Annotated in this window: 55 protein-coding genes and 1 pseudogene (1 of these 56 only partly in view); 21 read left to right on the top strand and 35 right to left on the bottom strand. The window is 55.6% G+C overall.

Annotated elements, in window-relative coordinates; all coding sequences use genetic code 11:
• The 7 genes from hisD to ACR0NZ_RS17795 all read right to left on the bottom strand — a co-directional run.
• A protein-coding gene (gene hisD / locus ACR0NZ_RS17825) for a histidinol dehydrogenase (RefSeq protein WP_480520778.1) crosses the window boundary here: on the bottom strand, positions 1-1103 show its 5' portion. It extends 238 nt beyond the left edge of the window; the window shows 1103 of its 1341 coding nt (coding positions 1-1103); it begins with the start codon at positions 1101-1103; its stop codon lies off the left edge, out of view.
• Between the two features lie 11 nt (positions 1104-1114).
• A complete protein-coding gene (locus ACR0NZ_RS17820; protein ID WP_480495265.1) occupies positions 1115-1645 on the bottom strand; it encodes an ester cyclase in 531 nt (176 codons plus the stop codon).
• Between the two features lie 132 nt (positions 1646-1777).
• Positions 1778-2806: an ester cyclase gene (locus ACR0NZ_RS17815; RefSeq protein WP_480477930.1), complete on the bottom strand. Its 1029-nt coding sequence runs from the start codon at positions 2804-2806 to the stop codon at positions 1778-1780.
• Between the two features lie 179 nt (positions 2807-2985).
• Entirely contained in the window at positions 2986-3867 is an 882-nt protein-coding gene (locus ACR0NZ_RS17810) for a carbohydrate ABC transporter permease (protein ID WP_480477928.1), read from the bottom strand.
• Position 3868: 1 nt separating this feature from the next.
• Entirely contained in the window at positions 3869-4897 is a 1029-nt protein-coding gene (locus ACR0NZ_RS17805; RefSeq protein WP_480520775.1) for a carbohydrate ABC transporter permease, read from the bottom strand.
• Between the two features lie 65 nt (positions 4898-4962).
• Positions 4963-6189: an ABC transporter substrate-binding protein gene (locus tag ACR0NZ_RS17800; protein WP_480520773.1), complete on the bottom strand. Its 1227-nt coding sequence runs from the start codon at positions 6187-6189 to the stop codon at positions 4963-4965.
• A gap of 83 nt (positions 6190-6272) precedes the next feature.
• Positions 6273-7322, bottom strand: coding sequence for an ABC transporter ATP-binding protein (locus ACR0NZ_RS17795; RefSeq protein ID WP_480484721.1), 1050 nt, complete (start codon positions 7320-7322; stop codon positions 6273-6275).
• A gap of 160 nt (positions 7323-7482) precedes the next feature.
• Between ACR0NZ_RS17795 and ACR0NZ_RS17790 the strand changes: the two genes are divergently transcribed.
• From ACR0NZ_RS17790 to ACR0NZ_RS17765, 6 genes are all read left to right on the top strand, one after another.
• On the top strand, positions 7483-8484 hold the full coding sequence (locus tag ACR0NZ_RS17790) for a nuclear transport factor 2 family protein (protein ID WP_480520771.1): 1002 nt from the start codon (positions 7483-7485) through the stop codon (positions 8482-8484).
• A complete protein-coding gene (locus ACR0NZ_RS17785; protein WP_480520769.1) occupies positions 8481-9365 on the top strand; it encodes an amidohydrolase family protein in 885 nt (294 codons plus the stop codon). Before ACR0NZ_RS17790 ends, ACR0NZ_RS17785 begins: the two co-directional genes overlap by 4 nt.
• Before the next feature lie 399 nt (positions 9366-9764).
• The gene (locus ACR0NZ_RS17780; RefSeq protein ID WP_480520767.1) at positions 9765-10406 is read left to right on the top strand and encodes a Crp/Fnr family transcriptional regulator; all 642 of its coding nucleotides are present in this window, start codon (positions 9765-9767) and stop codon (positions 10404-10406) included.
• 65 nt (positions 10407-10471) lie between these two features.
• Positions 10472-10672 (top strand): YgaP family membrane protein, encoded by a 201-nt coding sequence (locus ACR0NZ_RS17775; protein WP_480520765.1) that lies wholly within the window; start codon positions 10472-10474, stop codon positions 10670-10672.
• Positions 10673-11340: 668 nt separating this feature from the next.
• Positions 11341-11535: a hypothetical protein gene (locus ACR0NZ_RS17770; RefSeq protein ID WP_480477910.1), complete on the top strand. Its 195-nt coding sequence runs from the start codon at positions 11341-11343 to the stop codon at positions 11533-11535.
• A gap of 235 nt (positions 11536-11770) precedes the next feature.
• Positions 11771-11950 carry a MerR family transcriptional regulator gene (locus tag ACR0NZ_RS17765; protein ID WP_480477906.1) on the top strand — a complete coding sequence of 60 codons (180 nt, stop codon included), beginning with the start codon at positions 11771-11773 and terminating at the stop codon, positions 11948-11950.
• A 441-nt stretch (positions 11951-12391) separates the two neighbouring features.
• On the opposite strand, the gene ACR0NZ_RS17760 is transcribed toward ACR0NZ_RS17765, so the two are convergent.
• The 5 genes and pseudogenes from ACR0NZ_RS17760 to ACR0NZ_RS17740 form a co-directional block, all read right to left on the bottom strand.
• The gene (locus tag ACR0NZ_RS17760; RefSeq protein ID WP_480520763.1) at positions 12392-12952 is read right to left on the bottom strand and encodes a DUF3833 domain-containing protein; all 561 of its coding nucleotides are present in this window, start codon (positions 12950-12952) and stop codon (positions 12392-12394) included.
• Entirely contained in the window at positions 12949-14175 is a 1227-nt protein-coding gene (locus ACR0NZ_RS17755; RefSeq protein WP_480520761.1) for an MFS transporter, read from the bottom strand. Before ACR0NZ_RS17755 ends, ACR0NZ_RS17760 begins: the two co-directional genes overlap by 4 nt.
• A complete protein-coding gene (locus ACR0NZ_RS17750; RefSeq protein WP_480520759.1) occupies positions 14175-14669 on the bottom strand; it encodes a hypothetical protein in 495 nt (164 codons plus the stop codon). Before ACR0NZ_RS17750 ends, ACR0NZ_RS17755 begins: the two co-directional genes overlap by 1 nt.
• A pseudogene (locus ACR0NZ_RS17745) lies at positions 14662-15078 on the bottom strand (class I SAM-dependent methyltransferase); the annotation flags it as partial. The gene ACR0NZ_RS17750 and the pseudogene ACR0NZ_RS17745, both read right to left, overlap by 8 nt.
• 28 nt (positions 15079-15106) lie before the next feature.
• Positions 15107-16450, bottom strand: coding sequence for an NAD(P)/FAD-dependent oxidoreductase (locus tag ACR0NZ_RS17740; protein WP_480520757.1), 1344 nt, complete (start codon positions 16448-16450; stop codon positions 15107-15109).
• Positions 16451-16577: 127 nt separating this feature from the next.
• On the opposite strand from ACR0NZ_RS17740, the gene ACR0NZ_RS17735 reads away from it, so the two are divergent.
• Positions 16578-17348, top strand: coding sequence for a DUF1365 domain-containing protein (locus tag ACR0NZ_RS17735; RefSeq protein ID WP_480520755.1), 771 nt, complete (start codon positions 16578-16580; stop codon positions 17346-17348).
• Positions 17345-18070 carry an SDR family NAD(P)-dependent oxidoreductase gene (locus ACR0NZ_RS17730; protein WP_480520753.1) on the top strand — a complete coding sequence of 242 codons (726 nt, stop codon included), beginning with the start codon at positions 17345-17347 and terminating at the stop codon, positions 18068-18070. The genes ACR0NZ_RS17735 and ACR0NZ_RS17730 overlap by 4 nt, the downstream gene beginning before the upstream one ends.
• A gap of 243 nt (positions 18071-18313) precedes the next feature.
• On the opposite strand, the gene ACR0NZ_RS17725 is transcribed toward ACR0NZ_RS17730, so the two are convergent.
• The 13 genes from ACR0NZ_RS17725 to ACR0NZ_RS17665 all read right to left on the bottom strand — a co-directional run bounded on the left by ACR0NZ_RS17725 (position 18314) and on the right by ACR0NZ_RS17665 (position 30496).
• On the bottom strand, positions 18314-18628 hold the full coding sequence (locus ACR0NZ_RS17725; protein ID WP_480520751.1) for an FCD domain-containing protein: 315 nt from the start codon (positions 18626-18628) through the stop codon (positions 18314-18316).
• Positions 18629-18798: 170 nt separating this feature from the next.
• Positions 18799-20856, bottom strand: a complete 2058-nt coding sequence (locus ACR0NZ_RS17720; protein ID WP_480520749.1) for a DEAD/DEAH box helicase — start codon at positions 20854-20856, stop codon at positions 18799-18801.
• A 770-nt stretch (positions 20857-21626) separates the two neighbouring features.
• Entirely contained in the window at positions 21627-21848 is a 222-nt protein-coding gene (locus tag ACR0NZ_RS17715; protein WP_480520747.1) for a hypothetical protein, read from the bottom strand.
• A gap of 160 nt (positions 21849-22008) precedes the next feature.
• On the bottom strand, positions 22009-22410 hold the full coding sequence (locus ACR0NZ_RS17710) for a hypothetical protein (protein ID WP_480520745.1): 402 nt from the start codon (positions 22408-22410) through the stop codon (positions 22009-22011).
• Positions 22407-23120 (bottom strand): ABC transporter ATP-binding protein, encoded by a 714-nt coding sequence (locus ACR0NZ_RS17705; RefSeq protein ID WP_480520743.1) that lies wholly within the window; start codon positions 23118-23120, stop codon positions 22407-22409. The genes ACR0NZ_RS17710 and ACR0NZ_RS17705 overlap by 4 nt, the downstream gene beginning before the upstream one ends.
• Before the next feature lie 4 nt (positions 23121-23124).
• Positions 23125-24261: an ABC transporter permease gene (locus tag ACR0NZ_RS17700; RefSeq protein WP_480520741.1), complete on the bottom strand. Its 1137-nt coding sequence runs from the start codon at positions 24259-24261 to the stop codon at positions 23125-23127.
• Positions 24258-25412, bottom strand: a complete 1155-nt coding sequence (locus ACR0NZ_RS17695) for an efflux RND transporter periplasmic adaptor subunit (protein WP_480520739.1) — start codon at positions 25410-25412, stop codon at positions 24258-24260. The genes ACR0NZ_RS17700 and ACR0NZ_RS17695 overlap by 4 nt, the downstream gene beginning before the upstream one ends.
• A complete protein-coding gene (locus ACR0NZ_RS17690; RefSeq protein ID WP_480520737.1) occupies positions 25409-26023 on the bottom strand; it encodes a TetR/AcrR family transcriptional regulator in 615 nt (204 codons plus the stop codon). Before ACR0NZ_RS17690 ends, ACR0NZ_RS17695 begins: the two co-directional genes overlap by 4 nt.
• A gap of 395 nt (positions 26024-26418) precedes the next feature.
• Positions 26419-27579, bottom strand: coding sequence for a Gfo/Idh/MocA family protein (locus tag ACR0NZ_RS17685; protein ID WP_480520735.1), 1161 nt, complete (start codon positions 27577-27579; stop codon positions 26419-26421).
• Between the two features lie 196 nt (positions 27580-27775).
• On the bottom strand, positions 27776-28522 hold the full coding sequence (locus ACR0NZ_RS17680) for an anti-sigma factor family protein (RefSeq protein ID WP_480520733.1): 747 nt from the start codon (positions 28520-28522) through the stop codon (positions 27776-27778).
• On the bottom strand, positions 28519-29064 hold the full coding sequence (locus ACR0NZ_RS17675; protein ID WP_480520731.1) for an RNA polymerase sigma factor: 546 nt from the start codon (positions 29062-29064) through the stop codon (positions 28519-28521). Before ACR0NZ_RS17675 ends, ACR0NZ_RS17680 begins: the two co-directional genes overlap by 4 nt.
• 6 nt (positions 29065-29070) lie before the next feature.
• Positions 29071-29463, bottom strand: coding sequence for a COG4315 family predicted lipoprotein (locus ACR0NZ_RS17670; protein WP_480520729.1), 393 nt, complete (start codon positions 29461-29463; stop codon positions 29071-29073).
• Positions 29464-29866: 403 nt separating this feature from the next.
• A complete protein-coding gene (locus ACR0NZ_RS17665) occupies positions 29867-30496 on the bottom strand; it encodes a TetR family transcriptional regulator C-terminal domain-containing protein (RefSeq protein ID WP_480520802.1) in 630 nt (209 codons plus the stop codon).
• 139 nt (positions 30497-30635) lie between these two features.
• Between ACR0NZ_RS17665 and ACR0NZ_RS17660 the strand changes: the two genes are divergently transcribed.
• From ACR0NZ_RS17660 to ACR0NZ_RS17630, 7 genes are read left to right on the top strand one after another with little or no spacing between them, the layout of a single operon-like run.
• The gene (locus ACR0NZ_RS17660; RefSeq protein WP_480520727.1) at positions 30636-31493 is read left to right on the top strand and encodes an ABC transporter permease; all 858 of its coding nucleotides are present in this window, start codon (positions 30636-30638) and stop codon (positions 31491-31493) included.
• Entirely contained in the window at positions 31490-32278 is a 789-nt protein-coding gene (locus tag ACR0NZ_RS17655; RefSeq protein WP_209599079.1) for an ABC transporter permease, read from the top strand. Before ACR0NZ_RS17660 ends, ACR0NZ_RS17655 begins: the two co-directional genes overlap by 4 nt.
• Positions 32275-33372 (top strand): ABC transporter ATP-binding protein, encoded by a 1098-nt coding sequence (locus tag ACR0NZ_RS17650; protein WP_480520724.1) that lies wholly within the window; start codon positions 32275-32277, stop codon positions 33370-33372. Before ACR0NZ_RS17655 ends, ACR0NZ_RS17650 begins: the two co-directional genes overlap by 4 nt.
• 17 nt (positions 33373-33389) lie before the next feature.
• On the top strand, positions 33390-34451 hold the full coding sequence (locus tag ACR0NZ_RS17645; RefSeq protein WP_480477765.1) for an ABC transporter substrate-binding protein: 1062 nt from the start codon (positions 33390-33392) through the stop codon (positions 34449-34451).
• Positions 34452-34511: 60 nt separating this feature from the next.
• Complete coding sequence (locus ACR0NZ_RS17640) at positions 34512-36578, top strand: FAD-dependent oxidoreductase (protein ID WP_480520722.1); 2067 nt, start codon at positions 34512-34514, stop codon at positions 36576-36578.
• Positions 36575-38149, top strand: coding sequence for a trimethylamine methyltransferase family protein (locus ACR0NZ_RS17635; RefSeq protein WP_480520720.1), 1575 nt, complete (start codon positions 36575-36577; stop codon positions 38147-38149). The genes ACR0NZ_RS17640 and ACR0NZ_RS17635 overlap by 4 nt, the downstream gene beginning before the upstream one ends.
• Positions 38142-39506, top strand: coding sequence for an aminotransferase (locus ACR0NZ_RS17630; protein ID WP_480520718.1), 1365 nt, complete (start codon positions 38142-38144; stop codon positions 39504-39506). Before ACR0NZ_RS17635 ends, ACR0NZ_RS17630 begins: the two co-directional genes overlap by 8 nt.
• Positions 39507-39785: 279 nt before the next feature.
• On the opposite strand, the gene ACR0NZ_RS17625 is transcribed toward ACR0NZ_RS17630, so the two are convergent.
• From ACR0NZ_RS17625 to ACR0NZ_RS17610, 4 genes are all read right to left on the bottom strand, one after another.
• Positions 39786-40655: an EamA family transporter gene (locus ACR0NZ_RS17625; protein ID WP_480520716.1), complete on the bottom strand. Its 870-nt coding sequence runs from the start codon at positions 40653-40655 to the stop codon at positions 39786-39788.
• A 3-nt stretch (positions 40656-40658) separates the two neighbouring features.
• Positions 40659-41444: a phosphodiesterase gene (locus ACR0NZ_RS17620; protein ID WP_480520714.1), complete on the bottom strand. Its 786-nt coding sequence runs from the start codon at positions 41442-41444 to the stop codon at positions 40659-40661.
• A gap of 343 nt (positions 41445-41787) precedes the next feature.
• On the bottom strand, positions 41788-42312 hold the full coding sequence (locus ACR0NZ_RS17615; protein WP_480520712.1) for a redoxin domain-containing protein: 525 nt from the start codon (positions 42310-42312) through the stop codon (positions 41788-41790).
• Positions 42313-42368: 56 nt separating this feature from the next.
• On the bottom strand, positions 42369-43118 hold the full coding sequence (locus ACR0NZ_RS17610) for a hypothetical protein (RefSeq protein ID WP_480520710.1): 750 nt from the start codon (positions 43116-43118) through the stop codon (positions 42369-42371).
• 87 nt (positions 43119-43205) lie between these two features.
• Between ACR0NZ_RS17610 and ACR0NZ_RS17605 the strand changes: the two genes are divergently transcribed.
• From ACR0NZ_RS17605 to ACR0NZ_RS17590, 4 genes are all read left to right on the top strand, one after another.
• Positions 43206-43748 (top strand): MarR family winged helix-turn-helix transcriptional regulator, encoded by a 543-nt coding sequence (locus tag ACR0NZ_RS17605; protein WP_480520708.1) that lies wholly within the window; start codon positions 43206-43208, stop codon positions 43746-43748.
• Positions 43749-44312: an MOSC domain-containing protein gene (locus tag ACR0NZ_RS17600; protein ID WP_480520706.1), complete on the top strand. Its 564-nt coding sequence runs from the start codon at positions 43749-43751 to the stop codon at positions 44310-44312.
• Between the two features lie 279 nt (positions 44313-44591).
• Complete coding sequence (locus ACR0NZ_RS17595) at positions 44592-44804, top strand: hypothetical protein (protein ID WP_480520704.1); 213 nt, start codon at positions 44592-44594, stop codon at positions 44802-44804.
• A gap of 17 nt (positions 44805-44821) precedes the next feature.
• Positions 44822-45715: a VOC family protein gene (locus ACR0NZ_RS17590; protein WP_480495198.1), complete on the top strand. Its 894-nt coding sequence runs from the start codon at positions 44822-44824 to the stop codon at positions 45713-45715.
• Between the two features lie 135 nt (positions 45716-45850).
• Here ACR0NZ_RS17590 and ACR0NZ_RS17585 read toward each other — a convergent pair whose 3' ends face one another.
• Positions 45851-47038, bottom strand: coding sequence for a diaminopropionate ammonia-lyase (locus ACR0NZ_RS17585; protein WP_480477741.1), 1188 nt, complete (start codon positions 47036-47038; stop codon positions 45851-45853).
• Between the two features lie 100 nt (positions 47039-47138).
• On the opposite strand from ACR0NZ_RS17585, the gene ACR0NZ_RS17580 reads away from it, so the two are divergent.
• A complete protein-coding gene (locus tag ACR0NZ_RS17580) occupies positions 47139-47618 on the top strand; it encodes an Lrp/AsnC family transcriptional regulator (protein WP_480477739.1) in 480 nt (159 codons plus the stop codon).
• Between the two features lie 224 nt (positions 47619-47842).
• Here ACR0NZ_RS17580 and ACR0NZ_RS17575 read toward each other — a convergent pair whose 3' ends face one another.
• The 5 genes from ACR0NZ_RS17575 to ACR0NZ_RS17555 form a co-directional block, all read right to left on the bottom strand.
• Positions 47843-50287, bottom strand: coding sequence for a GcvT family protein (locus ACR0NZ_RS17575; RefSeq protein ID WP_480520702.1), 2445 nt, complete (start codon positions 50285-50287; stop codon positions 47843-47845).
• An 8-nt stretch (positions 50288-50295) separates the two neighbouring features.
• Positions 50296-51177, bottom strand: a complete 882-nt coding sequence (locus ACR0NZ_RS17570) for a phosphotransferase (RefSeq protein WP_480520700.1) — start codon at positions 51175-51177, stop codon at positions 50296-50298.
• Position 51178: 1 nt separating this feature from the next.
• Entirely contained in the window at positions 51179-53170 is a 1992-nt protein-coding gene (locus ACR0NZ_RS17565; RefSeq protein WP_480520698.1) for an ABC transporter permease, read from the bottom strand.
• Complete coding sequence (locus tag ACR0NZ_RS17560; protein ID WP_480520696.1) at positions 53167-54189, bottom strand: quaternary amine ABC transporter ATP-binding protein; 1023 nt, start codon at positions 54187-54189, stop codon at positions 53167-53169. The genes ACR0NZ_RS17565 and ACR0NZ_RS17560 overlap by 4 nt, the downstream gene beginning before the upstream one ends.
• A gap of 76 nt (positions 54190-54265) precedes the next feature.
• Positions 54266-55213, bottom strand: a complete 948-nt coding sequence (locus ACR0NZ_RS17555; RefSeq protein ID WP_480477729.1) for an ABC transporter substrate-binding protein — start codon at positions 55211-55213, stop codon at positions 54266-54268.
• 158 nt (positions 55214-55371) lie between these two features.
• On the opposite strand from ACR0NZ_RS17555, the gene ACR0NZ_RS17550 reads away from it, so the two are divergent.
• Positions 55372-56202: a DeoR/GlpR family DNA-binding transcription regulator gene (locus ACR0NZ_RS17550; protein ID WP_480520694.1), complete on the top strand. Its 831-nt coding sequence runs from the start codon at positions 55372-55374 to the stop codon at positions 56200-56202.
• The last annotated feature ends 213 nt before the right edge of the window (positions 56203-56415 follow it).

Raw genomic sequence — 56415 nt, 5'->3', positions numbered from 1 at the left:
GCCTTTTTGGTCGGCAGTGTATGATTGGTTCCGATCACCTTGTCGCCGTTGGCCACGTTGGTGCGCGGCCCTAGGAACAGCGCGCCATAACAGGTCATGTTTTCCAAAAACCAGTCGTCGCGGTCGGTCATGACCTGAACGTGCTCGGAGGCAATGTCTTCGGCCATTTGCAGCATCTCGTCATAGGTGTCGCAGACGATGACCTCGCCATATTCTTCCCAGCTGACTTTGGCGGTACCTGCGGTGGGCAGGATTCCGAGGATACGGTCGATCTCGCTCAGTGTTTCTTGGGCCAGCTTGTGCGAGTTGGTGACGAGAACGCAGGGGCTGTTATAGCCATGCTCGGCCTGTCCCAGCAAATCGGTCGCACAAAGCTCGGCGTCCGCAGCAGTTTTGTCTGCGATCACCATGGTTTCGGTCGGCCCGGCAAAAAGATCGATACCCACCCGGCCAAACAATTGGCGCTTGGCTTCGGCCACAAAGGCGTTGCCGGGGCCAACCAGCATGTGAACCGGATCAATGGTCTCAGTCCCGATCGCCATGGCGCCGATGGCCTGGATCCCACCCATCACGTAGATCTCGTGGGCACCGCCCAGATGCATCGCTGCGATTACGGCCGCATTGGGTTTGCCCTGAAACGGCGGGGTACATGCGATGATGCGCGGAACACCCGCAACCTTTGCTGTTGCGACCGACATATGCGCCGATGCCACCATCGGGAACTTGCCGCCCGGCACGTAGCAGCCAACCGACTGCACAGGGATGTTCTTGTGACCCAAAATCACTCCTGGCAGAGTTTCAACCTCGATATCCAGCATCGAGTCGCGTTGTGCCTGCGCAAAGTTCGTCACCTGCTTCTGCGCGAATTTGATATCGGCCAGTTCGCGTTCAGTCAGCGAGTTGATCAATTCGTCGATCTGATCCTGGCTTAGACGGAAGCATTCCGGCGAGTAATTGTCGAACTTCTCTGACAGCTCACGCACTGCGATATCGCCGCGGGTTTCGATATCCGCCAGCGTTGCCTCGACAACAGCTCGGGTTTTGGCATCGTCTTCTGCTCGGTCAGCTTCTGGTTTGCCGCGTTTCAGGTATTCAATAGCCATTGTCTCTATCCTCAGTTTTCAGGCCGGGGTGGAGTTTTTTCTCCCCGGTCAAATGCTTCCCAGCCTTCGCCATTGAACAGATCAACGCCAAGCTGCGTGGCGACATGGGCGAAGTCGACATTCACCCAATTGTCGATGATCTTGCCATCGACGACTTTCCAGAAATCCATGTAACGGATCTCGACCCGCTTTCCCGTCGGAGCGATGCCCAAGAACTCGCCCGAATGAGTCGCCTCCTGTCGGCCAAAAGCGGCAGCCCACTCGCCCATGTAAAGTCGGGCCTCGTCGATGCAGGTCTTATCAGAAAATGCTGCCTGGAACGGGCGCTGCCAGTTGTTCTGAAACTCCTTGAGCCCAGTTTTGGTGCCGCAGCCCTGGTTGCCGATCCAGCGGAACCCTTCGGCGAAGAATTCGCCGATATCGTCGATGCGGTGATCATTCAAACCATCGACCATGCCCTCGATCACGGCGCGGGTTTCGTCTGTCTTGCTCATGTCCGTGTCTTTGGTCAGCACGGCCTGTTCGGGGCGGGAGCCCTTCATGTGTTTTTTCCTTTTATGGTTACCAAGGGGTTTTCTGTGTCGACTGGGAAGGTCAGCCTGCTGTCAGAAAATCCCTTGGCATCCGGTTGAGCGCCGGGTGGCGCGCAATGGCGTTATGTCTGGCAGAACAGCTCATTGGGTCTGTTCAGAAATTTCGGCAAAAAGGTCGTAACCCAGTTGCAACAGCAGATGTGGAATATCGAGCATGCACCAGTTCTCGATGATCTTGCCGTCTGCGCAGCGCCACCAGTCGCAGTCACGCATAAAAACGCGCTTTCCCGTTGGCTCCAGGTCCAGGAAGGGTTTGACGTGGACGCCGGTGATCTGCGGCCAGCCGCACAGGAACGCATAGTCGCCATCCCCGGCCTTGCAATTCGAACCAACGCCGGTGACGCCTGCATCCGTGCCGTCGCCCCAGCCCTCGAACGTGTTTTCGAAAGGGGACTGGAAGCCGGCAAACGCATCCACTGTCGCATAAGAGCCTAGCCCGCCGGGACCGTACCACACCATACGGTCATCCCAATAAGGTCGCCAGCTTTGGTCTTCGGTCGTCAGCTGTATTAGCATGTCCTCGACCAGATCTGCTGTGGCGCGTGACTGCGCTGGGTCTGATGGCCCAATGACGATGCCGTCATGAGTTGCCGGACCTGGCACGACACCTTCATAGCCCTGTAGGTTCAAAGGCCAGAGGCCGAGTGCGATGATCAGTTCTGCAAAGCCGAGGAAGACATAGGATTCGACGATCTTGCCATCTTCCATTCGGTGGAACTCACCAAACCGCAGAAATGCCAGTTTGCCACTGGGTGGAATACCACAAAGCGGTCGCGTGAAATGACCATGGAAATACCCGGTTGAGGTGACCCACTCGCTTCCCAGGTATTCGCCACCCGTGACCACATAGTTCTGACGGGTGAGCCCCTCGAACGCCTCTGATATCGCAAAGATGACAGAGCTGACGTAGCCGTTGCCATCGGGGGCTGCATTGATCGGATGGCTCGCTTCGGTAGTGGCCGTTGCGGCGAAAATCTCGCTGGCGGCCGTCTCAATGGTCTCGCCGAGGCCCTTATCAAAGCTTTCGAGAAACTGACGATAAAGCTGTTTGTTTTCAAACGTGGTTCCGGTAGCAATACCCATCGCTGGGCGATTTGCGCGCTTGTTCATGGCGCTTTCCTTTTTAGAACGTGTTCCTATTCGCTGTGACGGTGTGCTGGCACGAGGACCTGCGCGCATCAAAGCAAATGGAATTCGTCCCGGCCGACGGGCCCGGCGCGCAGCCAAGTTCAGGCTGGCTGCGTGCGCGTGGGCAGATACGGACTGAGGATGAGTGCGCCCCATTTGTGTCAGCCTTTCACAGCCCCGGCGGTTAGGCCGCCCACGATCTGACGCTGGAAGAACATCACCAGGAGGAACAGTGGAACTGTGGCTGAAACCACCGCCGCAACAGCAAACATCACGTTGCCCTCAGTCTGTGTTGTACCGAGGAAGGCGGCGATGGCAGGCACCATGGTGCGGTTGCTTTCGGACAGCAGCATCGCGCCCACAGCAAAATCGTTATAGGCCAACAGGAAGGAGAACAGCCCGGTGGTAATGACACCCGGCCACATCACCGGAATGATCACGCGTCGGAAAGCCTGAAACTGGTTGCATCCGTCGACCTTAGCACTTTCATCCAACTCGCTTGGGATGTTCTTGAAGAAGGAATGCAGCATCCACAGGGTGAACGGCTGGTTGATTGCCACCAGCACGATAATGGTGGTCGGAAGAATCCCCCAAACATTCCATTCAAAGAAGGGCAGAAGATATCCTGAGACCAGAGTGATTGGCGGCATTGCACGGAAAATCAACGCCGTGATCAAAAGCCAAAATGTGTAGTTATAGGTTGACCGCGAAAGGGCGTAACCCCCTAACGTTCCGATGGTCAGCGAGATGGTAACTACAAAGAAACACACGATCCCGGTGTTCAGAACATTGCGCCAGAACTCTTCCTGAATCCATGCGCCCTCATATCCGGTGGTGGTGAACGGCGAGCCGTAAACCGCTTCGGTTCGGGCGCCGGTCAGGGCGTTGGTCCAGTCAGCGATCGAGAAGAAATCCAGCTCGACCTTGAACGATCCCCAAACCGTCCAAAGGAACGGAAAGGCGGCCAGGATAAACCAAAGGAGCACAAACAGGGACGAGGCGATCCGAAGGCTTGTAGGCATTCTTTGTGCGCGGCTGGCCATATTATCTCGCTCCTTTGAAATCGCGCCAGGTGCGGACAAGCACGGGCGACAGAAGAATGGCGACCCCGATTATCGTCATCACAGAGGTAGCGGCAGCGGAAGACAGTTGCCGAGTCTCGCCACCGAGATCGTAAAAGATGAAGGTGCTGAGTGATTGCGCATGCGCTTGTGCGCTGAAGCCGATGATAGGTTCAAACACCTTGAAGTTATCCATCAACTGGATCAGCGCAACAAATGTGACCAGAGGCATGAGGTGGGGAACAACCACAAATTTGACCTGTTGCCAGCGCGTAGCCCCGTCGATCTGGGCAGCCTCGATCTGGTCTTGGGGCAAGGTTTGCAGACCAGCATAGAACACGACAAAGGCAAAAGGAGCGGCGTGCCAAACACCATAGACCATCAGTGCTACCCACATCAGCCCTGTTGAGGCTTTTAGGCTGAAATTCGGATCTCCGGCCAGATATACGAGGGCGTTTCCGATCACCCCGCGACTGTCAATCATCCAAAACAGGATGAGCGAGCCGATCAGCGGGGTCACAATCATGGGCAGAAGAGAGAAAAAGATCATCAGACCCTTGAGTTGCCGGTGCAAGGAGTTGACCGCCAACGCAATCAACAGCCCCAATACAATTGTGAGCGGTGTCACGACAGCTACGAAGGTCAGCGTAAACGCCATTGCCCGATAAAAGGGCAAATTCCCGAGCTCCGAGAAAAACTCGCCCCAATTGTCACTCGAGGCCCAGATTTGACCAAACTCCTGTGTCGCCAGATGGCCTCGATTAAAGTAAATGTCCAATCCCACAAACCGGCCCAGAGGTTGCTCGGCGCGAAGGGCCGCAGTGGCCGCTTGATCAACAGTGGTCTCGGTTGTGCATCCGATAAGCGGGGTGCAGTTCTCAACCTCCAACAGAACGGCCGGGTGCGGGGCGAAAATCGATTGGGTCACCACCGAGACAATAGGCATGGCGATGAACAACAACATCGCAAGACCTGTGGGCAAGAAGAACCAAAGGAATGTCTTATGGCGCACGTTGCAATCCTCTCATCGGTGTGTTTGTGCGGACGCCGTTCAAGAACGCCCGCACAAGGCACATCTTATTGAAGGTAACCTTGCTCGATGGCGGCAGCCCGATAAGCAGCCTCGACATCGGCCAATGCCTGCTCGGCTGATTCCTTACCTTGCATGAAGTCCGCAAGTTCGTTGCCGAGCGCCGTGTGCATCAAGCCCATGTAAGGCAACATCGGATAGGGCAGTGTACCCATCTTGGCTGCCGCAAACACACCTTGGGCATCTTTACCAGGCTGGTAACCTTCGATAAGCCAAACTGCCAGAGGCGTGGTTTCATCATTCAGCATGTCCGGGCGGATGCCGTGCTTCATAGCAATGAACGTGGCCTCAGCTTCTTCATCCGGAATGTTTTTTCCGACAGTCCAACCGTCCCACCACAGGGTCGTCGCTGGTGTGGTGCCGCCGCCAACCGTCAGCGGAGCGCCAATCGCATGGCCATCGATCACCTCCTGTAGCACACCTTCGGTAGTGGTTTGCTGCGATGCGCGCGAGCCCCACATATTCATGATCGCAACGTTGCCAGCGCGGTATTCGGCATTGGTGGCATTAGAGTCATGCGTCAGGAAGTCGGGATTCATGTATTCCGACAAAGCCTTCATCATGTTCAGGGCGTTGACACCGGCCTCAGAATTCACGTTGGGTTCCGCCGTACCGGGTTTAAAATGGCTGCCGCCATAGCCAAGGAACATATTGTTGAATTCCTGCGCCAGGTTCCAACCCGATGCATAGGCTCCACCAACCGGGTTTTGCATGATGCCCTGCGCACGAATGGCCTCGGCCACCTCGAGCATTTCCTCATAGGTGGTCGGCACTTCGACGCCAGCCTGTTCCAGAACATCCTTGCGATACATCAGATGCTGCGCGTTCGCCATAAAGGCGACGGCCATGATGTTGTCGCCAATCTTGATCAGCTGCCCAGGCTGCAGGTCCTGGCCATATTTTTCCACCAGATCATTGAGCGGACGAATAACGTCTTCGTTCATCAGTGCCACAACCGAACTATTGGCGATGATTGCGGTTGTGTATTCCGACGGATTGCCTGACAGGCCAGCCACGTTGATGGTCTGGTGCTCGGATGTCAGGTTGGATTCTACCGGCGCTCCGGTGCATTCCTTTGCTCCGGCTGCGACGGCCTGGATGGCCGCAAATTCATTACCGACTATGTTGACACGTGCGCCGATTTCGCAGGCATATCCTGCGCTTGCGGCAAAGGCGGCTACCGAGCCGGCCAATGCAATATTCTTCAGAAACATCAATATTCCTCCCTAGATGGATGGGTGCATCTTCGAAGTCTGCACCCTGGTTACCCCGTCCCAACGGGTGTCGTTTGCGGTTCTCAGCCTTCCAGGCGAGCCCCAGTTTGCGCATCAAACAGATGGCAGTGGTCGGTATGGATATGAATCGAGACCTGATCGTCGATTTCGGCCCGATAGGTTTTGTCGGCCTTGACCGAGACCAGCGCACCACCGATCCGAACCGAGACCATGGTGCTGTCGCCCAACAGCTCTTGTGTATAGATCGGTGCATTGATCTCGCCGCCGCTTTCCACAACATTGGCGTCCTCGGCGCGAAACCCCAGCGTGATAGGACCGTCGGGCGCGTTCAACCCGTGTACCTCAGTGCTTTTGGCGCGAAACACGCCACCCTGAACCTCGCCATCGACAAGGTTCATTGCCGGGTTGCCGATAAAGCTGGCGACAAAGGTGTTGGCGGGGGTGTCATATATATCGACCGGAGTACCGACCTGTTGCACGACACCCTGTTTCATGATCACAACCCGATCAGCCAGTGTCATAGCCTCGATCTGGTCGTGGGTGACATAGATCGTGGTGACCGCCAATTCGTGGCTGAGGTTCTTGATCTGTGCGCGGGTGGAAACGCGCAGTTTTGCGTCAAGGTTGGATAGTGGCTCGTCCATAAGGAACACGTTCGGCTCGCGCACTATGGCACGAGCCAAGGCAACCCTCTGACGCTGACCACCAGACAATTCCGCTGGCTTGCGGTGCAGGAAGTCATCCAACTCAACCATGGCCGAAGCGCGCCGCACTTTTTCGTCATGGGTAGCAGGGTCAATACCGCGAACTTTAAGCGGGAAGCGAATATTCTCGTAAACGTTCATGTTGGGGTACAGGGCGTATGACTGGAACACCATTGCAACGTCTCGGTCTTTGGGCTCCATGTCATTTACTCGGGCGCCGTCTATCAGGATGTCACCCTCAGATGCGTCCTCGAGGCCAGCAATCATGCGCATTGTCGTGGTCTTTCCGCAACCTGACGGCCCAAGAAGTACCAGAAATTCCTTGTCGGCTATTGTCAGGTCAAAATTGTCAACTCCGACAAACGATCCCCAACGCTTTCCAACATTGCGAAGTTGAATTTCGGCCATTCTGTCCTCCCTGCTGCACTCGTAGTGCATACGCTTGCAAAACCATAGACAACAAAAGAAACATCTGGCAAGCTTTTTTTGCATGCGTGTGCAAAAGCCGACTTCATCTTCCTCGCAATTCGCCCCTTGGCAGCGACTAAAGAACTGAAAGAAAATAATAATGTCCTATGAAATCCAAAAATCGATCATCTTGGATTACTACACGGCGCTCAGCAGCGTAAAAGAATCGGATATCGCCAACACGTTGTCTGAGTTCTGCACAGAAGACTACCTGTGGCGCGGTTTCCACCCGTTTGATGAGCTTCGGGGCACCCATGACGTAGCACAGGCATTCTGGCGTCCCCTGAAGCAAAGTCTAAGGAAAATGCAGCGCCGGATGGACGTGTTCATGGCCGGAAAAAACGAGATGGACGGATTCACCTCGGTCTGGGTTGTTTCAATGGGGCATCTGATGGGCCTGTTCGACAATGCGTGGCTGGGCATCGCCCCCACGGGCAAGATGGCGTTTTTGCGCTATTGTGAGTTCAACAAGATCGAGAATGGCAAGATCGCCGAAACGGCGATGTATTTCGACATCCCGCATTTCATGATGCAGGTCGGGTTGCAGCCCTTCCCGCCTCAAACTGCAGCCCATCTGGTTCAACCCGGACCGATGACGCATGACGGGTTGATGTTCAGCCCGCAGCCTGCCGAAGAAGGCGAGAAAACTCTCGACACGATCAATGCCATGATTTCCGATCTCGGCCAATGGAACAGCGGCCTGAGCCTTGAGGAAGAATTGCGCCAGACATGGAGCGAAGATATGATTTGGTGGGGGCCCGCCGGGATCGGTGCGACCTATACGATTGAGCGTTATGCAAAGCAGCACTCAGGCCCGTTCCGCGCATCCTTAACGGACCGCTCGAAGACCAAGCACATTTGCCGCTTGGCTGAGGGTCACTATGGCGGCTTTTTCGGCTGGCCGAATTTCACGGCGCGGCCCACCGGCGGGTTCATGGGTATGCCCGCCACAGGCAAGGCCGGTGAATTCCGTGTGATCGACATCTATCGTCGCGCGGGTGACAAGCTGGCCGAGAACTGGGTTTTCATTGACCTGCTGCACTTCTGGAAACAACAGGGTGTCGATATTTTGGGGCGCATGTCGAAAGTACCGCGAACATGACCGGCTGGATCGATGCCCATCACCACCTTTGGGACCTTGAAGCTGTAAACTACCCCTGGCTGATGGCGCGCGGGGTGGAAAGGTTCTTTGGCGACCCGACGCCGATTCAACGGAATTATCTACTGCGCGAGTTCCGGTCCGAAGCCGCGCCCTGCGGAGTCGGTGCCTCGATCCATATCCAGGTGGGGGCCAAAAACGGTCTGGACGAAGCCCGGTGGGTTCAAGCTGTCGCCGAAACCAATCCAGACTGGCCAATGGCGCAGGTTGTGTTCTGTGACCTGACCTCGGCTGACCTACACGCCCAGCTTGATACGTTTCAGGCTCTTCCAACTGTACGCGGTGTGCGCCAGATCGTCGGGCGCGCACCCGGAGAGGACGCGCAGACGGGCACCAATTTCCTGCTGGATGATCCGCGGTTTCTGGACGGATTGAAGGAGGCTGGACGACGTGATCTCAGCTTTGATCTGCAGCTCATTCCTGATTTGATCGTAAAAACCACCAGAATTCTCGCTCAAGCCTCGAATACACGAGTCGCTCTATGCCATGCCGGATCACCATATGACCGCACTCCGGCGGGCCTGAAAAGCTGGGCTCAAAGACTGCGCGAGCTGTCTGATCTGCCGCACGTCTCATGCAAGCTCTCAGGTCTGGGCATGTTCGATCACCACTGGGCGCCTGAGAGTATTCGCCCGATCGTGGAGATTTGCCTTGAACAATTCGGACCAAAGAGGGTCATGTTTGGCTCGAATTTCCCGGTCGACAAACTCTATGGCAATTACACATCGCTGGTACAGGCTTACCGTGATCTGGTTCCGGCTGAGGCCCAATCGGCTGTGTTCAGAGAAACCGCCGCACACTTCTATGATCTCAAGATGCCCTGAGAATGCTATTCATCCTTGAAACAATAAGGTTCTGTCGCAGATTTCTTTGAGAACTGCACAGACGGAGCTGGAGAGGCGATTTTCCCGCCAGTTGTTAGGCCGGTAATCGGCTCTCAGGAGTCATCTCGACTTCCGCCCATCTGACAGCGATGACTTTGACGTTCCGGCACTCAAACGCAACGGGGACAGTCGTTCCGGGGAACCCGTAGGAATGGGGAAGCCTTCCAAAAGATAATGGAGCTCGTTTCGGACCCATGAGGTGTTGGTATTCAAGGCTTGAATTGACAGAATCTTCAACATTGATCCTGTGCAGATGGGTTCGTCACAGATTAATTGGGTTTGCCCGCGAGGGTCCCAAGGCAAAAAACCCGGAAGAGAGCGTGATACGGAGGTAAAGCAGTGACCCAACAGAACTGGAGCCAGGCAATTCTCGACCGGCTCAAGTCCGAAGGAAGTCGTCTGGCCATACCAGACGGATACCAACTGTTTGCACCGGGCGCTTACGGTGAGGTGTTTTTGATCATTCGTTCGGGCATCGTCCGAGTGGAACAAACCAGCCCGTCAGGGCGGACCGTTGTTCTTTATCGGGTTGGCCCGTACGACAGTTGCGTTATGACGACCTCGTGCATGTTGTCGGACATCCCCTATTCAGGGTTCGGTTATGCCGAGGGGCCGGTGACGGCGCTGGCCATCGGGCGGGACAAGTTCAACACGTTGCTGGCCACAGATGCAGAATTTCGAGGTGCGGTCTTCATGGCGTTTTCACAACGCATTGTTGAACTGTCCGAGGTTATCGATGATCTTCTACTTAACCGGATGGACCTGAAATTGGCGCAGTGGCTTTTGGATCAAGGCGCACATTCGGGCGATATCCGCACCACGCACCAGCGCATTGCGGCCGAACTGGGCAGCGCACGCGAAGTCATGTCCCGTATCCTCAAGGATTTTGAACATCGGGGATGGGTCAGGCTTGAGCGAGGTGTGATTTATCTGCAGGATCGCCCAGCCCTGCACCACCATGCCAGAACGGGAGTTGTGTGACCTCGTCACATAACACGGTTTGGAAAACAGCGAATCTTGGACCAGATAATCAAGGAGATTCGACCATGCAATTCACGTCTAATGTTGGTTCTGTCGACCGGGTTCTGCGCCTGATCCTCGGTGGCGTGCTGATCCTTCTGGCACTGACCGGCACCATCGGCCCCTGGGGTTGGCTTGGAGCTGTGTTTGTGCTGACGGCCTTCATGAAATTCTGCCCGATTTATGCGCTTCTGGGTCTGTGCACCAACAAGCAAGCCAAGCCGTAACACGTCCTACCCTTGCCTCGCGCAACACTGGGATTCGTCTGGGTTCCGGCGTTGTGCGGCGGGCGCGGCGTTCCTCGGGGCATCCACTGTTGTCCATCCCCCAGCTGACAACCGGCACCAAATTCGAAAGGTGTCAGCATTCGGGCCAGCATGTCGCCTTCTACCCCTAGCACCAGACCGCTACGCAGTTGCACAACCCGGATGCCCATACCCACGATTGGCGCAGCGGCGCGCTCCCATGTGTCGCACACCTCATGGATGAAGACGGGGTGGTAGGTGTCGTCTTCGGTGAGGATCTCGTCTTGCCGCGGCCCATACCAGCCCACGGCGGAACCGGTGATTAGGCAAGATGGTTTTTGATCCAGCCTGCGGATCAGTGCGACGAAATCTTTCGTCATCACGACCCGAGACTGCAGGATGCGCGCGTTTCCGACGCGTCCAATGCGCGTTTGCCACCAGCTCACCTGCCAGATTGACGATGGCGTCAAAGCGCTCTGTGTTGTCAATTTGCTCGAGTGAGGTGATCAGGCGTACCGGATGGGGCAATGCGTCGGCCTTTTGCAGGTTGCGGGTCAGGACGGTGACGTGGTGGCCACCAGCAAATCGCGCGCGCTGAACAGCGCCACACCAAACGCGGCAAGGGTAGCCATGATGCTCCAACTGCCGTGATGGACAGCCATTCGCCGTCCAATTCGCCCTTCGTGCCGATGAAAACGATCTGGCTTCCAGGCGCTCGCACCGTCGAACAGATCGAAGGACTTGTGGAAGCTCTCTCGCACGGTGCGTTGCCGGAACCTGTCACGCAGCAGATCGAAGCCCTGATTGCACGTGAACCGGAAGACACGCCGGACAGGGCACGTTGAAAGAAACCCATTGCGGGCAGTGGGCGAACGCCTGATTTGTTTGCAACTGGCCTTTTTGCCTGAGCGCTACCATCTGGCAGTAGGGCATGCGGCGACCAATCTAATGGAAGTTGAGAGTCCTATTTATCCTATGCTGCACTGTCGTCGAAAGCCGATTGCTGAGAAGCTCTATAAAAGACGCTTGACCTGAAGTAGCTTCAGGACTGTAGGAGCCTGGGCGAAAGGGTCTGATAGTATGATGATTTCAGAAGTTGCCGGACTCACCGGGCTCAGCATCTCGACAATTCGCTTCCATGAGAAATCGGGGCTATGCCCTTCATCCAACGCGGCTCGGATGGCAAACGCAGGTTCAAGAAGACAGATGTCGATTGGTTGGAGTTATTGGCGTCACTTCGCTCGACAGGAGTGCCTTTGACGGAAATGCGATCTTTTGCAGAGCTCTACGCATCTGGCGACGGCAAGGTCCCTGAGCGCAAAGCTGTCCTGTTGGCGCATAGGCGACGACTTGACGACCATCTCGCCATGGCTCTGCTTGATTCCGGGCGTCTGTCTCATCTCCACTCCTTGGTGGTTACGATGTGCCAGAAACCCTCTCTTATCAAATCAACCTAAACTGTCCCATTCGCGCTGACGTCAGACAATATAGATCACACCCCAGATGCCAAAGCCCCACCCCGAGGGTTGATCCGGCCAGAAGTCCATGGTGACAGGAAACTGTTCGGGCCGGTAGCCTGCGAATTCATTTGTCATCAATGGCGACGGCTCAAACACAACAGACGCCAGTGCAACTGTCATCGCAAGAATGGGTAGATTTTGTTCATCAGGACAGGTCCTTCTGTTTGGGTCCCATCCCGGTTCAGCGTCGTGCTTCGTGGTCCGGGCGCATGGTCGCGATCAACTCGGCCACCTTGATGCCGAATTTGCGCATCTCGGACTTGTTCATGATGACTCCGTTTTCAGTTAGGTAAAGCCAGTCGGTTGCTGTCAGCGTGTGACCGCCCGCGTCTTCCGGCAGAATGATCTGGTACTCCATCTTGATTGTTGACCCAGAAACGACTCCTCGTGCCTCGCCGACAATGTCGTCGGCGGTGGCGGTGAACGTGTTGCCGTCGCTGAGCTTCAGGAACCATTTGCGACTTTGCTTTTTGCCGTTTGAATAGGTGAACTCTTCGCTCAGCGTACCAGTGTCGCCGTCCCATTCACCGACCATTCTGGCAACGAAGCTGTTCGTCATCTTTCCGGTTGGGCCATAAATCAGACCTTCGGAGAGGATTTCACCGCTCAGGTGGGTTTTGAGCGAAAAGGCAGGGCTTGTATCGGCATAGTCTGACGAGGTTTGTGCGCGAAAACTGAGAAACATGGACTTTGCCGCCATGACCAGAGCGGCAAGAATGAGCAGGGCAGTAAGGAGTTTCATTGGGTTGGGTTCTCCGTAGGAAGCGCCAGGACAAGCGCCAAGGCGCCGAGTTTCAGGATGCAGGGAAGGACGGCATAAGAGATGTTCAATGTATTCAGGGCCTCAGTGCTGTTTGTCGCGCCGGGTCTAAAGCCACTGCTTTCCAGCACGGGCAGAACAGCGAAAGCGGCCACAGCAAGGCCAAGTTTGCCCGCAAAGGACCAGATGCCAAAAGCTAACGATGCCTTTAGACCCGCCCGGGTCAGCGCCACCGAAAACATAGCCGGAAGGATAACCATATCGGCCCCCAGGGCGGCGCCGGATGCCAGGCAGATCACCGCAAAGCCAACCTGACTGCCGGGTGTTAGGAACGCGGCCCCGACAAAGCCGAGGATTGCCAAGGGCATGGCGACCAACAGCGTGGCCTTCGAGCCCATTCTTTGGCTCAGACGGGCCCATAGCGGCACGCTGAAACCTGCGCTGAGAAAGAACAGGATCAACAAGGGGCCGGCTTTGCCCGGCAGTTGTAAGCGGTCTTCCACGAAAAAAAGAAACAATGTCGAGGTAATGGCAACAGGTAGGCTGTTGACCAGTGCCAACACGAGAAGTCTCAGAGCGCCAGTTTGGCGTAGCGCACCAAGGGACATACGGTCGCCTTCGATGGGTTCGCGACGCCAGATCGGCAGGGTGATCACGGCAACGACAAGGGCCAGCGCTCCAAGAAACAGGCCAAACGCTTCGTATCCCTGACCGGTGGCCCCAAGGGTGACAAGGAAAGCCGGTGCAATGGCGGCAATCACCACGCCAGCCAGCATGCCACCCTCACGAAACGCCGCCAGCGTCATCAGAGAGCGTGGCGTCGGTGTGGCTGCCAGAGTGGCGCTGCGTCCATAGAGCAGGATCATGCCAAGACTGTAGGCCGAGAAGAGCAGAACAAGGATTGCCACCAGACGTGGCATCGCGTTTGGCCCCGGTTGAGCGGTGAATAGCAATGGAAAGCCGATCGCCAGCCCAAGCGCCGCGGCGCTGGCAAACAGGATTTGTGCCCGTGGCCAGCGGTCGATTGCCCAGCCAATCAGTGGGTCCTGAACAAGATCGACCAGCCGGATGACCAACAGGATCGTGCCAATTGCCCCCAGCCCGATGCCAAGCTCGACCGAAGCAAACCGCGGCAAGTGGATGTAAAGCGGAATGCCAGCCGCGGCCAGCATCAGCGCATAGAGGCTGACACGCGGGTAAAGCATCACTCGCCCTTCAGTTTCCGGGTGAAGGATTCCGAACGTGTGTTTTCGCCAAGAAAGATCGACATGAACCTGTTCTTGATCCTAGGATGGCTTAGCGTGCAAACCCGTTTTCCATTGTGCCAGAACCCGATTTGGTTTGGCCCCTTGGAGATGGCGACATAGCGGTCACCCTTGCGTACATCGTTGAAACACATTTCCAACTGGCCGCGCGCCGGCAGGGTGGCCCCGGTACGGCTCAGTTCGCGCATGGTGGCTTCGACCAGATCAAGTTCTGTCAGGTTGCGGAGGTATTTCAGCTCGAGCCCGAAATCCTTGCTCCAGTCCAGAGGTGCTCCGGACTTGGTGAAGAGCTGAGCTTCGTAGAGCGGGAGGCCTATATAACGAAAAGTTGCCGTGCCGCGCGTTTCGGCATCGGGCAGCACAGATTTGATTGCGGACGCCTGCGTACCCGTTGGCGAGGCGAGCAAGGCAAAAGCAAAGACAAAACTACGCATGGGCAATCTCCACTTGAACGACATTGGTATGCCCCACGGCAAAGGACGCGGCACAGATCTCGAGATAGTACTGCCAGTTGCGGAAGAAGCTTTCGCCATATCCCAGTTCCGAAACGCGACGCTTTTGCGCGGTAAGGCTATTGGCCCAGTTCCGACAGGTTCGGGCATAATCCTGCCCGAAAGCAAAGCTGTCGCAAGCTGCGAATCCAGCGTTACTGGCTTGGGCCTCGATAACACGGTCCGACAGCAGCATGCCGCCAGGGAAAACGTATTGGCGGATGTAATCGGACGAGGACTTGTATGTGTCAAAAAAGCTGTCTTTGACGGTGATCGCTTGCAACAACACGCGCCCACCCTCGGCCAAGCTGCGCTTGAGCATGGCAAAGTAGCTGGGCCAGTAGCGCTCGCCCTCGGGGGTGCGCAGGATCAGCTGCCCGTCATGCAGTCGCTCGCAGGTCGATAGAAAATTCGATTTCAGAGCCTTGTTGATTAAGCGCATTTTCCATTCCTGTGATTAGGTGACGTTCATTCAGGGCGCGCACGACGCGCATTGCACTGGCGATACCGTCCTCGTGAAACCCGTGCCGGTTCCATGCTCCGGCAAACCATGTCCGGTTGCGTCCCTGCATTTCCCGAATGTCGCGCTGTGCCTTGAGCGCTGCCTTGTCAAACATCGGGTGGGCGAAGTTCGCTACGTCATAAACTTTGTCCTGAGGGATCTCGGTCGACGGGTTCAGGGTGACGAACAGGGGATCGGATTCAGGGATATTCTGCAGCCTGTTCATCCAATAAGTGAGGCCGATGTCGCCATCCTGCGACCGGTACGCCCAGCTCGACCAGCAGGCGCGCCGCCGGGGCATCTGATTTTCATCACAATGCAGAACAGCCGTATTGGGTTGATAGCGGATGTTACCAAGAGCGGCGGCTTCGGCGTGTGTCGCGTCTTGCCCCAAGATCTGGAGGGCCTGGTCCGAATGGCAAGCCATGATGATCTCGTCAAAAGAACCCGATAGGCCCTTGTCAGCAAAGATGCGCACTTCATGCGTGTCGCGCTGGACATGCCGAACCGGTGCATCGGTGCGAATGACACAGCCGCGAGCCAGAAGCGCGGATTCCAACCGGCGGACATATTCGATGCTGCCACCTTTCACCGTCCACCACTGATGTTCGCCAGAGCCGGCTAAAAGTGCGTGGTTGCGGAAGAATTGTACCAGCGATTTCGCCGGGAATTGGTCTATATCTTCAACCGGGGTTGACCAGATCGCTCCGCACATCGGCATCAGGTAGTTGTTGCGGAACCAATCGCCGAGGCCCAGCTCCTCGACCAGTTCACCAATGGTCTTGTTGTCATCCGTAGCGGCAGCCTCGGCACGCTTTCCAAAGCGAATGATGTCCGCAATCATCTTGTAAAACTGCGGTCGCAGCAGGTTACGTTTTTGCGCAGTGATCGATCCCACGTTGTTCAGACCGTATTCCAGCCAGCCATCATTGATGCTGGCGCCGAAACTCATCACGCTCTTGATCACCGGAACGTCGAGATCACGGAACAGCCGCGTCAGGTAGGGATAGGTTACGTAGTTGAACACGATGAAACCGGTGTCGACCGGTTGGTCGCCGTTCTTGCCCGCCATCACGGTTCGGGCATGCCCGCCTAGACGCGGGGATGCTTCAAACAGGGTGACGTCATGGTAGGGCGCCAGATAATACGCGGACGAGAGGCCCGATATACCACCGCCGACAATTGCGATTTTCTTTCTTGGGCCGTGAATCTGATCGAACATGCCGTCCTCATCTTTACAACGTTATGAGGCTGTTACGCGGCGCCGGTCAAATTGGATCAGAAAAGCACGAGAATAGTTTTCAACGCGTTCTGATCCATGAGCCGCGCAGCCGCGTATAGGACACATGATGCTGGAACATATTCAGGCCCAAACCCTGCATGCCCGACGCGGAAAGCTGAAGAACACCTTCAGCTACGGTGTCGATTTTGTGTTGACCGATCTTGGTGTTAAGGCGCCTTGGCTGTTGTCGCGAAACCGGTTCAATCTATGGTCGCTGTGGGATCGTCAGCATGGCGGAACACGGGGTGACGGGCGCGGGTTGGCGTGGTTCAAGCAGGTTCTGCAAGAGCGTGGGTTTCGAACCAAGGACGCACAACTTTTGCTTCTGACCCAGCCAAGCTTCCTTTGGTTTCATTTCAACCCGGTCAGCTTTTGGATTGCGCTGGTTGATGGCACCCCGAGGGCCTTTGTTGCCGAGGTTAATAGCACCTTCGGCCAGCGACATTGCTATTTTTGCGCACACGAAGGATTTCGCCCGATCGCACGTAGTGACACTCTGGTTGCCGAGAAACTCATGCACGTGTCTCCGTTTCAGAGAATTGCAGGTCACTACCGGTTCAATTTCGGCTTCAGTGACACACGGATCGACATTCGCATTTCCTTTGAAAATGAAGACCAGGGCGTTCTGGCTACGCTATCCGGAGAGCGGCGTGCGGCAACAAACAGGTCGCTCCTTTGGGCCGCCGTCCGCCGACCCTTGGGTGCGGTGCGGGTTTTGGCGCTGATCCATTGGCAGGCGGCGATCCTGTATCTGAAACGCGCGCCGTTTCTTCGGAAACGCCCTGCGCCCGCGGCTCTTATAAGCGAAAGCCAGCCGTTAGGTGACGTCGGCAAATGACCGATTTCCTAAACAAGACATATTGGCTCATCGGAGCTAGCGAAGGATTGGGGCGAGCCCTGGCGAAGCGACTGGACGCAGAAGGTGCGCACCTGATCTTGTCGGCGCGTAATCGCGAGCGACTGAATACCCTGAATGCCGAGTTGACCAGTGCAACCGTGCTTGCGCTGGACGTGACCGATGGCGACTCCGTGCGTCGCGCGGCGCAGGCGGCGGGTGATGTGGACGGTGTGATTTATAATGTCGGCGCCTACGAACCCATGGGCACAACAGAGTGGGACAGCGAAACCGCGTTGACCATGGTGGATGTCAATTTCACCGGGGCGATGCGTGTCCTGGGCGAAGTGGTGCCAAGGATGGTTGCGCAGGATCGGGGCGACATTACCCTGATCGGATCGCTGGCGGGGTATCGCGGTCTTCCCGCCGCGATCGGATATGGCGCCAGCAAGGCTGCATTGATCAGCCTAGCCGAAACCATGCGTTTTGATCTTAGAGACAGCGGAGTATTTGTGCGTCTGATCAATCCCGGTTTCATCAAGACCCGCCTGACCCTGAAAAACAATTTCCGTATGCCCATGTTGATGACGCCCGAAGATGCCGCGACCCGTGTGTTGAAGGCCATGACAAGGCGCCGTTTCCGCACGGATTTCCCGGCGCCGTTTTCCTGGGTGATCCGCGCGCTCGCAATTCTGCCGGACTGGCTGGTTTATCGCGGGAAGTAACGCCGTTTCCAACTTGTTCCGAAACGATGGGGCTGCCGAGTTTTCAGCAGCCCCAGATTGTTGGCGGTGCCCTGCCATGACGAACAGGTTATTGTCCTTAGTGACGGGCTGGTCGCGTGCCGGGAAGCGACCGTATTGCACGGATCGCTCGGATTCCTTCGGCGGCACGTTTTCAGAAAGGCCCGGCCAGAATGCCCTTTTAGTTCAACGATCCTGTTCGGACGGAGATTGTGACAGAACCAATTACATGCGTCCGGTGAGTATCTTAGCCAGATCAGGTTCAACCTTTTGGGTTTTCTCCAGATCCAGGCTGTTTTTAACGTGAAGAAGGTGGTGTTGGATGCTGTCTACCGCAGATTGCGGGTCACCACTCGCGATCGCATTGATGATCGACGCGTGCTCATCATCGGGGCAAGATGAGTCCTTGTTGGTTCCGAACAGCGCCACGATCAGAGAAGACCGGGTCACCAGTTCCCTGACGACGCGAGTGAGTACTGCGTTGTTGTGGCATTTAGCTAACTCGACATGAAATTCACCAGAGAGCCTGATAACACACATGAAAGTCCGCCTTGCGAAGAAACATCGATGCGCATTTGAACGCGATCCATGTCTGCTCTTGGCCGTCCGTGTCCTTCGCCCTCAAGCGGATTGGGTGGAAGGATTAAGGACCGCCTAGGACGATGCGCCACTGTACCGGTGTCCGTGATGAATGTCTCTTGCCCGAGCGCTCAGTTTCTCTTTGAAAGCTTGCGGAAAGGCCTTGCTTCTCCGCCCTTGCCGTTTTTGCTTTTTGAACGCGGCGCTTTCTGGTCTTTGGTGTCGGTCTTGAAACGCGCCTTTTGTGCTTTCAGAGATTTGGATGTGTCAGAAGCGTTCTTATCTTGCTTTTGTCGCTTCTTATCCATTGCGACGGGCTGTGGTTTGGCCTTTCCGCGCTCACGCGTCGGTCGCGCTTGCGGAGCCGAGTCCCGTTTTTTCTTGTCTTCGCTTGCTTGTCTGTTCGACGTACCTGCCGCAGATTTTCCTTTGCTCTTAGGGCGCTCGGATGCAGTCCGGACATCTTGGTCAGAACGTTCGGAGCCAGGCACAGCTTTCGACGGTTTGCCTGAATCAAGCCCTCGGGATTTGGCGGGCTCGTCCGATGATTGTGGGGCTGCAGGCGGTCCTTTGGGCGAGGTATCGAAATCTGGTGTGCCCACCAGCTCGGTCAACGTCGCACCTTGTTCTATGATGAGATCAGCGCCCAGTTCTTGTTTCATTGCGGGCACAGCATCATTGGCGATCTCGACAAAGGTCTCTTGATACTGAACGCGGATTGCGCCGATAGCGTCTTTGGACAAACCCGCGTTGCGGCACAGCATTGGCAGCAACCAACGCGGCTCCGCACGCTGTTTGCGTCCCAAAGAAAGTGAGAACCAGGTGCTTGGCCCAAACGCCGCGCGTCGATCAGTGTCGCGTTTTCCAGACTCTGGTGCCGTTCCAAGGATCTCTGGTGCCGAGTGGCGCTCTCGGTAGAGGCGCATATAGGCTGCGGCGATCTGCTCGGGAGTTCTTCCGCTGAGCAGCCGCTCGGCAAAAGCCGTTTCCTCAGCACTTGGCGGCTCATCCAGGGCGGGATTGGAAACGATGCGTTCCTCTTCCCGTTTAAACACCTCATCGGCTGAGGGTGGTGCGCCCCATTCGGCCTCCAGCTTGGCGGTTTTCAGCAATCGTTGTGCCTTTGAACGCTGCCGAGCCGGCACGATCAGAATGGATGTTCCCTTGCGTCCGGCACGGCCTGTCCGTCCAGAGCGATGCAACAAAGTTTCCGCATTTGAGGGCAGATCCGCATGGATCACCAACTCCAACCCTGGAAGATCAATGCCGCGGGCGGCCACGTCGGTCGCAACGCAAACCTGCGCGCGCCCGTCACGCAGGGCTTGCATCGCGTTGGTGCGCTCTGCCTGACTGAGTTCCCCTGACAGTGAGACGACAGAAAACCCCCGATTGGAAAGTTTCGCGGTCAGGCGCGCCACCATAGACCGGGTGTTGGCGAACACAATCGTGGTTTGAACGTCGTGATAACACAGCAAATTGATGATCGCTTTTTCAATATCCGACGGAGCTACGTTCAAGGCACTATAGGTTATATCCGAATGCTGGACATCTGCGCTTCCGACCTTGATCCGCTGCGCACCCTCTTTCTGGTAGGTCCGGGCAAGCCTGGCAATGCCTCGTGGAACAGTGGCAGAGAACATCAGGGTGCGCCGGTTTTCGGGCGTTTGATCAAGGATGTATTCAAGATCTTCGGCGAACCCCATGTCCAGCATTTCATCGGCTTCGTCGAGGACGACGGTCCGCAGATCGCTCAGGTCGATCACCCCACGTGTGATATGATCGCGCAGCCGCCCAGGTGTGGCGACTACGACATGTGCGCCGCGTTCAAGCGCCCTGCGCTCTGTGCGCGCATCCATACCACCGACAGCCGATGCAGTAACGATCCCGGCTTCGGCAAACAGCCAGTCGAATTCTCTCCGCACTTGCAGAGCCAGTTCGCGCGTGGGTGCGATGACCACGGCCAAAGGCGCTGCTGGTCGGTCAAAACGGCCGTGCTTGTCGAGAAGTTCTTCCGCCATCGCCAGCCCGAAGCCCACGGTCTTGCCGGAACCGGTTTGCGCAGAGACAAGCAGATCTTTTCCTGCCAGCGCTTCATCTGACACAGCCTCTTGTACAGGCGTCAAGTTGCTATAGCCTTTTTGGGACAGAGCTGCGGACAGGGTTTTCGGGAGGGCAGAGAAATCATTCATAGGTCACCAATTGCCGGGAAAGATCTGGCGATAGTGGTTTTTGGTTCAGATGTATAGCCCGTAACGCGCGCCCGAATGCGTCAAGGATATGTCGCAAGCTTTTGTGTCTGGATTGACGATCATGCAGATTCCGGCTTGGACCTGTTACCGTCGTTAAGCGATTGACACCCGTGCCGCCACCTATCACAGATTTGGGTCGACACCATTAGTGCCGCGGCCTTGTTGACCGCCGAATGATAGTGGTTGAGCGATGACGCGAGGCGAGAATAGGTACTTAACACGATTTCACGCACCTTTTTTGCCCGGGCGACAGACGGGTAGTAGGCCTGATTATCTTTGCTTTGCGGGAAATAGCCTGTGCTTTGCCACCTGTTTTTTCAGTGGCTTGTGTTTCCACGGGCCAATCTAGGTTCTGGACCCTTTAAATCGGTTGCCATGACTTAGACTGCTTGGTTCAAGTGATCAGCCCCACTTGTGCTGCCAGTGGTTGATGGGCTCAAGTTTCAGTCTCAAGCAAAACCCGATGGCCTGGCGTCGCTCGGGTGGAACTGGCGGTTCGAGAAACCCGTCTTCGCAGGTGACACGATCCGGGCTGATCTGATCGTCGTCTCAAAACGCATTACGACATCGGGAAAACGCGGGATCATTGAATTTCAGTTTGATGTTTTCTATCAAGATGATCTGAGAGTTCAGCAGGGAACCAATGAGTTGATCTTTGATCTGCACCTTCATCAAGATTGATGTGCGGACATGTCGACATCACGGATGTGTCAAACTTTTTGAGCGGCCAGAAGCAGCGACTTACCGGGCACACCTATCCCGCAATCTCGGCAAATAGCCGATAGCCAGACCTCGTGGTATAAAAAAAGCCGCTTCGCGATTATTTTGGCGACCGCGATCCCGTTGGTTTTGCAGATCTCGATCAGTGGCGCGATGACTGCCGCAGGTATTTCTTCCATGAAGAGCTTGGTTGAGCGCTTCAGTTGGGCCATTACTCTGAGAGGACGGTGATCAGGAACGCGGTACACCATCTCAATGACCGAGAGCCGAACAGAGCGGTCATGTATTCATTGTCCAGGCCCTGTCCCATATGTGAAGCGACGTTGGATTTCACCAAATATTCTACGGCCGGGAAATCAGGGTCTGCCAGGGTCAATCCGTTCGCAAGATATGTATCCAAGCCACAACAGAAATGGCTAACCAGACACCCGCGCGAAGGGTCATCGCACCAACCGTGCGCATCTCGTAGGCGTTGCCTTGCAACACATGAACGCCGAAGGCCAGGAAAACCAGAACGGTGGCTACCAGAATGCCTGTTGATATCCAGGCCGCTGACCGGTGCCGAAGAAACAGCCCAATACCGGCCACGACATAGGCGAACCCCGCCAGAAAGTTGAACCACAGCACGAAGGGCACCGCATCGCCAACGGCGGTGCGTGCTTCCTCGCCACCAAACAAGGCCCACCCGCCTGAGAATACGGTCAACGCGCCGAAGACTAATGCTACGCTTGCCGCTACTTTCAGGGCGCGGTTGCCAAGGGTCGCATTTCTCATGTCACGCCCCCTTCCGTTCCATCAAGTAGGCCGTCGCGCAGGTGGAACAGCTTGTCGAACCGGTCATAAATCTTTTCATCATGCGTCACAGCAATGATGCAGGCGTCTTGCTCAGCCGCGAGCTTGCGCATCAAGTCCATCACGATCCCGGCCCGCTGGCTGTCAAGCGCCGCAGTTGGTTCATCTGCCAGAATGATGCGCGGGCTGTTGGCAAGGGCGCGTGCGATGGCCACACGCTGCGCCTCACCTCCGGACAGAAGCGCGGGCATCGCATCCCTGCGGTGACCGACCTCCAGATAGTCCAGCAGTTCGATAGCGCGCCTTTGCGCTTCGACCGTCGATTTTCCAGCCAATTTCAGCACCAGGGCAACGTTATCTTTGGCATCGAGAAATGGCAGAAGATTATGGAACTGAAAGATAAACCCGATCTTGTCGAGCCGTAGCTTGCGCAGATCGTTTCGCAGCCATTGCTTGTCGTAAACCACCTCATTGTCCAGCGTAACCTTCCCCGTACTCGGAGCAATGATGCAGCCAATGACATTCAGAAGCGTCGTTTTACCCGATCCAGACGGGCCGAGTAGTGCCACGACTTCGCCTGCCTGGACTGACAGATCAACACCCTTCAATGCGTCGACGCGAGCATCACCTTCGCCAAAGTGCTTGGAGACATTGGTAACATCTACAATCACGCGGCGCGGATCATTGAGCATGACGTCACCCTCCGATTGCCGTGGCCGGATCGACCTTGAGTGCGGCACGAACGCCAAGGCCGCTGGCGACGATGCAGACAACGAGTATGATCCCTGCCAAAGCGACGGCGTTGATCGGCTCCAACACAACCCGGCGGGGGAAGTAGTCCTTGACTAGCAGGATAAGGATCAGGCCGAAACTCCAGCCAACCGCACCAAGTGCAATGGATTGCTGCACGATCAGCCCGATGATCGTGCGGTCGGGGGCGCCGATCAGTTTGAGTGTGGCGATCTGCTTCAGCTTTTCCATGGTCATCGTGTAGATAATTAGCGCGATTACAACGGCTGAAACGGACAATAGAATGCCCAGAAACAAACCTATCTGCCGCTTTGCTCGATCCACCACAGACATTAGCAAGATAGACTCCTGATCGGCTTGTGTCAGGGCCCCAAGATGTTTCCATTGGCGCACCGACTGCGCCACTTCTTGCGGGTCTGCAAGCGGTTCAAGCCGCGCGATCACAGCCGCAACGCTGTCCTGACTTTCGAGCAACCCCGCGCCTCGTGCCTGCTGAATGCGTTGCGCCGACGGGGCCAGTTGCGTCTGTAGCACCTGCGCATCGCGTAAAGTGATGAACGCAGCCGGATCACCGGCGGAATTCATCGTATCCTCGACCAACCCGACCACAGTGAAAGGATCGCGGCCCAGTCGGATCACATCACCGACGGACAGTCCGGATTTGGCGTCTGCCACGATTTCGAAATGGGACTGGCTGATCCCACGCCCTACCGTGATTGCTTCGGGTCCACCGGGGTGACCTGGCTCGTATCCGATCACGTACAGGCGTAGCGTTTCGCCGCGAAAGGGCGCCTCGACGGTCTGGTATGTGATGCTGCCCGCTTCGGCCACACCATGCAATCGCCCCACGGCATCACGGGTTCCGTCAGGAATTTTTGAGGCTTCTGCAAACGGCCCGCGTGTACCAGTTTCAACAATCCAAAGATCTGCTCGCGGTGCTTTGACAATATTCAGCGCGTCTGCAACCAGTCCATTGTAAATACCAATCATTGCCAGCACGACCGCCATCAGGAGGCTGAGGCCGAGGCAAGTCAGAACGAAGCGGAACAGATTGTGACGCACATCGCGGTAGGCGAGGTTCATGGCGCATTCCTCTCGACGACCCGAACCATGCGCCCTTCAGACAGCCCTTTAACGGGTGCCAAGATGACCTGCGAGCCATTGGGAATACCACTAACCAGCTCGACCCGCGCATCCTCGGTCCGGTGCCCGAAAACTGCCGACACCTGATGCGCACGCCCATCCTGCGCGACCCAGATACGACCTTCATGCCCGTCAAAACCGGTTATTGCGATCTCTGGAACCAACATCGCTTCGACCAGCTCTGTCACTGTGATCCAAACTTCGGCCTGTTCGCCGAAAAAAACCTGTTCCGGGCACCGATTGCATGCAATCCAGACCCGGCGTTCTTCGTTCACCCGGTCGCTTTCTATACCGATCCGCGCGATCTTGCCGGTGAAGACCTTGTGCGGCAAAGACCGCAACCTCACTTCGGCAACTTGTCCGAGTTGCAGGCCCCCGGCCCGCTCCTCATCAATGTAGGCCAATGCCCAGACAGTGTTCGGGTCCACAAGAGTAAAGATAGGTTCACCAGCGACAACAACAGTACCTGCTTCGACATGACGCTCAACAACGACCGCGTCAAACGGTGCCCGCAACACATGATGATCAAGCAGTACACGCTCGTATTGCAGAACTGCCTTGGCGTCATTGTGCATGGATTGGGCAACCTCAACATCACTTTCTGCGACGGCCAGATCAGCGGCTGCAACATCGACATCCCGCTGCGCTTCTTCCGCAGCCTGAGTCGAGACGGCGTTGCGCCCGGCAAGTTCCTGCTGGCGCGCATTTGTCGACTGCCGCTGCGCAAGAATGGCACGCGCGCGGATCACATTTGCCTCAGCCTTGCCCAAGGTGGCCTCTGCGGCGGCAACCCCCGCTTTGGCGCGCGCGACTTTTGCTTGTTGTTCCGTCGGATGAAGCCGGGCAAGGACCTGCTCCGCTTTGATCGTATCACCACTGTCGACCGAAAGTTCTGTCAGCGTGGCACCAACTTCAAATCCAACATCTGAGACGATCCTGGCCTCGACCGTACCCAGCCCATAAACACGTACAGGGACATTCTGTTCAATTGCGGCCGCGGAAACACTGATCGGGCGCTCTGTAAGGACAAACCTGCCAAAGACTGCGAGGACGACAACAAGGCTGACACCCAGGATGATACGGCGGTTCATGGCGAAACCTCTGTACTTGCTATTCGGAATAGCCGCATCTGAGCATCGAGCAATCGGCTTCCTTCGGATTCCAATGCGAAACCGCGTTTCCCCAAAGTCCAGCGGATCGCCAACCCTTGCACTAGCGAGACCAACAGTAGCGCTCCGTCTTCAGGCGGCAGGTCTGTGTCGAACAGGCCCGCTTTCTGCCCGTTGGTCAGCTCGATGGACAGCAATCCGACCAATTCAGTCATCAGCGTAAGAACAGATTGCCGGAGATCGTCGTTTTCTACCTGTAGCTCGCGCGAGAACAGAATGGACGGGATGGCCGGCATAGTCTCGATCTGGTGCAATTGTGCCAAGATCAGCGCTTTGACCCGATCTGCCGGATCGGCGGATGTCCTAAGCGCGTCACCCCATGCGGTTCGGAGGCGTTCAGAAATCTCTGCTGCCACCGCCAACCATAAATCCTGTTTGGTCGCGAAATGCCGGAAGATTGCGGGCTGCGTCAGCCCGACTGTATCAGCAACCGACTGCGTGGTCAGGCGATCCGGGCCCAACTCGTCCGCGAGACGCAGCATTGCCTGTACGATCTCGGTCTTGCGTTCATCTGCGGGCTTGCGTGCAGGCATTGGATATCATTTTGTTAGTGAGTAATAACTAACTATCTAAGACGAGATACACTTGCCGTCAAGCGCACCTGCATTTGATTTCGGCATCGGGGGCGGAAAGAATGGCTTGGCACCTATTGGGAGCGAAATGATCGACAGGAAAATAGCGGAAAGCACCTAATAACCGCGGGGCACCTAAAGACAAACTTCGTGAAAAACACGACATCAAGCCGCTTGGGATCGTCGCAAATAGGCCGCATAATCAAACCAGTCAGATGCGCCGGACCCTCTCTTAGATCAGATAGCCATCTGTACCAAAATCCCTGACGACGGACAACAGGTGGGGGTGAAGTTTGCGACAGATCCCGGCAGCAGTCAGTGTTTTAACAGAACACAGGACGCCGCGTTTGGCGGCATCAATCTGAAATCTCGACCAAATCGACCCAGCGGCTTTCTCGGGCGGATTTGAGAACGGCCTCGCAGAAACGCATTTCATAGTGACCGTCTTCAAATGTTGCCCACGTGCTGCCTTGCCCGCGCGTGCCTGCGCAAATGTCCAGATAAACGCTGTTAAAAAAGTTAAAAAAACTGTCCGCGAAGCCTTCGACATGGCCCGGAGGCAAAGACGCAGCATGGGTCCCGGCTGCATTCATCAGGGTAAAATCACGCATCAATACCTGATTGGCGGCGTCGCGATGACCTATGAACAGATGATCCGGCTTTTCGCTGTCCCATGACGAACTGGATTTGCTTCCGGCTATGTCCCAGACTAGGGAGTTCTTGCGTCCGAAATTGATCTGCGACGTCGTCATGACCCCCTTGGCGCCGCCCTCATACCGTATCAGGATTGCTGCGCTGTCGTCTGTATCAATCGCCACGGTCTCGGTTGCGCCACCTGCGTTTGAGAATGTTCCAACTGGCCCCATCGGACGCTGCCGCTCCGGTAGAAATGTCGTCAAATCCGCGAAAACGGATTTTGCCTTTAATCCTGTAATAAAGCCCGTCAAATCGACCCAGTGCGTGCCAATATCGCCAACCGAACGCAGAACTCCTCCTGACTCGGCCTGCAATCGCCAATTCCAGTCCGTTTGTTTCGCAAGCCAATCCTGATGGTAGTGGCCTGTGACAAGGCGGATATCGCCCAAATCCCCTTGGGTGACCATTCCATGTGCGTGCTGGTTCAGAGGATAAAACCGGATATTGTGGCACACCGCGCAAATCTTACCGGACGCTGCTGACATTTTGACCATTTCAGCCGACTGCTGGCTGGTCATTGCCAGTGGTTTCTCGCAGATCACGTGCTTTCCGGCTCTGAGGATGGCCATGACCTGCGGATAATGCGCCTGGTTTGGGGAAGTTACGTGAACCACATCCACGCTATTATCGGCCAGCAACTCTTCCAAGGACGAGTATGCCTGTGCCACACAAAGTTCTGCGGCGCCGGCTGCGCCTCTTTCCGGAGATGAGCCAAGAACGCCAGCTATCTGCACACCCAAGCGGCGCAAGGTCTGCACGTGAATTGTTCCGATAAAACCCGTTCCAATGACTGCCGCACGAACCCCTAATAGGTTTGCCATGTAGCTCTCCTTTTGAATACCGAACACCGTTCACTGACCGGCATACGCGGAGTTAAGATATTCTCAACCAACAAAAAAGTTCTTGCCACTTGGTGCGGTTCACCGCAACAGACACCGGTAACTTCGGACTGCTTTTTGCTGGAAACTTGCGGGTTTCGCAAAGCTTCTGCGCGAATGAAGCCGCTCATAGCAGTCTCTAGATCATTTGACCATGCGCCAAGCGGGCGATGTGTTCCATCGGGTCGCGCTGCTGGTCTCCGACCAACGTATACTGCCAGGGTCCGTCCTGCCAGAAGACGACAAGATACCCGTCCTCTTGTCGAAACCGAAATGATTGAGTTTGAGTTGTGTCGCCATGCGTGGCCATCAAACTTAACCGATCACCCTCTGCATTCTCGTACATAAATAAAGCTGAGGCTTGGTCTCCTGCGGGCAAAAGGCGTCCTCCAATCAGGGAAAACCCGGTTTCCCCAAGTTGCGGCGCGATAATGGCAGAGCCCAGACGATTGGAGAGCCAGGTTTGCAAGTGGTCTTTTTCCGCAGCGGCGACTTCCACAGGGTGAAGAACTTCAACGGCGAATAGAGAATGCGCCGCCTTTGCGTGTTGCGAAAACAATGCCAGATCGTCGGTTGTTCCACTGTTCCAAGGTTGCAAATAAGATCCCAAGCCGAATCCGACTGTAAAAACCGCGACCGAAGCAACCAGCCTCAAAGAGACTGGCGAGGGTGGCGTGGCCTGTTTCCGCAGACTTCGAAGATGTGCCGCAGAAGGTACAGGGACCGCCTTGTTTATCAGATCAGATTGACGCTGCATTGCACGAACGCGCACTGCATCGTCCGGGTGACGGGCAAGGTGACGGTCAAGGCGTTCGCTCTCTTCCGGTGACAACTCACCGTCTATGCTACGCTGAACCAGGTCTTCGATGGATGGGGTGTGCGTCATTTCACGCTCCTGATCTTCACGGCGGTCGAAGCGTCCATTTCAGATTTTATTTTAGTACGCGCGCGCGAGATCCGCGACATCAGCGTACCCTTTGGAATGGACAAAGTTGTGGCCGCTTCGTCATAGCTTAACCCACCAATCACAACAGAAAGAAGGGCTTCTCGCTGATCTTGAGGAACAGAATTCAGCGCCTTCCAGACAGCCTTGAGTTCCAACCGTTCTTCGGCCGTGCTTGTTGTAGCTGCCAGCGTCGAAATGTTGTCGAGATCGACAGTGTTGAATTTGGTCTCTCGACGCCACCTATCCCGATAGAGGTTCAACAATATTTTAGTGAGCCATGGTTTCAACGGCCGTCCCGGAAGCCATAGCAATCGTTTGCGAAGGGCGCGTTCAACACAATCCTGCACCAGATCATCCGCCGCATCCCGATCACGGGTCAGCGACCAGGCATAACGCCAAAGATCGGGGAGGCAGTTTTCAAGCTGGTTTTCAAATGACTGAAGCATGTACGTAAGCCGGGGGAGGAAACTTTCCCCCGGCACCAAGGTTCAGGGGCGTGCGATATGCCAAACACCTTTTACACCGTCCCCTGTCATGTCCCCAGGGTTTTCGTCTTTGAACCATAGATAAAGCGGCTTTCCTTTGTAGGCGACCTGAACGCTGCCATCCTTGCGTTCAATCAGGCTGTAGCCTTTTTTCAGTTCCATGTTGGCATCACCCATCAGCGGCGGCCATTTGGCGGCACAGTCATCATAGCAATTCGAAACGCCTGTCTCGTCCTTGTCAAAGGTATAGAGCGTCATCTTGTGCGCATCCATCAGGAAGGTTTCTCCGTTGAGCTTGCCAGTTACGGCTGGCGCACCGGTGTGACCATCCGCAAATGAACCGGTTGCAGCCGCAACCAGCGCGACACCGGCAAAAGTGAGGGATTTTAGGGACATTGGATTCTCCGACTTTTTCAGGTCTGCGGGATGGCAGACAATACAACTACGAAGGCGCCTGGAAAAAATTCCCCAAAGTGAAACTTTTTTTGGTGGCGTGTAGGCATTGTTGTGGTGGCTAAGCCAAAATCCGAGCCTACAGGAAAGGTCAACCATGTCCGGTTTGGGTACGAATAACCTGTATCTGTCGACAAGTGGACAAGTGCCTTAGGCCCGTGGGGCAGGGGGCTTCGTCACCTGACAGTGTCCCAAGTTTGGGTATGTAAGTAATGGCACGGCAGTCGCAGTTGTTTCAAAACGAAAGCACAGACGAGCTGATTGTATGCGCCAGGAACAATTTTCTCTCAGAAACTTCTGTCTCCGAGTTATCCAACTTGAATTGGAACACCGCCAAGGCTTAAACCTAGAATTTTCCGGGGAAAAGCCCGCATAAAAACCTTCGAACAAGGTTGACAGAGCGGCGGCGTGAAAATCCCTGCATATCGGTTAGGTAATTCACCCACATCCCCTCCAGCAAGGCGAGCGTTCCGCTGGTTGCGTCATCTACTAGGTTCGGGTCACGTCCGTTTTTAGGGGCTATCTCTTTGAACGCGGACCGCAAGGTTTCGACAAGTTTGTCATCCTGAGTGCTGCTGTAACGGGCGATACCTGGATGAGAGCTTGCGATACCCCGAAACGCATGCCAGATTTTCGTACTGCGCGGATTGAGCAGTGCTTCTGACAGGTCGGCCTCAATCACTGCCATAACACGGTCTTCGGGCGTTGCGCTCGCGCCCAGATCCATCCTTCTGTCCATCTCGGCATAATACTCGGTGCTGAAATGCCGGGCGGCTGCGGTCAGCAAATTGTCCTTACCCCCGAAATGCAAATGGATCATTCCGCGCGACAGGCCGGAGCGCTCGCAGATTCGGCTGACCGAGGTATCGGTAACTCCAATATCGGCAATTGTGTCCAGAGTCGCGTCGATCAGTAGCTGTTTATTGGCTTCCGGATCCCGCTTTGAACCGCGTTTTTGTTCCTTGGTGCTTTGCACTTTGTTCAATGTTACCAACCGTTTGTGAATGCCTTATAGAGGTAGATCAAAGGAATATTGACACGAAAGGCCTTTCTGGCGCAACATTTAATGGACGATCGTCCATTAGTAACTCGTGAATTTCGGGAAGGGAGGTTGGGTGATCTTTCGCAGCGAAGCGTCCCGGGGATATACCCTCAGCGCGCCAGCCACGGCTTACGTGGGGTTTCTGGTCGCGGCGCCATTGTTGATCCTGATTGCCTATTCATTCTGGACCCAAACCTATGTGACGCTCGACAAGACACCGACGCTGAAGAATTACAGCGATGCGTTTGCGGATCCGCTGGTCCGGCACCTGATGCTTCGGTCGATCTGGATTGCCGGAGCGGTAACCGTAGTCACCGTCGCACTGGCCTATCCCATCGCGTATTTTATCGCGATGAAGGCCCAGAAAAAGACCATCTGGCTTCTGCTCATCACCATTCCATTTTGGTCCAGCTATTTGCTGCGCGTATTTGCCTGGAAACTCATTTTGGGTTTCAACGGCGTTATGAACTCTGCGCTTCTGGCGCTGGGTCTGATCAGCGAGCCTCTCGACTTCCTGCTTTACAACGAATTCGCAGTTGTGCTGACGCTCGCTCATGCCTGGGCGCCATTTGCGATCCTACCGATCTATGTCTCATTGCAGAAAATCGATCCCAGTCTACTTGAGGCTGCAACAGATCTTGGGAACAGTCCCATTCAACGTTTTATGCGGGTGACGCTGCCGCTGACGATCCCAGGTATCATTGCCGCTTGCCTGATCATCTTCATCCCTACAGTTGGTGATTATGTGACCCCGGCTCTGGTTGGTGGTTCAGATGGGAAGATGATCGCCAATCTTATTCAGGTGCAGTTCGGGGCCGCCAACAACTGGCCCCTTGGGGCTACGCTATCGCTGATCGCAATGCTGTCGGTGGGTTTTGTGGCTATCGTGTTTGTCATGTCCGCAACGCGGCTGGGGAGGCGGATCAGATGAGACGTCCTACAACCCTGACAGCCTATGCGTTCCTGTATCTGCTGTTTCTGTACCTGCCGGTTCTGTTCCTTCCCTTGTTCTCGTTCAACAGCGGCACAATCGTTGCGTTCCCGATCAAGGGCTGGACACTGGACTGGTATCGGAAGCTAGGCGAGCAGGACACGTTGATCCAGGCGCTTTGGAATTCGCTTGCCGTCGGCACTGTTGTTGCCCTTCTATCGACCGCCATGGGATTGTTCGCCGCCCGTGCCTTTGTTCGGTACCGTTTTCGGGGTCAACGCGCGGCAGAAGGTCTGGTGATGCTGCCTTTGGTGATCCCGGGCATAATCGTCGCCTCTTCAATGCTGGTCCTGTTTCTGTTCCTCGGTCTCAAGCCGTCATTGCTGACCGTCATTCTGGGCCATACGTTTCTCGCGCTGCCGTTCTCTGTCTCGATCTTGAAATCCGCCTTTGATGACTTCGACGCATCACTGGAGGAAGCATCTTACGATCTGGGCGTCGGCGTGTTCGAAACATTCCGTCGCGTGACGCTGCCGGTCGTTGCCCCCGGTATCGTAGCCAGTGTTTTGGTCACATTCACCGTCAGTTTCGATGAATTCGTCCTCGCCTTTTTCCTGTCCGGTAACCAGCCAACCCTGCCGGTTTATATCTGGAGCCAGATCCGTTTCCCCGCCAAGCTTCCAAATGTTTTGGCACTGGGGTCGATCCTGTTGCTAACCTCGGTTCTGCTTCTGGTTCTGGCTGAATACTTCCGCCGCCGTTCATCCGCATCTGAGGTCCGATGACAAACAGAAACATCATAGAGCTCAGGGATGTCGAAAAGCGCTACGGCACATTTGTGGCCGCGAGCGGCATAAACCTTGACCTCAGAGAGGGCGAGTTCTTTTCGCTCCTCGGTCCTTCGGGATGTGGCAAGACCACGGTTTTACGCATGATCGCGGGCTTTCAGGAACCCACCAGAGGGAAGGTGCTGATTGACGGTCAGGATATGGAAGGAGTGCCCGCCAACAAACGCCCGACGAACATGGTTTTCCAAAGCTACGCAATCTTTCCGCACCTCAATGTCGGGAATAACGTAGCCTACGGGTTGCGGGGCAAAGCGCCTAAGGCCGAGATCGATCAGCGCGTCGCCGAAGCCTTGGAAATGGTCGAACTGGGTGGTCTTCAGGATCGCGGTGCAAGCGAGTTATCGGGCGGGCAGCGTCAAAGGGTGGCGCTTGCCCGCGCGCTGATCATGCGACCCAAGGTGTTGCTTTTGGATGAACCCTTGTCAGCGCTTGACAAGAAGCTGCGCGAACAGATGCAGTTTGAAATGCGCAATCTGCAACAGTCGCTTGGCATTACCTTTGTGATGGTCACGCATGATCAGTACGAAGCGATGACCATGTCCGACCGTATCGGCGTGATGTTCAACGGGCAACTCAAGCAGGTGGACACGCCAACAACGCTTTATGCCCGTCCCTGTGATCAGCAAGTGGCCCGCTTCATCGGTGAGATGAACATATTGCCGGCCCGGTTGCTTGGCGAAACCGGTGACACGTTGTCAATCGATGCGGCTGCCTTCGGGCGGATGGAAATCGAGAGAAATCCCAATGTGGCGATCAGCGCCAGAAACATGAATATCGGTATTCGGCCGGAACAGCTGGAGATTGCTGCGGACCGGCCTGATGACTACCCATCAACGGTTCCGGGTACTGTCAGCAACGTCGCCTTCTACGGTGAGAATATTCACTACCACATTCAGGTGGCAGGAGCCGAGAAACCAATCTCGGTCTCGGTTCCAAACTATTTTCACACGGTCGATTTCAAACGTGGCGACACCGTTTGGCTGGGGCTTCAGGCGGCCAGTGTGATCGATCTTGGTACGAATTCGGAATAAAACAGAGGGAGGATAGAATGAAACTTCAGGGAATTGCGGCCTTCGCATGTGCGACGGCGTTAACGACAGGCAGTGCCAGTGCAGGTGGCGCTGATCTGACGGTTTTTGACTGGTCGGGATATGAAGATCCCGGGTTCTTTGCCAGCTACATGGAAAAATACGGGGATGAAGCGCCAAGCTATTCCTATTTCGGAAGCCAGGAAGAAGCCTTTACCAAGCTGAGTTCTGGTTTTACCGCTGATCTGGCACATCCTTGTTCCGACGCTGTCAGAAAATGGGTCGCAGCTGATCTGATTCAGCCTTTGGACGAAAGCAAGCTGACCAATTGGACGGATGTGCTGCCCGAGATCAAAGAGGTCGACGCCATCGTTCTGGACGGCCAGCTTTACATGCTGCCATTTGAATGGGGGAACACGGGCCTGATCTATCGCACCGACAAGATCTCGGGGGATGACATCTCGCTGCAACTGATGGCGGACCCGGCCTTTGCGGGCAAAATCGCCATCCCTGATGCCGCATCGTCTGCTTATGCCCTGGCTGCGCTGGCCACCGGAAACGCGGATGACTACACCAACCTGAGCGATGAGCAATTCAAGGAAGCATCGGATTTCCTGCGCTCGATCCATCCAAACATGCGTTTTTACTGGTCCGATGCGGGTCAGTTTGACCAGGCCATGACCAGTGGCGAGATCGAAATGGGTTGGGCCTGGAACCAGTCCGAACTGAACCTGATCTGGAACGAAGTGCCCGCGGCCATGATGCGCAACGTGGACAAGGGCATCGCGACCTGGGCGTGTGGCTATGTGCATCTGAAATCGTCCACGACACCGGTCGATCAGGTCTATGACCTTTTGAACGCGCTTACGGACCCTGCCAGTGGTCAGTACATCATCGACAACTGGGGCTACCCGCATTCCAACGCAAAAGCGTTTGAAATCGCCGATCAGGCCAATATCGAAGCCTATGGTTTTTCCGATCCCAAAAGCTTCTTCGAAGGCAGCTTGTTCTTTGATGCTGTGAACCCCGAGCTTGAGGCGAAGATGCTGGCCGAATTCGAGCGGATCAAAGCCGGCTTCTAACACAACCCATCATCCGGGGCCTAAGGGCTCCGGAACCCAACTACAGGAAAACGCGTGATTATGTCGAACGCGAACCCATATGCTCTGCTTTTTGAACCGATCCAGATCGGGCCGGTGACAGCCAGAAACCGCTTTTATCAGGTGCCGCATTGCACCGGGATGGGGCATCTCAGGCCGCGGGCGGACGCTGCCGTGCGGGGAATGAAAGCAGAAGGTGGCTGGGCCGTGGTGTCCAATCAGGAGACCGAGATTCATCCGACCTCGGATTTGTCCCCGTTCCCAGAAGGGCGACTGTGGGATGCGCGCGATGTGCCTGCGCTGCGGCTGATGACGGATGCGGTGCATGCACATGGCGCGCTGGCGGCCATCCAACTGGTTCATAACGGCAACCATGCGCAGAATCTGCTGACCCGCGCTCCGGTTCTTGCACCGTCCGAAATGTCTGTGGATACGACGCAACCAAAGCATGCGCAGGCCATGGACAAGGCTGATATTAGGGAACTTCGCCGCTGGCACCGCGACGCGGCCCTGCGCGCGAAAGAGGCCGGGTTTGACATCGTTTATGTCTATGCCGGGCACAACATGACATTGGCACAGCATTTCATGCTGCCCCATATGAACCAGCGCAGCGATGAATATGGGGGGTCGCTTGAAAATCGAGTGCGGCTGACGCGTGAACTGCTGGAAGACACCCACGATGCCATAGGCGACAGCTGTGCCGTGGCGTTCCGCTTTGCCATTGACGAGATGATGGGCGCCGACGGTATGCAGGCGGCAGAAGAAGGCCGCGCCATTGTCGAGCTATTAGCCGATCTTCCCGACCTGTGGGACGTGAATGTGGCGGATTGGTCCAATGACAGCGCAACGACCCGTTTCCAGCCCGAAGATGGTTATCAGAACGCGTTTCTGTCCCACGTCAAACAGATCACCCGAAAACCTGTTGTTGGCGTTGGCCGACTGACGTCCCCGGACATGATGCTGTCGGTGGTCAAAAAGGGAATTGTCGACCTTATCGGTGCCGCGCGGCCATCCATTGCGGACCCTTTCATACCAAAAAAGATCGAGGAAGGCAGGATCGACGAAATCCGCGAATGCATCGGCTGCAATATCTGCGTGTCGTCGGACAATCTGGGTGTTCCGATCCGCTGCACACAAAACCCAACGATGGGCGAGGAATGGCGCCGCGGCTGGCACCCCGAGATCATTGAGCCGAAAAAAAGCGAGGCAGAAGTGCTGGTCATCGGTGGCGGACCTGCGGGGCTGGAATGCACCATGCAATTGGCACGGCGCGGGTATCAGGTGACACTGGCCGAGGCCTCGACCGAATTTGGTGGACGGGTTGGCAGGGAAAGCAGACTTCCCGGCCTCGCCGCCTGGTCGCGGGTGGTTGACTATCGCCTGAACGATCTGAAGCAGCGGGCCAACGTACAGTTGTTCACGGACAGCAAGCTCGAAGCCGGACAAGTCTCCGAGCTTGGCATCGAACATGTCTTTGTCGCAACCGGCAGCTATTGGCGCGCAGATGGCGTGGGTCGCAACACGCAGCGCCGCCTGCCCACGGTCATGCCGGGTGCCAAGGTGCTGACGCCTGATGAGATCATGAATGGGGTTCTGCCCCCGGGCGGCCCGGTGATGATCTATGATGATGACCACATCTATCTGGCGGGAGTGATTGCCGAGAAACTGGCGACTGCCGGATATCAGGTCATTTTTGCCACGCCAGAGAGTTTGGTTTCGGCCTACGCCGTTCATACTTTGGAACAGTCCCGCATCCAGGCCCGTATGATCGAACTGGGGGTGGATATCCGCTGCAATGAGGTGCTTACGGCGGTTCAGGGCGGCGCGGTGCGGATCGGCTGTGTCTTTACCGGCCGCGAAATTGAAATCCCGTGCGCCTCAACGGTTCTGGTGACCGAGCGCAAGCGTGAAACTGCCCTTTTCGACAGCCTGAAGGGGGCCGGTTTGAAAACCCTTGACCTCATTGGTGATGCCGCGTCGCCGGGATTGATCGCAGACGCGGTTTTTGCCGGCCATCGCGCCGCCCGCGATTTCGAGCGCCCAAAGGCCGATGCAGACAAAGACTGGTTTCGCCGTGAGATTATTGATTTGGCAGAGGATGCGACATGAACAGCACCAATGAAACAACCCGTTCACGTCGTCGCGGGGGCGGCGGGCGCGCAGCGCGTCTGAAGGTACAACAGACGACCACGGGTAACGAAGCCGTACGCGGGGGTCTGAGCGGCGGACGCTATAGACCTCTGACTCAAATCGATATGGAGAACATCCATCATGCAGCCCTGACCGTTCTGGAACAAACCGGTATTACCGACCATTTCCCGGAGTTGCTTGAGCTGGTGCTTCCCAAAGGTGCAATGTTGAGTGACCTCAATCGGCTGTGCTTTCCACGCGCCCTGATGGAAGACATCCTGGCTGGTGCTGCCAAGGAGTTTTATGTCTATGCCCGCGGAGAGCGTGAAGGCAAAGACGACATGCATTGTTCGGCAGAGAGCGTTTACTTCGCCAACTCTGGAACCGCCGTGACAACATTCGATGCCAAAACCAAAACCTATCGTCCGTCGGTTCTGCGTGATGTTTATGATTTCACCCGCCTGGTAGACCGATTGGAAAACATTCACATGCTGGGCGACACGGTTCTGGCGACGGATGTGACCGATGATTTCACCCATGACATGAACACCATTTACGCCATGCTTGCAGGCAGCCAAAAACCCGCCTGCCTGACATTCCGCGACCGCAGCCACATTCCACATGCCATCCGCATGTTTGACCTGGCTCAGGGCGGCGAGGGGGCTTTCCTGAAAAAGCCAAGCGTCATATTCGGCGGCTGCCCCATTGTTTCCCCTCTGCGGATCGGCAAGGAAAACATGGAAATCTTGATCGATACTGCCAAGCTGGGCCTGACTGTTGATCTGGCCGTGCCGCCTCAAGCCGGGGCCACGGCTCCGGCGACGCTTGCGGGAACACTGGTTCAAACCGTCGCCGAAACACTTGCCTGCGTCGCCATCGTCAACCTGATCACGCCGGGTTGCCCTATCTGCTTTGCGGCTTGGCCTTTCATAACGGACCTACGCAGCGGGTCTTTCACCGGCGGCAGTGGCGAACAGGCGCTGATCGGTGCCGCAGCAATTCAGATGGGCAACTTTTACGGCCTTCCCACTTCGGTGGGTGCAGGTATGACCGATGCAAAAATACCCGATGCACAATACGGGTTGGAAAAGGCGCTGACCTTTACCCTTGCAGCGCATGCCGGCGCCAATCGCCTGTGCGAGTTTGGTGGTATGATCGGTAGTCTTATGGGATGCAGCTTTGAAAGCATGGTCATCGATGACGAAGCGGGCGGCATGATCCTGCGATCCTTGCGCGGGATAGAGGTTACCGATGAAACCATGGCGGTGGATGTGATTCACCAATGTGCCATAGATCCGGGTCATTTCCTCGGCAATCCGCACACGCTGAGCTATATGAACAGCGAATTCGTCTACCCTCAGCTTATGGACCGCGAGCGTACGGACACTTGGGAGAATGAGGGGAAAACGGATCTTCTGGACCGCGCCCGCGACAAGGCGAATTCCATCCTCGACAGCCATTTTCCAAATTATTTTGGCGCTTTGGACGCTCGGGTACGCGAAGAATTTCCCATTGTGTTAAGCGCGGAAAGCATGGCGCGCCATGGATAATTCCAACGTAAAGCAATGGGACAACGACCACTTCCTGCACCCGTGGGAAGGGATGGAGGCTTTGGGTGAAAACGACCGCACCTTTATCGAAGGTGCCAGCGGCATTCATTTGATAAACGAAAAAGGTGCACGCCTGATCGACGGACCGGGGGGCATGTGGTGCACCCAGATTGGGTATGGACGCGCGGAAATGGCCGAAGCAATGGCCGAGCAAGCCCGGAACCTTGCCTATTTCTCGCCGTTCAACAACACAAACTCGACTGCGGCACAGTTTGCCCGCGAAATCGCCAAACGTGCGCCGGGTGACCTGAATAATGTCTTCTTTACAACCGGCGGTTCCACTGCGGTCGATACTGCCATCCGGTTTGTCCATTTCCGCAACAACCTAATGGGTTGGCCAGAGAAAAAGAAAATCATTTCAAGGCAAAAAGCCTATCACGGAAGCACTTATCTGGCGGCCAGCGTCAGTGGGAAGGAACGAGACAGGCTCTGGCTCGACAAGGCCGACGACCTGGCGCATTTCCTGCCGGACGTGAACCCGCTTTACCGCGCGCCCGGTCAAAGCGATGAAAGCTTTCTGAACGAGAAAGTTGCCGATCTCGAAAACGCCATTGTGGCACTTGGCCCGGAAAATGTTGCCGCTTTTATCGCCGAACCGGTTTTGGCCTCGGGCGGCGTCATCGTACCACCAATTGGGTATCACGCACGCTGCCTGAACATCTGCAGGAAGTATGATGTTTTGTATATTTCCGACGAGGTCGTGACGGCTTTCGGTCGATTGGGCCATTGGTTCGCCTCCGAGGCTGTCTTTGGCATTCAGCCTGACATAATCACCTGTGCCAAAGGAATGACATCCGGGTATGCGCCGATGGGGGCCGCGATTATTTCTGACAGGCTGATTGCGGATGTTGCGGGAAAAGATGCCACCTTTTCGAATGGCTATACCTATTCGGGCCATCCGGTCAGCGCGGCTGCCGGGTTGAAAAACATCGAGATTATCGAGCGGGAAAGGATACTCGAACACGTTCGAAAAGTCGGCCCGGTTTTTCAGGATCAGTTACAGCAGTTGCGCCAGTTTGACATCGTGGCCGATGCGCGTGGGATGGGATTGATGGGGTGTGTTCAGTGCTCAGTCGATGGCGATCCCCAGAGCGAGCTGGGGCGCGACTATGAGATTGGCAACCGTATCGATATGGAATGCCAGAAACGCGGTCTGCTTGTTCGACCCGTGATCAACATGTGTGTTCTTTCGCCGCCCCTCATCATTACACAAGGCGAAATCGAGCATATGTTTACTATCCTGCGGCAAGGGCTAGAAGCGACATCCGAATGGCTCGGCAGGATCAGTGGCCGGTGACTGGTGCGGGCTGTTGCTGCAATTATCTGGAGATCGGGTAATATAGCGGCATTTCGATCTTAGGGATTGCCAAGTTCATTTTTCGCTAAGGATTTGGCGTATTCGCTCTGTCTGAACGACTATGGCATCTACGCATTGGGTCCAGAGATGGAGTGTTTCTGACCTTTGGTTCTGTCGTGCATGTCATTTCAGGACCGGCCATTTTCGTCCAGAGAGATCCCAAACAAGGCCAGTGGAAGAATGGTGAATTCGCAGTACGTCAAGACAGTGGATGCAGGTTCAACCTCGGGACAGCGTAATCAAGAGAATTCCCAGTGCGATCAGGCTGGCCCAGCCGATACGGTGCAGAAAGCGGGATTCCTTGAGGATGATCGCTGCGAGGGTCACCGAAACCGGGATTGATGCTTGCCGGACCGCGCTGACTGTGGCGGCCTCAGCCCCAAGCTGAAAAGCGGTTAGGATGAACAGGTATGACAGATAGGACACGATCCCGGCAAATGCGATCCGCACCGATGCCTGTACCCAGCCCCGCACGACACCCAGGAACGGGGCTGACAAGTGGCGATCTTCCCAGGCCCTGACGCCAGCAAGCAGCGGTGTCACAAGAATATAGGTGAAAAACAGGAAAGGTGCCGGATTGGTCAGCTTCATCGCTTGGGCATCGCTTAACGAATAAGCAGCCGACCCCAGCATCGCCATACTTGCCAACGCGAATGCTCTGTGATCGTGCAGTAGGCCGCCGGGCGACTTCTGAAGCATCAGGCTGCCCACCAGGACCAATGCGATCCCCAGCAGGGTGAACCACGAGTAATGCTGATCAAGGGCCAGCCAGCTGAAGGCGACAATGGCAATCGGCGACGAACGGATAATCGGATAATAAACCGACAGGTTCCCACGTCTCAGGGCCGACAATGTGCCGTAGTAATAGAAGGTCAAACCAAGGGCTGAGATTGCGACAAAGGGCCAGGTCTCAAGCGGCAGGCTCAATTCCTGACCCATGACCAGCGTATGAACCGCCGCCAGGATCACCCAGGTCAGAGACACCCCGACATAGCACGACACCGGATGCGCAACCCCTTTCAGCGTAAGGTCGCGCAATGGGTGGGTTGCCGCCGAAACGAGAACCAATGCGATCCAGTAGGATTCCATGCCTCAGGTCTGATGCAATGGGTTGCGTTGCAGGAAAGTGTTGAAATGCACTGTCAGCTGATCCTCGGCAATCTGTACGACGCCGTAGGCCGGAGGTTCGTCGCAGAACTCGCCATCGACACTGGCCGCATTCAACGGAATCTGATGGTTGAGGCTGGGCAGGCTGGTGAATGGAATGCCGCGCCAATTTACGTAGGTCATGCGGTGTACATGACCGTAAAATACATGCCGAATATTGCGTCCGTGTTTGAGGGCATCAGCAAAGGCGTCCGCATCGACCAGCCTGATTTCGTCCACAAGGGGAATGCCAAGGTCAAAGGGTGGGTGGTGCAAAAACACATAGGTTGGCTTGTTCTCGGCTTCGGTCAGTTGCTGCCTGAGCCAGTCCAGCCGGACAGGGCAAAGCTGCCCTTCATGCACATCGCGCCCGTCTTTGGTTGAATCGAGAAATAAGAAAACCCCCTCATCCGTTTCGAACCGATGCTGGACAAACCCGTTGGCATCCTTTGGATGATCCGGGAAGACCGATTGGAAAACAGTTCGGTCGTCGTGATTTCCAATCAGCAGAAAAGAGCGGAGCGGAAATGCGGCCAGTTTCGCCTTGAGCGCCCGATAGGCCTCATCCTCGGCAAATTCAGCCAAATCGCCAGAGATGACACAGAACGCCGCATCGGAATGCCACCGAAGGATATCGTCCAAACAGGCGTCCAACCGCTGGGACGGAAAGCCGCCATTTAGCGGACCGGAGTCGCGGACGAGGTGTATATCAGTGATGTGAATGAACTTCATCCGCCATTTTCCCTGAGTTTTGCAAGAAACAAGGTATCGACGAAGTTTGCCGATCGCACGGATTTAGTAAGAATTTCACTGGCATCACTCGCTCATACACGACAAGGTTGGCAGCCGAACACGACAGAGTTTGCGAAACTTGCCTCGACCGGTGTGAAACCGTATTCCAGATGATCCGGCCGTGTTGTTATCGCGGTATTCAAATCTGAAACGGGCGTAGTGCCTGGCCGAAACGATCATGTGAAACCAGGGCAGACCTGCACAGCTAAGAAAAGGGTGAACCCAAGTCGCACAAACCGAGAAAGGGAAGTGCGCCTTGGTTTGTCTTCTCTACACTTCCGTTTTACACAGCGCAGCCAGTGTCATCACACCGGCTGGCCTGACTGGGGTGCCGACTTGCGTCCTCAGCAGCAGCCTTACGGGCAAGCAGGCTGCCAATCTCTGCACCCACTTGCAGCTCTGAGACCTGGCCAAAGTGATGTGCTGCAATCCGTCCTGACTGATCCAACAGAACAAGGCTGGGCGTGCCGCGCATTCCGTATGCCGCCATGGTTTCCGGCAAAGGCCCGGTGCCCTGTTTGTCGACCGCCACAGGAAATTTGATACGGTATTCGTGAAGAAAGGCTTTCAGTGATACCGGGGTCATCGCGTCATGATGTTCGAAAACGGTGTGCAAACCGATTACGGCGACGTGTTCGCTGGAAAAATGCTCCCGCACAGCTTGTGCCAGAGGAATGCCATGGAGGACGCAGCCTGGGCACAGCATCTGGAAAGCCTCAATCAGGACAACCTTACCCTGGAAATCCGAAAGCTTTAAATTCTTGTCAGTGTTGAACCATTCACTGACCTGTAGTTCAGGTGCTTGCATATTGGTCTCTCTTGTTCAGGGGCCGGACGCCTGCGTGAAGCGACCGGCTGATACCGTTACTGAAGCTTGCCCGGCAGGCTCAGGTCGCCCGACGCAATGTCGAAAACATCCGTGACGCACAACAGCGGAGCGTGAATGTTGGCGTTTACCCGCAGGGCAGAGGTCACGCCATCATAAGCGATGCCCTTAAGCTGAACGTCGCTGGAAAACTCAGCATTAACCTGAATTTCCGGGCCATCGAACAGCGGTGTGAACCCAGGGCTGTCCAGAAAGATTGGGAACCCAGGCCAGGTTGCAGGAAGCTTTGGCGTCGACCCTTCGGGAATATCGCGCACTGCAAGGGCGCCCGGGCCGCAAGCTTCGGTCGGGGTGAGTACAACCCAGTGGCTGTGCCACTCGATGCCATCATTGGCTGGATTGCCATCGCCGTTTTCATCAAAAAGAGGCGTGTCGTCAAAATCCGGGTGGCTGGTTGCAGCCATTGCCAGTATGCCGGTGCCGCCTTCGAAACCCACTGCGGACGGATCCAGAGATGTAGGCCACACATAGGACCAGACGTCTGACCCGCCCACTGCCCCGGTTGCCGCTGGAACCGAAGCCCCGGCAGTGCCGCTGGTGGTCATGTGAAACGTAACAGTATTGCCGTTGCGATGCGCATGCGCTGCAAGGATGTCGAAGTCAGCCGCCATGCTGGCATCAGCGGGAGAGATAACAGCCCCCTCCTGATGAAGGGCGTGAGTGCCGTCTGCGATGGCAGGTGAAGCTCCGATCACAATGGCAGCAAGTGATTTCCAGGTAAGTGCCATTTCTCATCTCCAGTCAAGTAATAGCGACTCGATACTATAAGAAGAAACGCATTGCAACTTTAATTTCGACTCGCTACTTGTTGTAGCATGAGAAACGATCACAATATACGTATCCTTATCAACCGCCTTGCCAGGATAGATTCCGCTGCGGGCTGGGCGGGCGACCTGAATCCGACGCAAAGAGCCGCGCTGGAGTACCTGTCCGAGGCAAATCAGTTTTCCCGTTCACCGTCACATGTCGCAGAATACCTAGGGACAACACGCGGAACGATGTCCCAGACGCTGAAGGCGCTTGTGCGCAAGGGATACGCCGCCGAACACCGGCAAAAATCTGACCAGCGGTCGATCTCGTATGAGTTGACCGAGGCTGGCCGCGCCGTTTTGGCAGAGGCCAATCCGATTGCAGACGCCATTGGCAATCTGCCCGCCAGCGTTCAGGTGTCCCTCAAGGAGGGCCTTCTTCAGAGCTTGAGGTTGGCATTGGCAGCGAACGGTGGCCACTCGTTCGGGAAATGCATGACCTGCGCCTATCATGAGACAGGTATGGGAAATGACTATTGCACCTTGCTGAACCTTAGCCTCGAGCGCGGCGAAGAAGAAAAGATATGCATCGAACACAAAGAAGCCTGAATGTTCCTTCCTGAACTATCCTCAGAAATCGGTGGCATTTTCCTGGGTCGTGTCACTAACCGCTGGGAAGCAAGGCCGCCCTCTGCCATTCAAAAGGACCGGGTGCCCGGACGTCAGGTCATTTCGCTTACTGGTTTTTCTGACGATGCACAGGCGGACCTGACCGTGCATGGCGGTGCAGAGAAAGCCATTCACCATTATGCGCAGGATCACTATGCGGATTGGCAGAGAGAAGGGCAGCTGCCCCCCGGCGCAGTGCCCGCTGCTTTTGGTGAAAACATCTCAACAACCGGTTTGACCGAGGAAAATCTGTGCATTGGCGACATCCTGAGGCTGGGCACGGCAATCGTTCAAATCAGCCAGGGCCGTCAGCCCTGCTGGAAACTGGGACTGCACACTGGAAATGAAAGGATGCCCTACCTGTTTCAGAAAACGGGTCGCACAGGGTGGTACTACCGTGTTCTGGAAACCGGTGAGGTCGAAGCAGGAGATCGAATAACGTTGATTGAAAGGCGCAATCCGGACTGGAGCGTGTTGTACGTGACCCGCGCCCGTCTCACATGACGAGTTTCCCGTGAAGATACCGAAGCCCTCGCAAATCTGACAGACCTTGCCCCAGGCTGGCGGCAAGCCTTCGCGCGCATGGCCATGGGCGATGTAAAAGAAGATACGCGTGCGAGATTGGGGAGCATGCCGAATACGTCGTCCGAGGGGTCCACTGGGTGACGTCGGTATGATGGGCGGACGACTTGGGCAGGTACCCCGCTCCTTGCTGATAAGCTAAGCAAAGACGCACAAACCCAGGCCTCGATCAAACTGGACGAAGGGTTTTGTCGGGATGTTTTGGTTTGCCGGAATCTCAACAATTTCGGCAAGTATATTGGCGATACCTATGTTCAGCACGCCACCGCGTATGGCGACCGGCCGGTTGAGTTGATCGAGGCTGTTGCCGGTGAACTGGCCGCCGATCGTGATGTGCAGGTCGATCTGTACCGCGTGCTTGCCGAGGGTCTCTATGCTGCAATCCCGGCAATGTGCACAGGCGAGGATTTCTAAACAGGATGGCCTGAGGTTTGACTGCCGCCGCCAGTACAGCGATGATCGCGGATATGCTGGGTACGCGGGCTTACGCCAGCGCGGTTGATGGGAAGGGGGTTTCGAACCTCAGAAAAGGAGTCTTTGGCGTGAAAAGCAGTGAAGCCCCCGTGTCAATCGGCCGTGTGGCACTGATTGTGAACGATCTGGACGCTGTTGGGACCTTTTACCAACAAGTGCTCGGCCTTGAGGAATTGGCGCGGGATGGCGAAACCCTGAAACTGGGCGCTGGAAACAACGTTCTGCTCGAGTTGCGCCAAGACCGTACCGCGCGTCGCTATCCGCATGCGGCGGGCCTTTTCCATACAGCTTTTCTAATGCCGGACCGCGATTACCTGGGACGCTGGCTGATCTATGCTGCACAAAACCGCATCCCGTTGACCGGGGCGGCGGATCACGACGTCAGCGAGGCGTTGTATCTCAACGATCCAGAAGACAATGGGATCGAAATCTACGCCGACCGGCCTGTTGATACATGGCAGATGGATGGAAAGTATACCCGCATGGGCTCGCATCATCTGGATCTGGGGGCCATTGCAGGTGCAGCCCGGACAGACTGGTCCGGGGCTCCGGAAAATATGGTGGTCGGACATGTCCACCTTCAGGTCGGGGATATCAATTCGGTCGACGAATTTATGACGCGACATCTAGCGCAGGACTGCATGCTGCACGAAGGTTCAGCAGGGTTCTACAGTTCGGGCGGGTACCACCATCACTTTGCAGGCAATATCTGGAACAGCAATGGTGCAAAAGCTCGTCCAACTGACAGCAGCGGCTTGGACGAGATCGTGCTGTTGACGGATGGGACTGTATTGCAACCGCAAGAGCTGACGGACCCTTGGGGAACGCGGTTCTCTGTCGAAAGGAAGTGAACCTGCATGATTGGCTAAGGACAAAGGCGTATCTTGCAGGTGGGACAGAGGTAAACTCCGGCGGCCTGGCCGGAAGGTGGAAGCCGGGCGCGGCTTCCACCAAGGGGGAATACCAAGCGGGGTCATTTCCGCATGTCAGTTGCTATCATTCATGATCCGGTTGAAAACATGCGGATCTGTGACGCCCTCTGACCCGATTAACATCACTCTGGATTTTGGTGTAATTTGAAATTGTTGTCGCAGGTCGGTGCGCAATGACGCGCAGATCAAGCCAATCAGACCGGCTACGGCGCTTTCGCCAGCCTCGATTGGCTCATCTCCGAAAGCGCCGTTTGCCAATAGGCGGACGGCCGGTGCCACAAGCTGATCAGGGATCGTCATAAAACCGCTGGCGGCCTCTCCCAAAACGTTCCATGCCAATTCGGACGGCGCGCCGCAGGATAACCCAGCCATTATGGTTTCTTCGCCTACTTCGACGGCTGTAGGCCGATTTGCCTGGGCGCTTGCAAAAAGGCAGGGGGCCAATTCAGGCTCGACCACGATGACGCGCGGAGCATTCTGCCCCCAATCCTGGAGGAATACCGCGGTGACGGCAGCCGCCAAGCCTCCAACGCCGCCTTGCAGGAAGACATGAGTGGGTGGCAAAGCTAAGTCCTGCACGATCTCACGCGCCATGACCCCATAGCCAGCCATGACATCAAGCGGTGCCTGAGTGTAACCGGGCCAGGAAGTATCCGAAACGATCAACCAGCCGTGTTCTGCTGCATCAATGCGGGTCTTTGCTACGGAAGCGTCGTAATCTCCATCAACTCGGATCACTTCGGCCCCCAGCTGGCGCATTGCGTCGGCGCGAAATTCGCTTACTTCTTTGTGAATGTAAATTCGGCAAGGCGCGCCGAAGCGCTGGGCACCCCAAGCCACTGAACGCCCGTGATTGCCATCTGTTGCGGAGATGACGGTTATGTCTGCAATTCCGGCAGCATGGGTGCCGTTTCGAATCTCATCAGCGGTGACTTCCCGGCCTGCCTTTTCGGTCAATTCACGCTGTAATACCCGCAGAACCGCATAAGCGCCGCCAAGTGCTTTGAAACTGCCCAAGCCAAATCTTAACCCTTCATGCTTGTAACAGACTGTGCCCAGATTCAGCGCATCGGCTAGACCTTGAAGGGATAGCATTGGGGCTCTTTCATATCCATTCCAGCTTTGAATTTCCCGCTGCGCGAGGTCAAAACCCTCGCGGGGTAAAGTGGTTGCGGCGGCATGGCCAAAGCGTGGCTTGGCTGCATGGCTTTCAATTCCGACAGTCTCAAAGTTTGCGAGCATTTTGTGGTCCTTCCATTGATGGTGCAAAAATAAATCAATGGCGGTGATGTTTTTGCTCTAAGTTGCAGGTAAAATTGAAACAAACTTGCATGAGGTTGCCGTGAAGCAAAAATTTTCATCAGGAAGTCTGGATAGCTTCGATCTCGCGATTCTTAGGGTGTTGCAGCAGGACAATACGGTGCCGCACCGTCAAATCGGTGAAAGCGTGAATCTGTCTGCGCCCAGCGTACAGCGAAGGATCAAACGCATGGAGGCGGAAGGGATCATTGCCGCGCAATCAGCGCATATTGATCCGGCAGCCGTGGGATTGCCGCTGACCATTTTCGTCGAAGTCGAACTAAAAACCGAGACAGGCGGAAAAATCGATGAAATCAAGAACAGCTTCTTTGGTGCCCCTGAGGTTCAGCAATGTTACTATGTTACTGGTGAAGTGGATTTTGTTCTGATCGTTATCGTTCGAGATATGTCGGAATATGAAAAGCTTACCCAACGGTTATTCTTCTCGAACAAGAACATCCGAAAGTTCAGGACATTCGTTGCAATGGACCGAACAAAGTCATCCATGCAGTTGAACATCTGACTTGTGCCCCACCAGCGCAGGTAGTGCGGCGGGGTATTTGACGTTGCGCGGCGAGAACAGGAAACAAAGTGCTTGTGCATTCCAAATCTGCCGGCAACCTGGTGATCTGGACAGTAAATCCTGCCGGGACACCTCTTGGTTTAACTGGAAAATGAACACCTTTCCCGAGGTAATGAGGTTGGGACACATTTGCCCCAACCTCATCCAAGCTACAGGGGTTTGTGTTACGATTTGATACGGTCCATTTTGGGATCGTAAAGCGGTTGAAGTGTAACGTCGCAGGGGACACGTTGGGTCGCAACCTCCAACTCATATGTGCCGGACGTAACAAATTCCGCATCGACACCACCCTGGTTTCGGACATAGCCGTAACCGATGGATTTGCCGGTCGTGTAACCATAGCCACCCGACGTTAGCCAACCCACACGTTCTCCATCCCGGTATATCGTTTCGCGGCCCAACAGCACCACATCAGGGTCGACGGTAAAGCAGGCCAGCATCTTTTTGACGCCCTCGGCCTTTTGCTTTTCGCTTGCCGCGCGGCCCTTGAAGTTTATGTTTTTGCGCAGTTTCACAGCCCATCCCAGACCGCTTTCAAACGGCGTGTGATCGGGCCCGATGTCAGATCCCCAGGCGCGGTAACTCTTTTCTAACCGAAGAGATTCAATTGCGCGGTAGCCTGCATTAACCAACCCGTGTGGCTGCCCTACTTCCATCAGCGCAGTGTAGACTGTTTGTGCATATTCAACAGGCAAGTGCAGTTCCCAGCCAAGCTCGCCCACATATGTCACCCGCAGTGCCCTGACAGGGCAACCGGCGATACCGATTGTCCGGATCGTACCAAACTTGAACCCGTCATTCGACACATCGTCGCGGGTAACCGCCGCCAGAATGTCTCGTGATTTCGGCCCCATCAGCGACAATACTGCGTTTGAGGAGGTGATATCGAACAGCTGGCAGTTTAGCCCGTCCGGAATATTGCGGCTGATCCAGTCGAAATCGTGGGTGGCAAAGCCTGTGCCGGTGACAATGTAGAACTCATCATGCGCTACACGGCCCACGGTCAGGTCGCATTCAATTCCGCCCTTGTCATTCAGCATCTGCGTATAGACCAGAGCGCCCACCGGTTTGTCCACATCATTGGCACATATCCAGTTCATCGCAGCCAGGGCGTCGGGGCCTTTCAGCGCGAATTTGGCGAACGATGTTTGATCGAACAGCACGGCCGCCTCCCGGGCTGCTTTGTGTTCGCGACCAACGGCGGCAAACCAGTTCTGGCGGCCAAAGCTGTATTCGTCCTTTGGCGCCTCGCCCAGCGATGCGTCGGCAAACCAGTTCGGGCGCTCCCAACCCAGTTTTTCGCCAAAGCACGCACCCTGATCCTCAAGCGAATCGTAAAGCGGTGACTTGCGGCAGGGGCGGCCGGATTCGTGTTCTTCGTGTGGCCAGGCCATGGTGTAGTGTTTGCCATATGCTTCGACTGTGCGGGTGCGGACCCAATCGGTGTCGAAATGCGGGCGGCCAAAACGGCGAATGTCGGCGGACCACAGGTCAAAAGGCGGCTCGCCCTTGGCGGCCCATTCTGCCAGCACCATTCCGGCGCCACCGCCCGAGGCGATGCCAAAGGCGTTGAAACCAGCGCCAACAAAGAAATTCTTCAGCTCTGGTGCTTCACCCACGATGAAGTTTCCATCCGGAGTAAAGCTTTCGGGGCCGTTCGTCAGTGTCTTGATCCCCGCAGTTTCCAACGCTGGCACCCGGCCCAGCGACAGCTCCATGATCTGTTCGAAATGGTCGAAATTACTGTCGAGCAAGGTGTAGTGGAAACCTTTCGGTATGCCATTCACCGCCCACGGGATCGGGTTCGGCTCATAGCCGCCCATGACGAGCCCACCGACCTCTTCCTTGTAATAGGTCAGCCGATCAGGGTCCCGCAGGGTAGGCAGATCGCCGGGCACACCAAATGGTTCTGTGACCATGTACTGGTGTTCCATTGGTACCAGCGGCACATTCACGCCGAACTTGGCGGCAAAGTCGCGCGTCCATTGACCTGCACACACGATCACTTTTTCGCATTCGATACGGCCATGTTCAGTGATTACGGCGAGGATCTTGCCGTTCTCGATTTCAAGATCGGTGACCTTTGTATCTTCGAATATCTTCGCGCCTGCCATGCGCGCGCCCTTGGCCAGCGCCTGGGTAATGTCCGAGGGGTTTGCTTGCCCATCGGTGGGCAGGAACGCCGCGCCTATGACGTCACCGATATCCATCAGCGGCCAAAGATCCTGCGCTTCCTTCGGGGTCAGCAGCTGCATGTCCAGACCAAAGGAATGGGCTGTGGTGGCCTGCCGTTTGACCTCGGTCCAGCGTTCCTCGTTGCAGGCGAGACGCAAACCACCATTCATTTTCCAGCCCGTTCCCAGACCGGTTTCTTCTTCAATCTTGTTGTACAGATCGACTGAATATCCCAACAGCTGAGTTATATTGGCGTTCGAACGCAGCTGCCCCACCAGGCCCGCCGCATGGAATGTGGTGCCCGAAGTCAGCTTTTTGCGTTCCAGCAGCACCGTGTCGGTCCAACCAAGCTTGGCAAGGTGATAGGCGGTCGAGCAGCCGATGATGCCGCCGCCGATGATGACGGCTTTGGCTGTATTTGGAAGGTCGGTCATATCTGTCCTCAGGTGTTTTTGTAATCGGTCAGGGCCGTGCGAAACCGTGCGAGATTTTCGCTCGTGTAGGCTGCGTAATCGAAGTCGATTTCCGAGGTGATCTCGGACACCATGCTCCACATGGTTTCACGAAGCAGCGAGGCGCATTTCATCGCCGAATAGCGATGACGTAATTGGTTGGTGACGGGTGCCTGGAAATAGGTTTCCAGAACCCAGTCTTCTTGTTCATTGGAAAGGGAGTTGTTCGAGGCCAGCCCCCCCAGATCAAATAGTGGCGAGTTGAATCCCGCGTAGTCGAAATCGATCAGCCACAGGCGGGTGCCATCGTCCAGAAAGTTGCCGCAAAGCAGGTCGTTATGGCCAAACACGATGTCGTACGGCCCGGCTTCGGCTTCCAGGTCATTTCCAATTTGCACAAGTTCCGGGATCAGGCCCTTATGCGAACTTCCACGCTCGGTGAGAGTGGCAGCATAGTCGCGGATGACGTGAAAGACCCAGAACACCAGCGACGGTCCGCGCAGGTGCTTGGGCACCTCAAGGTGGCAGGCTTTCACGAGCTCCAGCACCCGCGGCAGCATACTGGGGTCGCGTATGTCCTCTTCGGTCAAAGTGCGGCTTTCGACGAATTCCAGCACTGTCAATTCGTTGGACGAAAACACTACAGCGGGTGACAGACCCGCTGCATGTGCGGCCTTACTGGCAGCCAGTTCGTTGAAGCGCATCACCTGGTGCAAAGGGATGTCGTCACCGACACGCACCACATAGCATCCTCTGCTGTCAGTGACCTTGTAGTTCACATTTGTAATCCCACCCGTCAACGGGGTGGCTTTGATCTCGCCCTGCCAGATCGGTAGCTTTCGAATGCGGGTCATCAGGTCGGATTGGGTCATGTCAACTCTCCATTCCAAAGCGGATGCGTGCCTGGCGAGCGCTAGCGTTGATCAGCCTATCAGCGATGATGGCAATGAATGCGATGGACAGCCCTGCCACCAGACCCCGGCCAGTGTCAGCCTTTGTCAGGGCAATGTAGACCTCTTGCCCAAGATCGCGGGTGCCAACGAGGGCCGTGATAACCAGCATGGACAGCGCCAGCATGATGGTCTGATTAATACCCAAAAGGATTTCGGGCAGGGCCATCGGCAAGCGAATATGGCGCAAGAGTTGCGTGCGTGTGCAGCCAGAAACCAATCCGGCCTCGATCAATTCCTCACTGACCGAGCGCACGCCGTGGGCCGCATAACGTACGGCCGGGGCCAGTGCGTAAAGGACTATGGCAATCAGGGCAGTGAAATCGCCGACCCGGAACAGCATCACTACCGGGATCAGATAGACAAAGCTGGGCAAAGTCTGCAACGTATCAATCAACAGGTTGATCAATGTCCCGGCGCGTTTGTTCAGTGCGGCCACAACACCCAGCGGAACGCCGATCAGAGTAGCAAGAAACACAGAGGCTCCGCAGAGATAAACTGTCACCATTGCCTTGGCCCACAGTCCTGATACGAGGATCAGCGACGCCAGTCCTCCGCACAGCAGTGCCAGCCGCCAGCCCCCCGCGTGCCAACCCAGCAAGGTCAGCATGGCAATCGCCCAAAGCCATGGGATTCCCAGCAAAACCGTTTTGATCGGGATCATGAACCACGTCAGGAAGAAGACCTTGATCGCCTCGAATGTGTCAAAATAATTGATGTTCAGGTATTTGACCGTGTCATCCCAGAACCCGCCAGTGGTGATCGTCTGGCTTTCAGGATATTCCAGCAGCAGGGGTGAGAACTGCCCTAGAACCCAGGTCAAAATCAGCAGGATCATTACCAGAACTGTCCGGCGATGGCGGGTGATCCACGAGCCGGGGAGCTCGTGATGTACCTGCCCCATACGCTCGGAGAAAGCCTGACTTAGGCGATCGACCGCAATGGCCAGAACCACAATGGCAATACCGGCCTCGAACCCAGCGCCGATATCGAGGCGGCGCAGCGCGGCAAGGACGTCAAACCCCAATCCTCCGGCCCCGATCATCGAGGCAATGATGACCATGTTCAGCGTCAGCATGATCACCTGATTGACACCCACCATCAGACTGTGGCTGGCGGAAGGAACCAAAACGCGCCACATCAACTGCTTTTGCGTCGTGCCTGCCATGCGCCCGAAGTCCAAAATCTCGGGGTCGACGGCTCTCAAGGCAAGCGTGGTGATTCGCACCATAGGCGGTGTCGCATAGATGATCGTGGCGACCAGCGCCGAAATCGGTCCAAAGCCGAACATGAACAGAATTGGTACCAGATAGGCGAAGATCGGGATTGTCTGCATCAAGTCCAGAATGGGCGAGATGATGCGGTCGAAAGTCAGGTGGCGATAGGCCAATATCCCCAACAACAGCCCACCGCCCGCGCCAATGGGCACCGCAATCAGGACCGAGGCAAGCGTAACCATCGCGCTGTCCCACTGGCCAAAGACGGCCAGATAGGTAAAGCAGCCGCCGACCAATGCCGCGAGCCCCCAGTCCCGGCAATACTGTCCCAAAGCTACTACGGCGGTGATCACTACAATCCAGCTGATCGCAGGTAGAATGACTTGCGCATCATTGCCTTGCCCGGTGACAAAACCTTCGGCCAGCAGGGACAAGACAAGGTCATAGGGCTGTTCGATCAACCAAGCGGCAGCGCGGGTAACGTCGGTGAACGAAACTGGGCCGATTGCTGCATCCTCGATCAACCAGGACATCGAAGATGAAATATAAGTTTTGAACGGGACGACCCAAGCCGACGGGAATTTGGTGATCCAGCGCGCATCCAGCGCTTTTCCCAGGTTACTGCCGAAATACCCCAGCAGGATTGTCAGTCCGACAAGCAGTAGAATGACAAGCTGGCTGCGGGACAGGCGGCTCATACCGCGTCCCCTTCACCGAATAGCACATGGGCCATAGCCTTGCGATCAATGGCGCCAATAACCAGACCATCGCTGTCTGTCACGGGAATTGGTGCATCTGCGGTGATGATCCGTTCCGCCACGGCCGAGACGCGGGTTGATTGCACAATGGGCTCACCCTTACCCGCAGCGCCGACGGTCATTACACCACCAACCGTCAAAACCTTGGAGCGCGGAATATGCCGCGTGAATTCAGCCACATAATCTGTCGCTGGATTCATCACCAGTTCCTCTGGGGTGGCAATCTGGATGACTTCACCGTCCTTCATAATGGCGATGCGGTCTGCCAAGCGGACGGCTTCTTCAAAGTCGTGCGTGATAAAGACAATAGTCTTATGCAACCGTTCCTGTAGTCGCAGAAATTCGTCCTGCATTTCGCGACGGATCAGCGGATCGAGGGCCGAAAAAGGTTCGTCCAGAAACCACAGATCGGGCTCTGTCACCAATGATCGGGCAATGCCCACACGCTGTTGCTGACCACCCGAGAGCTCTCGTGGATAGTAGTCTTCACGCCCCTTCAGTCCGACCAGTTCCACCACGTCTCTCGCCTTTGCTTCGGCCTCGTGTTTGGGCGTAGCCTGAATGGTCAGGGGGAACATCACATTCTGCAACACGGTCAGGTGCGGCAGCAGGGCAAAATGCTGAAACACCATGCCCATCTTGTGCCGGCGAATTTCAATCATTTCTTTTTCGCTGGCGCGCAGCAGGTCGGCGTCGTCGAACAGAACCTCTCCGCTCGTGGGTTCGATCAACCTGGACAGACAACGAACCAGGGTTGATTTGCCTGAACCGGACAGGCCCATGATGATGAAAATTTCACCTTCAACGATTTCAATATTGGCATTGCGTACCGCTCCGATAACACCCGCATTTCGAATGTCATCTGCAGATGGGTTCGGATTTTGCGCGAGAAGGGTCTCGGCGTTTGAACCATAAAGCTTCCAAACGTTTCGGCAGGACAGTTTTGTTGTGGGGGTCATCTGTGGTGTCCGGTACTAAGACGGAAGAAGACCGAAGCGGTAGAGGAGAGCGGGGTAACCGCTTCGGCCAAGCAGATTATTTAGAGATCCAGCCAGACCAACGGTCTTTGTTCGTCTCCATCCAATCCGCGACAACTGCATCAATATCCACACCGTCCAGATCGGCTTTGCCGACCATGGCGCTCATCTCGTCGTTATTGATGTTATAGGCTTCGATGATGTCATACGCGCCCGGCCACTTCTCTTGCAGGCCAGCCCAAGCAGCCTTCCAGATCGGACCACGCGGTTTTCCGCAGTCATAGGCCAAATCCGGGTTCACACCAACTGACGGGTCGCTGTAGCACTCGGGCGAATATGGCGGAAACTCCACGAATTCGCCGTCATATTTGGCCGGGGCCCAGTGTGGAACATAAACCCAAAGCATGATCGGATCTTCACGCTGATATGCAGATTCCAGTTCTGCAAAAAGCGCTGCATCCGTGCCTGCGTGGACAACTTCAAACTCTAGCTCTAATGCTTCGACGCGCTCGTCGTCGAAACCGCCCCAGGTCACAGGTCCACCGACATAGCGCCCATTTGGCGAGGTTTCAGCGGTGGCAAATTCCCCTGCGCAGTCTTTCAAAGCTTCCCAGTTTGGCAGGCCTGGGCAGCGGTCTTTCATGTAAGCTGGGTACCACCATTCTTCGATCGCCATCAGACCGGTTTCACCAACGTTCACCACGTTGCCAGAGGCGGTGGCTTCGTCCAGCGCTTCACGCCCGGTGGTTTCCCAGATTTCCATTGCCAGATGTAGATCACCTGTCTTCAGGCCCGCAAACTGAGCGATATAGTCCGCCTGAACATATTCAACGTTGTACCCTGCCTCTTGAAGGATTGCTCCCATTATCTTGGTGTTGATCAGCTGTCCTGACCAATCATGCAGCGTCAGTTTGATAGGGTCCGTCGATTCGACGGCCCAAGAAGCCGAAGCAGTTACGCCAGCGACTAACGCTATTGCGTGTAGTGTATTGAATTTCCTGATCATGTTGTGCTCCCTGAATGTGGCTTTTTGAGTGTTTTTCGTTTATTACACTTCCATGCTGCGCCAATCTGACAACTACGTCAATAAAAACCACATTTCTCCACGATAATTCGTTATAATTCGCACACAAAGCCCCGAATGGCACCGTATTGGGAGCAATATTGTTTTATTGGGATGACTGCCGTATCCCCCTTTCAGGAGGTCGCATGTTAAAGCCACGAAAAACCACAAATCAGCGCGAAGAAGAAATCCTTCGAGAGCTGCAACATGCGGGCGGGTCGTGCAGGGTCAGCCTCTTGGCTCAAAAACTGAATGTTTCCAATGAAACGATCCGGCGTAACGTCAAGGCACTGGAAGAGCGCAAGATCGTGAGGAAGGTTCATGGCGGCGTACATCTTAGCGAAGACGCAATTGAACCACCTTTTGAAAACCGCTTGGGAACGCAAGCGCATGCGAAAGAAGCAATAGCCCGGGCAGTCGCAAATACAATTAGCGACGGGGACTCCTTATTTCTGGATATCGGTTCGACAACCGCCTACGTCGCGCTTGCGTTGCGGAAACATAAAGACCTGTTTGTGGTTACCAATTCGGTTTTCGTCGCTTACACGTTGTCAAAGCACAACAACAACCGGGTGTTTCTGGCCGGTGGAGAATTGCGCGCCCATGATGGGGGTGCTTTCGGTGCAGAGGCATTGGATCTTGTGAAGCGTTTCAACGTACAGTTGGCAGTGTTTTCGGTTGGAGCCGTGAATGGAGATTTGGGCTTTATGCTGCATGATCTCGAAGAAGCCAATATCGCACGTGCTGCGGCTGAAAATGCGCAAGTGCGCATCGTCGTTGCCGACAGCGGAAAATTCAACAAGCGGGCTCCGATATCTCTTCACAACATGGCCGGAATTGATGTGTTTTTTACCGACCGCCGTCCTCCTGCCAATATCCAGGACATGCTCGATAAAAATGATATCGAAGTAGTTATCGCAGGGTCGGACTAGGCGCTCTGTCTCATCAGGGCAGATCAGGTCACGTGATATTTCGGGCAAGCCGGTGTGAAGGAACCCTCCGATGCTCCACCTGTTTCATTGCAAAAGAAAGATTGACTACTGAGAGCACATCGTCCCAGCGTCGCGATGTCAAGATCATACGGGCGTTTATGGACTTTGCGGAGCGGGTTCTTGGGGAGAAGGAAACCGCCGGAGATATGTGAC

It is taken from the genome of Ruegeria sp. AE3 (assembly GCF_056542225.1).
This window is presented reverse-complemented; position numbering and strand designations above follow the sequence as displayed.

What these genes read in the sequence shown, in the direction of transcription:
- ACR0NZ_RS17820 (WP_480495265.1), bottom strand. Translation starts at nt 1,645, where the DNA reads ATGAAGGGCTCCCGCCCCGAACAGGCCGTGCTGACCAAAGACACGGAC.
- ACR0NZ_RS17815 (WP_480477930.1), bottom strand. Translation starts at nt 2,806, where the DNA reads ATGAACAAGCGCGCAAATCGCCCAGCGATGGGTATTGCTACCGGAACC.
- ACR0NZ_RS17810 (WP_480477928.1), bottom strand. Translation starts at nt 3,867, where the DNA reads ATGGCCAGCCGCGCACAAAGAATGCCTACAAGCCTTCGGATCGCCTCG.
- ACR0NZ_RS17800 (WP_480520773.1), bottom strand. Translation starts at nt 6,189, where the DNA reads ATGTTTCTGAAGAATATTGCATTGGCCGGCTCGGTAGCCGCCTTTGCC.
- ACR0NZ_RS17795 (WP_480484721.1), bottom strand. Translation starts at nt 7,322, where the DNA reads ATGGCCGAAATTCAACTTCGCAATGTTGGAAAGCGTTGGGGATCGTTT.
- ACR0NZ_RS17790 (WP_480520771.1), top strand. Translation starts at nt 7,483, where the DNA reads ATGTCCTATGAAATCCAAAAATCGATCATCTTGGATTACTACACGGCG.
- ACR0NZ_RS17785 (WP_480520769.1), top strand. Translation starts at nt 8,481, where the DNA reads ATGACCGGCTGGATCGATGCCCATCACCACCTTTGGGACCTTGAAGCT.
- ACR0NZ_RS17775 (WP_480520765.1), top strand. Translation starts at nt 10,472, where the DNA reads ATGCAATTCACGTCTAATGTTGGTTCTGTCGACCGGGTTCTGCGCCTG.
- ACR0NZ_RS17770 (WP_480477910.1), top strand. Translation starts at nt 11,341, where the DNA reads ATGGACAGCCATTCGCCGTCCAATTCGCCCTTCGTGCCGATGAAAACG.
- ACR0NZ_RS17765 (WP_480477906.1), top strand. Translation starts at nt 11,771, where the DNA reads ATGATGATTTCAGAAGTTGCCGGACTCACCGGGCTCAGCATCTCGACA.
- ACR0NZ_RS17760 (WP_480520763.1), bottom strand. Translation starts at nt 12,952, where the DNA reads ATGAAACTCCTTACTGCCCTGCTCATTCTTGCCGCTCTGGTCATGGCG.
- ACR0NZ_RS17755 (WP_480520761.1), bottom strand. Translation starts at nt 14,175, where the DNA reads ATGCTTTACCCGCGTGTCAGCCTCTATGCGCTGATGCTGGCCGCGGCT.
- ACR0NZ_RS17750 (WP_480520759.1), bottom strand. Translation starts at nt 14,669, where the DNA reads ATGCGTAGTTTTGTCTTTGCTTTTGCCTTGCTCGCCTCGCCAACGGGT.
- ACR0NZ_RS17740 (WP_480520757.1), bottom strand. Translation starts at nt 16,450, where the DNA reads ATGTTCGATCAGATTCACGGCCCAAGAAAGAAAATCGCAATTGTCGGC.
- ACR0NZ_RS17735 (WP_480520755.1), top strand. Translation starts at nt 16,578, where the DNA reads ATGCTGGAACATATTCAGGCCCAAACCCTGCATGCCCGACGCGGAAAG.
- ACR0NZ_RS17730 (WP_480520753.1), top strand. Translation starts at nt 17,345, where the DNA reads ATGACCGATTTCCTAAACAAGACATATTGGCTCATCGGAGCTAGCGAA.
- ACR0NZ_RS17725 (WP_480520751.1), bottom strand. Translation starts at nt 18,628, where the DNA reads ATGTGTGTTATCAGGCTCTCTGGTGAATTTCATGTCGAGTTAGCTAAA.
- ACR0NZ_RS17720 (WP_480520749.1), bottom strand. Translation starts at nt 20,856, where the DNA reads ATGAATGATTTCTCTGCCCTCCCGAAAACCCTGTCCGCAGCTCTGTCC.
- ACR0NZ_RS17715 (WP_480520747.1), bottom strand. Translation starts at nt 21,848, where the DNA reads ATGGCCCAACTGAAGCGCTCAACCAAGCTCTTCATGGAAGAAATACCT.
- ACR0NZ_RS17710 (WP_480520745.1), bottom strand. Translation starts at nt 22,410, where the DNA reads ATGAGAAATGCGACCCTTGGCAACCGCGCCCTGAAAGTAGCGGCAAGC.
- ACR0NZ_RS17705 (WP_480520743.1), bottom strand. Translation starts at nt 23,120, where the DNA reads ATGCTCAATGATCCGCGCCGCGTGATTGTAGATGTTACCAATGTCTCC.
- ACR0NZ_RS17700 (WP_480520741.1), bottom strand. Translation starts at nt 24,261, where the DNA reads ATGAACCTCGCCTACCGCGATGTGCGTCACAATCTGTTCCGCTTCGTT.
- ACR0NZ_RS17695 (WP_480520739.1), bottom strand. Translation starts at nt 25,412, where the DNA reads ATGAACCGCCGTATCATCCTGGGTGTCAGCCTTGTTGTCGTCCTCGCA.
- ACR0NZ_RS17690 (WP_480520737.1), bottom strand. Translation starts at nt 26,023, where the DNA reads ATGCCTGCACGCAAGCCCGCAGATGAACGCAAGACCGAGATCGTACAG.
- ACR0NZ_RS17685 (WP_480520735.1), bottom strand. Translation starts at nt 27,579, where the DNA reads ATGGCAAACCTATTAGGGGTTCGTGCGGCAGTCATTGGAACGGGTTTT.
- ACR0NZ_RS17680 (WP_480520733.1), bottom strand. Translation starts at nt 28,522, where the DNA reads ATGACGCACACCCCATCCATCGAAGACCTGGTTCAGCGTAGCATAGAC.
- ACR0NZ_RS17670 (WP_480520729.1), bottom strand. Translation starts at nt 29,463, where the DNA reads ATGTCCCTAAAATCCCTCACTTTTGCCGGTGTCGCGCTGGTTGCGGCT.
- ACR0NZ_RS17655 (WP_209599079.1), top strand. Translation starts at nt 31,490, where the DNA reads ATGAGACGTCCTACAACCCTGACAGCCTATGCGTTCCTGTATCTGCTG.
- ACR0NZ_RS17650 (WP_480520724.1), top strand. Translation starts at nt 32,275, where the DNA reads ATGACAAACAGAAACATCATAGAGCTCAGGGATGTCGAAAAGCGCTAC.
- ACR0NZ_RS17645 (WP_480477765.1), top strand. Translation starts at nt 33,390, where the DNA reads ATGAAACTTCAGGGAATTGCGGCCTTCGCATGTGCGACGGCGTTAACG.
- ACR0NZ_RS17640 (WP_480520722.1), top strand. Translation starts at nt 34,512, where the DNA reads ATGTCGAACGCGAACCCATATGCTCTGCTTTTTGAACCGATCCAGATC.
- ACR0NZ_RS17635 (WP_480520720.1), top strand. Translation starts at nt 36,575, where the DNA reads ATGAACAGCACCAATGAAACAACCCGTTCACGTCGTCGCGGGGGCGGC.
- ACR0NZ_RS17630 (WP_480520718.1), top strand. Translation starts at nt 38,142, where the DNA reads ATGGATAATTCCAACGTAAAGCAATGGGACAACGACCACTTCCTGCAC.
- ACR0NZ_RS17625 (WP_480520716.1), bottom strand. Translation starts at nt 40,655, where the DNA reads ATGGAATCCTACTGGATCGCATTGGTTCTCGTTTCGGCGGCAACCCAC.
- ACR0NZ_RS17620 (WP_480520714.1), bottom strand. Translation starts at nt 41,444, where the DNA reads ATGAAGTTCATTCACATCACTGATATACACCTCGTCCGCGACTCCGGT.
- ACR0NZ_RS17615 (WP_480520712.1), bottom strand. Translation starts at nt 42,312, where the DNA reads ATGCAAGCACCTGAACTACAGGTCAGTGAATGGTTCAACACTGACAAG.
- ACR0NZ_RS17610 (WP_480520710.1), bottom strand. Translation starts at nt 43,118, where the DNA reads ATGGCACTTACCTGGAAATCACTTGCTGCCATTGTGATCGGAGCTTCA.
- ACR0NZ_RS17605 (WP_480520708.1), top strand. Translation starts at nt 43,206, where the DNA reads ATGAGAAACGATCACAATATACGTATCCTTATCAACCGCCTTGCCAGG.
- ACR0NZ_RS17600 (WP_480520706.1), top strand. Translation starts at nt 43,749, where the DNA reads ATGTTCCTTCCTGAACTATCCTCAGAAATCGGTGGCATTTTCCTGGGT.
- ACR0NZ_RS17585 (WP_480477741.1), bottom strand. Translation starts at nt 47,038, where the DNA reads ATGCTCGCAAACTTTGAGACTGTCGGAATTGAAAGCCATGCAGCCAAG.
- ACR0NZ_RS17575 (WP_480520702.1), bottom strand. Translation starts at nt 50,287, where the DNA reads ATGACCGACCTTCCAAATACAGCCAAAGCCGTCATCATCGGCGGCGGC.
- ACR0NZ_RS17570 (WP_480520700.1), bottom strand. Translation starts at nt 51,177, where the DNA reads ATGACCCAATCCGACCTGATGACCCGCATTCGAAAGCTACCGATCTGG.
- ACR0NZ_RS17565 (WP_480520698.1), bottom strand. Translation starts at nt 53,170, where the DNA reads ATGAGCCGCCTGTCCCGCAGCCAGCTTGTCATTCTACTGCTTGTCGGA.
- ACR0NZ_RS17560 (WP_480520696.1), bottom strand. Translation starts at nt 54,189, where the DNA reads ATGACCCCCACAACAAAACTGTCCTGCCGAAACGTTTGGAAGCTTTAT.
- ACR0NZ_RS17555 (WP_480477729.1), bottom strand. Translation starts at nt 55,213, where the DNA reads ATGATCAGGAAATTCAATACACTACACGCAATAGCGTTAGTCGCTGGC.